This window comes from Rhodoferax sp. P1_F3, from assembly GCF_056405715.1.
Window position 1 is genome coordinate 112,458 of sequence record NZ_JBFUBO010000007.1, and the last position, 55,817, is coordinate 168,274.

Annotated in this window: 55 protein-coding genes, 2 tRNA genes and 1 pseudogene (2 of these 58 cut by a window edge); 19 read left to right on the forward strand and 39 right to left on the reverse strand. The window is 57.3% G+C overall.

Annotation, left to right across the window (positions count from 1 at the left end):
• Window positions 1-573 carry the 5' portion of a S1C family serine protease gene (locus AC1DZ5_RS13185; RefSeq protein ID WP_477889727.1) on the reverse strand. The gene continues 570 nt to the left of window position 1, outside the view, so 573 of the gene's 1,143 nt are visible here — the first part of the coding sequence; it begins with the start codon at window positions 571-573; the stop codon falls past the left edge of the window.
• A 91-nt stretch (window positions 574-664) separates the two neighbouring features.
• Here AC1DZ5_RS13185 and AC1DZ5_RS13190 point away from each other — a divergent pair, with 91 nt between their 5' ends.
• The 3 genes from AC1DZ5_RS13190 to pdxA are packed head-to-tail and all read left to right on the forward strand — an operon-like array spanning window position 665 to window position 2,840.
• Window positions 665-1,042 (forward strand): hypothetical protein, encoded by a 378-nt coding sequence (locus AC1DZ5_RS13190; protein ID WP_477889729.1) that lies wholly within the window; start codon window positions 665-667, stop codon window positions 1,040-1,042.
• Window positions 1,039-1,791, forward strand: a complete 753-nt coding sequence (locus AC1DZ5_RS13195) for a Nif3-like dinuclear metal center hexameric protein (RefSeq protein ID WP_477889731.1) — start codon at window positions 1,039-1,041, stop codon at window positions 1,789-1,791. The genes AC1DZ5_RS13190 and AC1DZ5_RS13195 overlap by 4 nt, the downstream gene beginning before the upstream one ends.
• Window positions 1,788-2,840: a 4-hydroxythreonine-4-phosphate dehydrogenase PdxA gene (gene pdxA, locus AC1DZ5_RS13200; RefSeq protein WP_477889733.1), complete on the forward strand. Its 1,053-nt coding sequence runs from the start codon at window positions 1,788-1,790 to the stop codon at window positions 2,838-2,840. The genes AC1DZ5_RS13195 and pdxA overlap by 4 nt, the downstream gene beginning before the upstream one ends.
• Before the next feature lie 80 nt (window positions 2,841-2,920).
• Here pdxA and mscL read toward each other — a convergent pair whose 3' ends face one another.
• Window positions 2,921-3,349 (reverse strand): large conductance mechanosensitive channel protein MscL, encoded by a 429-nt coding sequence (gene mscL / locus AC1DZ5_RS13205; protein ID WP_477889735.1) that lies wholly within the window; start codon window positions 3,347-3,349, stop codon window positions 2,921-2,923.
• Between the two features lie 153 nt (window positions 3,350-3,502).
• Between mscL and petA the strand changes: the two genes are divergently transcribed.
• The 6 genes from petA (at window position 3,503) to AC1DZ5_RS13235 (ending at window position 7,666) form a co-directional block, all read left to right on the forward strand.
• Complete coding sequence (gene petA / locus AC1DZ5_RS13210) at window positions 3,503-4,117, forward strand: ubiquinol-cytochrome c reductase iron-sulfur subunit (protein WP_477889737.1); 615 nt, start codon at window positions 3,503-3,505, stop codon at window positions 4,115-4,117.
• 11 nt (window positions 4,118-4,128) lie between these two features.
• Complete coding sequence (locus tag AC1DZ5_RS13215) at window positions 4,129-5,565, forward strand: cytochrome b (RefSeq protein WP_477889739.1); 1,437 nt, start codon at window positions 4,129-4,131, stop codon at window positions 5,563-5,565.
• A gap of 18 nt (window positions 5,566-5,583) precedes the next feature.
• Window positions 5,584-6,339 carry a cytochrome c1 gene (locus AC1DZ5_RS13220; RefSeq protein WP_477889741.1) on the forward strand — a complete coding sequence of 252 codons (756 nt, stop codon included), beginning with the start codon at window positions 5,584-5,586 and terminating at the stop codon, window positions 6,337-6,339.
• A 103-nt stretch (window positions 6,340-6,442) separates the two neighbouring features.
• Window positions 6,443-7,054, forward strand: a complete 612-nt coding sequence (locus tag AC1DZ5_RS13225) for a glutathione S-transferase N-terminal domain-containing protein (protein WP_105262683.1) — start codon at window positions 6,443-6,445, stop codon at window positions 7,052-7,054.
• A 21-nt stretch (window positions 7,055-7,075) separates the two neighbouring features.
• A complete protein-coding gene (locus tag AC1DZ5_RS13230; protein WP_477889969.1) occupies window positions 7,076-7,540 on the forward strand; it encodes a ClpXP protease specificity-enhancing factor in 465 nt (154 codons plus the stop codon).
• 50 nt (window positions 7,541-7,590) lie between these two features.
• Window positions 7,591-7,666 (forward strand) — tRNA-Thr (locus AC1DZ5_RS13235).
• A gap of 19 nt (window positions 7,667-7,685) precedes the next feature.
• Here AC1DZ5_RS13235 and AC1DZ5_RS13240 read toward each other — a convergent pair.
• Complete coding sequence (locus tag AC1DZ5_RS13240; protein ID WP_310339879.1) at window positions 7,686-8,003, reverse strand: hypothetical protein; 318 nt, start codon at window positions 8,001-8,003, stop codon at window positions 7,686-7,688.
• Between the two features lie 27 nt (window positions 8,004-8,030).
• Here AC1DZ5_RS13240 and AC1DZ5_RS13245 point away from each other — a divergent pair, with 27 nt between their 5' ends.
• The 5 genes from AC1DZ5_RS13245 to AC1DZ5_RS13265 all read left to right on the forward strand — a co-directional run bounded on the left by AC1DZ5_RS13245 (window position 8,031) and on the right by AC1DZ5_RS13265 (window position 14,509).
• Window positions 8,031-8,987: a M23 family metallopeptidase gene (locus AC1DZ5_RS13245; protein ID WP_477889744.1), complete on the forward strand. Its 957-nt coding sequence runs from the start codon at window positions 8,031-8,033 to the stop codon at window positions 8,985-8,987.
• A gap of 142 nt (window positions 8,988-9,129) precedes the next feature.
• Complete coding sequence (secA, locus tag AC1DZ5_RS13250; protein WP_477889746.1) at window positions 9,130-11,883, forward strand: preprotein translocase subunit SecA; 2,754 nt, start codon at window positions 9,130-9,132, stop codon at window positions 11,881-11,883.
• 10 nt (window positions 11,884-11,893) lie between these two features.
• Window positions 11,894-13,123 (forward strand): bifunctional glutamate N-acetyltransferase/amino-acid acetyltransferase ArgJ, encoded by a 1,230-nt coding sequence (argJ, locus tag AC1DZ5_RS13255; RefSeq protein ID WP_477889748.1) that lies wholly within the window; start codon window positions 11,894-11,896, stop codon window positions 13,121-13,123.
• A gap of 10 nt (window positions 13,124-13,133) precedes the next feature.
• A complete protein-coding gene (locus AC1DZ5_RS13260; RefSeq protein WP_477889750.1) occupies window positions 13,134-14,024 on the forward strand; it encodes an ATP-binding protein in 891 nt (296 codons plus the stop codon).
• Window positions 14,021-14,509, forward strand: coding sequence for an NUDIX domain-containing protein (locus tag AC1DZ5_RS13265; protein ID WP_477889752.1), 489 nt, complete (start codon window positions 14,021-14,023; stop codon window positions 14,507-14,509). Before AC1DZ5_RS13260 ends, AC1DZ5_RS13265 begins: the two co-directional genes overlap by 4 nt.
• Window positions 14,510-14,551: 42 nt before the next feature.
• Here the strand turns inward: AC1DZ5_RS13265 and AC1DZ5_RS13270 are convergent, their stop codons facing one another.
• From AC1DZ5_RS13270 to rfbB, 10 genes are all read right to left on the reverse strand, one after another.
• Entirely contained in the window at window positions 14,552-14,755 is a 204-nt protein-coding gene (locus tag AC1DZ5_RS13270) for a DNA gyrase inhibitor YacG (RefSeq protein WP_477889754.1), read from the reverse strand.
• Between the two features lie 12 nt (window positions 14,756-14,767).
• Window positions 14,768-15,523, reverse strand: coding sequence for a cell division protein ZapD (gene zapD / locus AC1DZ5_RS13275; protein ID WP_477889756.1), 756 nt, complete (start codon window positions 15,521-15,523; stop codon window positions 14,768-14,770).
• Between the two features lie 22 nt (window positions 15,524-15,545).
• Window positions 15,546-16,154 carry a dephospho-CoA kinase gene (coaE, locus tag AC1DZ5_RS13280; protein WP_477889758.1) on the reverse strand — a complete coding sequence of 203 codons (609 nt, stop codon included), beginning with the start codon at window positions 16,152-16,154 and terminating at the stop codon, window positions 15,546-15,548.
• Window positions 16,155-16,158: 4 nt separating this feature from the next.
• Complete coding sequence (locus AC1DZ5_RS13285; protein WP_477889760.1) at window positions 16,159-17,004, reverse strand: prepilin peptidase; 846 nt, start codon at window positions 17,002-17,004, stop codon at window positions 16,159-16,161.
• The gene (locus AC1DZ5_RS13290) at window positions 17,004-18,221 is read right to left on the reverse strand and encodes a type II secretion system F family protein (RefSeq protein WP_477889762.1); all 1,218 of its coding nucleotides are present in this window, start codon (window positions 18,219-18,221) and stop codon (window positions 17,004-17,006) included. The genes AC1DZ5_RS13285 and AC1DZ5_RS13290 overlap by 1 nt, the downstream gene beginning before the upstream one ends.
• Window positions 18,222-18,240: 19 nt before the next feature.
• A complete protein-coding gene (pilB, locus tag AC1DZ5_RS13295; protein WP_477889764.1) occupies window positions 18,241-19,971 on the reverse strand; it encodes a type IV-A pilus assembly ATPase PilB in 1,731 nt (576 codons plus the stop codon).
• A 118-nt stretch (window positions 19,972-20,089) separates the two neighbouring features.
• Window positions 20,090-20,641, reverse strand: coding sequence for a dTDP-4-dehydrorhamnose 3,5-epimerase (gene rfbC / locus AC1DZ5_RS13300; RefSeq protein WP_477889766.1), 552 nt, complete (start codon window positions 20,639-20,641; stop codon window positions 20,090-20,092).
• Window positions 20,641-21,540: a glucose-1-phosphate thymidylyltransferase RfbA gene (gene rfbA, locus AC1DZ5_RS13305; protein ID WP_477889767.1), complete on the reverse strand. Its 900-nt coding sequence runs from the start codon at window positions 21,538-21,540 to the stop codon at window positions 20,641-20,643. Before rfbA ends, rfbC begins: the two co-directional genes overlap by 1 nt.
• Window positions 21,541-21,544: 4 nt before the next feature.
• Entirely contained in the window at window positions 21,545-22,450 is a 906-nt protein-coding gene (rfbD, locus tag AC1DZ5_RS13310) for a dTDP-4-dehydrorhamnose reductase (protein ID WP_477889769.1), read from the reverse strand.
• Complete coding sequence (rfbB, locus tag AC1DZ5_RS13315; RefSeq protein ID WP_477889771.1) at window positions 22,447-23,526, reverse strand: dTDP-glucose 4,6-dehydratase; 1,080 nt, start codon at window positions 23,524-23,526, stop codon at window positions 22,447-22,449. Before rfbB ends, rfbD begins: the two co-directional genes overlap by 4 nt.
• Before the next feature lie 184 nt (window positions 23,527-23,710).
• On the opposite strand from rfbB, the gene AC1DZ5_RS13320 reads away from it, so the two are divergent.
• Both AC1DZ5_RS13320 and AC1DZ5_RS13325 read left to right on the forward strand, forming a co-directional pair.
• Window positions 23,711-24,151, forward strand: coding sequence for a type II secretion system protein (locus tag AC1DZ5_RS13320; RefSeq protein WP_477889773.1), 441 nt, complete (start codon window positions 23,711-23,713; stop codon window positions 24,149-24,151).
• A 21-nt stretch (window positions 24,152-24,172) separates the two neighbouring features.
• A complete protein-coding gene (locus AC1DZ5_RS13325) occupies window positions 24,173-24,769 on the forward strand; it encodes an FxDxF family PEP-CTERM protein (protein ID WP_477889775.1) in 597 nt (198 codons plus the stop codon).
• Window positions 24,770-24,773: 4 nt separating this feature from the next.
• Here AC1DZ5_RS13325 and AC1DZ5_RS13330 read toward each other — a convergent pair whose 3' ends face one another.
• The 24 genes from AC1DZ5_RS13330 to epsA form a co-directional block, all read right to left on the reverse strand.
• Window positions 24,774-26,210 (reverse strand): phosphomannomutase, encoded by a 1,437-nt coding sequence (locus AC1DZ5_RS13330; protein ID WP_477889777.1) that lies wholly within the window; start codon window positions 26,208-26,210, stop codon window positions 24,774-24,776.
• Window positions 26,211-26,331: 121 nt separating this feature from the next.
• Window positions 26,332-27,318, reverse strand: a complete 987-nt coding sequence (locus AC1DZ5_RS13335) for a GDP-L-fucose synthase family protein (protein ID WP_477889779.1) — start codon at window positions 27,316-27,318, stop codon at window positions 26,332-26,334.
• Window positions 27,319-27,329: 11 nt separating this feature from the next.
• A complete protein-coding gene (gene gmd, locus AC1DZ5_RS13340) occupies window positions 27,330-28,445 on the reverse strand; it encodes a GDP-mannose 4,6-dehydratase (protein ID WP_477889781.1) in 1,116 nt (371 codons plus the stop codon).
• The gene (locus tag AC1DZ5_RS13345; RefSeq protein WP_477889783.1) at window positions 28,442-29,578 is read right to left on the reverse strand and encodes a glycosyltransferase family 4 protein; all 1,137 of its coding nucleotides are present in this window, start codon (window positions 29,576-29,578) and stop codon (window positions 28,442-28,444) included. Before AC1DZ5_RS13345 ends, gmd begins: the two co-directional genes overlap by 4 nt.
• Before the next feature lie 59 nt (window positions 29,579-29,637).
• Window positions 29,638-30,753: a DUF1972 domain-containing protein gene (locus tag AC1DZ5_RS13350; protein WP_477889785.1), complete on the reverse strand. Its 1,116-nt coding sequence runs from the start codon at window positions 30,751-30,753 to the stop codon at window positions 29,638-29,640.
• A complete protein-coding gene (locus AC1DZ5_RS13355; protein ID WP_477889787.1) occupies window positions 30,750-31,811 on the reverse strand; it encodes a glycoside hydrolase family 99-like domain-containing protein in 1,062 nt (353 codons plus the stop codon). Before AC1DZ5_RS13355 ends, AC1DZ5_RS13350 begins: the two co-directional genes overlap by 4 nt.
• Window positions 31,808-32,929 carry a glycosyltransferase family 4 protein gene (locus AC1DZ5_RS13360; RefSeq protein WP_477889789.1) on the reverse strand — a complete coding sequence of 374 codons (1,122 nt, stop codon included), beginning with the start codon at window positions 32,927-32,929 and terminating at the stop codon, window positions 31,808-31,810. The genes AC1DZ5_RS13355 and AC1DZ5_RS13360 overlap by 4 nt, the downstream gene beginning before the upstream one ends.
• The gene (locus tag AC1DZ5_RS13365) at window positions 32,926-34,158 is read right to left on the reverse strand and encodes a glycosyltransferase family 4 protein (RefSeq protein WP_477889791.1); all 1,233 of its coding nucleotides are present in this window, start codon (window positions 34,156-34,158) and stop codon (window positions 32,926-32,928) included. The genes AC1DZ5_RS13360 and AC1DZ5_RS13365 overlap by 4 nt, the downstream gene beginning before the upstream one ends.
• 7 nt (window positions 34,159-34,165) lie before the next feature.
• On the reverse strand, window positions 34,166-35,101 hold the full coding sequence (locus AC1DZ5_RS13370; protein WP_477889793.1) for a glycosyltransferase family 2 protein: 936 nt from the start codon (window positions 35,099-35,101) through the stop codon (window positions 34,166-34,168).
• Complete coding sequence (locus tag AC1DZ5_RS13375) at window positions 35,091-36,056, reverse strand: glycosyltransferase family 2 protein (protein WP_477889795.1); 966 nt, start codon at window positions 36,054-36,056, stop codon at window positions 35,091-35,093. The genes AC1DZ5_RS13370 and AC1DZ5_RS13375 overlap by 11 nt, the downstream gene beginning before the upstream one ends.
• 38 nt (window positions 36,057-36,094) lie before the next feature.
• The gene (locus tag AC1DZ5_RS13380; RefSeq protein WP_477889797.1) at window positions 36,095-37,102 is read right to left on the reverse strand and encodes an acyltransferase family protein; all 1,008 of its coding nucleotides are present in this window, start codon (window positions 37,100-37,102) and stop codon (window positions 36,095-36,097) included.
• Window positions 37,089-38,549 carry an O-antigen ligase family protein gene (locus tag AC1DZ5_RS13385; RefSeq protein ID WP_477889799.1) on the reverse strand — a complete coding sequence of 487 codons (1,461 nt, stop codon included), beginning with the start codon at window positions 38,547-38,549 and terminating at the stop codon, window positions 37,089-37,091. Before AC1DZ5_RS13385 ends, AC1DZ5_RS13380 begins: the two co-directional genes overlap by 14 nt.
• 45 nt (window positions 38,550-38,594) lie before the next feature.
• Complete coding sequence (locus AC1DZ5_RS13390; protein ID WP_477889801.1) at window positions 38,595-39,797, reverse strand: Coenzyme F420 hydrogenase/dehydrogenase, beta subunit C-terminal domain; 1,203 nt, start codon at window positions 39,795-39,797, stop codon at window positions 38,595-38,597.
• Complete coding sequence (locus AC1DZ5_RS13395; RefSeq protein ID WP_477889803.1) at window positions 39,790-40,950, reverse strand: polysaccharide pyruvyl transferase family protein; 1,161 nt, start codon at window positions 40,948-40,950, stop codon at window positions 39,790-39,792. Before AC1DZ5_RS13395 ends, AC1DZ5_RS13390 begins: the two co-directional genes overlap by 8 nt.
• Window positions 40,951-42,243 carry an oligosaccharide flippase family protein gene (locus AC1DZ5_RS13400; protein ID WP_477889805.1) on the reverse strand — a complete coding sequence of 431 codons (1,293 nt, stop codon included), beginning with the start codon at window positions 42,241-42,243 and terminating at the stop codon, window positions 40,951-40,953.
• 38 nt (window positions 42,244-42,281) lie between these two features.
• Complete coding sequence (epsI, locus tag AC1DZ5_RS13405; protein WP_477889807.1) at window positions 42,282-42,965, reverse strand: exosortase-associated protein EpsI, B-type; 684 nt, start codon at window positions 42,963-42,965, stop codon at window positions 42,282-42,284.
• Between the two features lie 6 nt (window positions 42,966-42,971).
• The gene (gene xrtB, locus AC1DZ5_RS13410; protein ID WP_477889809.1) at window positions 42,972-43,865 is read right to left on the reverse strand and encodes an exosortase B; all 894 of its coding nucleotides are present in this window, start codon (window positions 43,863-43,865) and stop codon (window positions 42,972-42,974) included.
• The gene (gene epsG, locus AC1DZ5_RS13415) at window positions 43,862-44,710 is read right to left on the reverse strand and encodes a chain length determinant protein tyrosine kinase EpsG (protein ID WP_477889811.1); all 849 of its coding nucleotides are present in this window, start codon (window positions 44,708-44,710) and stop codon (window positions 43,862-43,864) included. The genes xrtB and epsG overlap by 4 nt, the downstream gene beginning before the upstream one ends.
• Entirely contained in the window at window positions 44,707-46,083 is a 1,377-nt protein-coding gene (gene epsF / locus AC1DZ5_RS13420; RefSeq protein ID WP_477889813.1) for a chain length determinant protein EpsF, read from the reverse strand. Before epsF ends, epsG begins: the two co-directional genes overlap by 4 nt.
• A 16-nt stretch (window positions 46,084-46,099) precedes the next feature.
• Window positions 46,100-46,906, reverse strand: a complete 807-nt coding sequence (gene epsE / locus AC1DZ5_RS13425) for a polysaccharide export protein EpsE (RefSeq protein ID WP_477889815.1) — start codon at window positions 46,904-46,906, stop codon at window positions 46,100-46,102.
• A 30-nt stretch (window positions 46,907-46,936) separates the two neighbouring features.
• Complete coding sequence (locus tag AC1DZ5_RS13430) at window positions 46,937-47,884, reverse strand: EpsD family peptidyl-prolyl cis-trans isomerase (protein ID WP_477889817.1); 948 nt, start codon at window positions 47,882-47,884, stop codon at window positions 46,937-46,939.
• A gap of 12 nt (window positions 47,885-47,896) precedes the next feature.
• On the reverse strand, window positions 47,897-49,099 hold the full coding sequence (gene epsL, locus AC1DZ5_RS13435; protein ID WP_477889819.1) for an XrtB/PEP-CTERM-associated polysaccharide biosynthesis outer membrane protein EpsL: 1,203 nt from the start codon (window positions 49,097-49,099) through the stop codon (window positions 47,897-47,899).
• A 4-nt stretch (window positions 49,100-49,103) separates the two neighbouring features.
• Window positions 49,104-50,525, reverse strand: a complete 1,422-nt coding sequence (locus tag AC1DZ5_RS13440) for an undecaprenyl-phosphate glucose phosphotransferase (RefSeq protein WP_477889821.1) — start codon at window positions 50,523-50,525, stop codon at window positions 49,104-49,106.
• Complete coding sequence (epsA, locus tag AC1DZ5_RS13445) at window positions 50,518-51,312, reverse strand: XrtB/PEP-CTERM-associated transcriptional regulator EpsA (RefSeq protein WP_477889823.1); 795 nt, start codon at window positions 51,310-51,312, stop codon at window positions 50,518-50,520. Before epsA ends, AC1DZ5_RS13440 begins: the two co-directional genes overlap by 8 nt.
• 392 nt (window positions 51,313-51,704) lie before the next feature.
• On the opposite strand from epsA, the gene AC1DZ5_RS13450 reads away from it, so the two are divergent.
• The 3 genes and pseudogenes from AC1DZ5_RS13450 to AC1DZ5_RS13460 form a co-directional block, all read left to right on the forward strand.
• Window positions 51,705-52,796: a nucleotidyltransferase family protein gene (locus AC1DZ5_RS13450; protein WP_477889971.1), complete on the forward strand. Its 1,092-nt coding sequence runs from the start codon at window positions 51,705-51,707 to the stop codon at window positions 52,794-52,796.
• A 32-nt stretch (window positions 52,797-52,828) separates the two neighbouring features.
• A complete protein-coding gene (locus tag AC1DZ5_RS13455; protein WP_477889825.1) occupies window positions 52,829-54,268 on the forward strand; it encodes a mannose-1-phosphate guanylyltransferase/mannose-6-phosphate isomerase in 1,440 nt (479 codons plus the stop codon).
• 166 nt (window positions 54,269-54,434) lie between these two features.
• Window positions 54,435-54,914, forward strand: a pseudogene (locus AC1DZ5_RS13460) (FxDxF family PEP-CTERM protein); the annotation flags it as partial.
• 78 nt (window positions 54,915-54,992) lie between these two features.
• On the opposite strand, the gene AC1DZ5_RS13465 reads toward AC1DZ5_RS13460, so the two are convergent.
• A tRNA-Pro gene (locus AC1DZ5_RS13465) sits at window positions 54,993-55,069 on the reverse strand.
• 26 nt (window positions 55,070-55,095) lie between these two features.
• Window positions 55,096-55,817 carry the 3' portion of a polyprenyl synthetase family protein gene (locus tag AC1DZ5_RS13470; RefSeq protein WP_477889973.1) on the reverse strand. It continues 208 nt past the right edge of the window, so the window shows 722 of its 930 coding nt (coding positions 209-930); its start codon lies off the right edge, out of view; its stop codon occupies window positions 55,096-55,098.

Here is a 55,817-nt window from a genome sequence, read left to right on the forward strand (position 1 = left end):
GGTCTGGCCCACGCCAAACGGGTTGCCAATGGCCAGCACCTGGTCGCCCACCTGCAGGTTGTCGGAGTTGCCCAGCACCATGGTGGGCAGCTTGTCCAGGTCGATCTTCACCACGGCCAGGTCGCTGTCGGGGTCGGTGCCAATCACCTTGCCCTTGGTGTGACGACCGTCGTTCAAAAAGACCTCGATCTCGTCGGCGTCTTCCACTACGTGGTTGTTGGTCAGGATGTAGCCGCTGGCGCTGACGATCACGCCGCTGCCCAGGCCGCCCTGGGCTTCGCTGCCCTGGTCACCGTAGAAAAACTTGAACCAGGGGTCGTTGGCATTCGGGTTCTTGGCCGCGGCCTTGCTGGTGTTGATGCTGACCACCGCGGCAGAGGCCTTTTGTGCGGCCAGGCGGAAACTGCCGGGTGGCACTTCACCAGGGGCCAGGGCCGGCGCCTCCAGCAGCGCAATCGCACCGCCCATGCTGGGCGTGTGGCCCAGCCACTGCGGCTTGAGCGTGGCCACCACAAAATAGGCTGCCAGCAGCACCGTGGCGGTTTGAGAGAACAGCAACCAGAGACGTTTCATCGGTAAATCCAGCATGTGCAGCACACAGGCGCGCCGCACCGGGCAAATTGTAGGCGGCAAGCACCCCCGCGTTACAGTGCATCCACCACATATGCCACCGACCACCCACACCATCCACATTCACGCCGAGGCCCCGCGCAAGCCCGCAGCCGGCGCGGCCTGCAATGGCTGTGGGGTGTGCTGCCTGGTCGAGCCGTGTCCGCTGGGCATGCTGCTGTCGGGCAAGCGCCACGGCGCGTGCGACGCACTGCGCTGGAACGAAGTGGAGGCCGTCTACCGCTGTGGCGCCATCACCGCGCCTGCGGGGGTGGTGCAAGCGGCCTTGCCCTGGGCTGGCCGCCGCGGCCTGCGCTGGGTGCAGCCGCTGGCCACGGCCGTGTTACAGCGCGCCGCGCGCCGCTGGGTGGCCGCAGGGCAGGGCTGCGACAGCACGCTGCAACCCGAATCCTCCCCGACAATCACCCCATGACCGACCGCACCACCTTGCTCACCACGCTGGACGCGCTGCTGCAGCCCGAGCGTTTCAAAGACTACGGCCCCAATGGCCTGCAGGTGGAGGGCCGTGCTGAGGTGCACACCTTGGTATCGGGCGTCACCGCCAGCCTGGCGCTGATCGAGGCGGCCGTTGCGGCCAAGGCCGATGCCATCCTGGTGCACCACGGCTTGTTCTGGCGCGGCTACGACGGGCGGGTGACGGGCTGGATGCGCCAGCGCCTGGGCCTGCTGCTGGCGCACAACATCAACCTGTTCGCCTATCACTTGCCGCTGGACGCGCACCCCGAGCTGGGCAACAACGCCCAGTTGGGCCGCGTGCTAGGCCTGCAGGCGGACGCACGCTTTGGCGAACAGCAGCTGGGCTTTATGGGTGCCGCGCCCGCGGAGCTGAGCACGGCCCAGGCCCTGGCCGACCATGTGCAAGCCACGCTGGGCCGCACTGTCATCCTGGTGCCCGGTGGCACGCAGCCGTTGCGCCGCATCGCCTGGTGCACCGGCGGCGCCCAGGGTTACTTTGAAGACGCGATTGCCGCCGGAGCGGACGCCTTCATCACTGGCGAAATTTCCGAACCCCAGGCCCACTACGCGCGCGAATGCGGCGTGGCCTACATCGCCTGCGGCCACCACGCGAGCGAGCGCTATGGCGCCCCGGCAGTCGCTGCCCACGTGGCCGCTCAGCTGGGCCTGGCCCATACCTTCATCGACATCGACAACCCCGCATGAGCGCCCCTGTTCTTCCCATAGCCCTGACGTTGGGTGATGCCGCCGGCATTGGCCCCGAAATCATCGCCCAGTCGTTTCTGCGCGAACCCGAGGCCCTGCGCGGCTGCTTTGTTGCGGGTGACGTGCAGGCCATGCGTCGCGCGCTGGCCGTGGTGCAGGGCGCGGTGCCGCTGCCCGTGGTGCAGATCAGCACGCCGGTCGAGGTGGCGCAGTTGCCCCCGCGCTGCCTGCCCGTGCTGCAGGTGGGCGAGGCCTTGGCGCCCGTGGCCTGGGGCCAGGTGAGTGCTGCCGCCGGTGAATTTGCCGGGCGCTGCGTGCTATGGGCGGCCGATGCCGCGCTGCGCGGTGAGGTGGCAGGCTTGGTGACCGCGCCGCTGCACAAGGAAGCTTTGTCCGCCGCTGGTGCCCCTTACGACGCGTACCCGGGCCACACCGAGATGCTGCAGGCGGCCGCCGCACGCCATGCGGGCGTGGCGGTGAACGCCATGCCCGTGCGCATGATGCTGGCCAATGACGAGCTGCGCACCGTGCTGGTCAGCATCCATGTGTCGTTGCGCGACGCGCTGGCTGCCGTCACGATGGACAACGTGCTGCAAACCATTCTGATCACCCACGCCGCGCTGTTACGCACGTTGGGCCGCACACCGCGCATTGCGGTGGCGGGCGTGAACCCGCACGCGGGCGAGGGCGGCCTGTTCGGCCACGAGGAACTGGACATAGTGATTCCAGCGGTGGAGGCCGCGCGGGCCCAAGGCTGCCAGGTGTTTGGCCCCTATGCGCCCGACACGGTGTTCATGCGTGCTCGCCACGCCGCAGGGCATCCGGGCGAATTTGATGTGGTGGTGGCCATGTACCACGACCAGGGGCTGATCCCTGTGAAGTATCTGGGGGTGGAGCAGGGGGTGAATGTGACGCTGGGCCTGCCGCTGGTGCGCACCAGCCCGGACCACGGCACGGCGTTTGACATCGCCGGCACGGGCCGCTCCGACCCGTCCAGCTTGCTGGCCGCCATTCGCATGGCACGCCAGCTCTGCAATAGCCCCGCTTAAGAAGAAAAAGGGGCGCTAGCCCCCGTATTCATTGCACTGAAAGCTATTGAATCAATAGCAAACTGTGCGGGTAACTGTATTTATTTGCGTAGGCTGTCACGGATTTCGCGCAGCAGCAGCACGTCTTCGGGCGTCACCGCGGGGGCTGGCTCGGCGGCTGGGGTTTCTTTCTTCAGGCGATTGATCTGCTTAACCATTAGGAAAATGATGAAGGCCAGAATCGCAAAGTTCACCGCCACGGTGATGAAACTGCCGTAGGCAAACACGGGCACACCGACTTTTTTCAGCCCTGCCAGCGTGGCCTCGGTGCCCGGCGGCACAGCGCCCAGCACCACAAACAGGCTGGAAAAGTCCAGCTTGCCAATCACGGCGCCCACCAGCGGCATGATCAGATCGCCCACCACCGAATCCACGATCTTGCCAAACGCGCCACCAATGATCACACCCACGGCCAAGTCAATCACATTCCCCTTGACCGCGAAATCCTTGAATTCCTGAATCATTCCCATCGCTCGGCTCCATTGAGGTTGAAAGACCCGCAGTATTACCCACAAAAGTGGAGCCCAACCAGGTGTCCGGACCAAACGCCACGTTGAATGCCCCTACTGGCGTCAGCTACAATCCCGGCTTACCCTTACTAGCGATGTTCATTGAGGATTCTCATGAGTGAAACTCCTGTCGACAGCAAAAAGATCGACTCCAGCAAACGGACCTGGTTGATAGCTTCCAGCTGCGCCGGCGCAGTGGGCGGTGTTGCCACCGCCATTCCTTTTGTGAGCACTTTTCAGCCCTCCGAGCGCGCCAAAGCCGCCGGCGCCGCCGTGGAAGTGGACATCTCGGGCATCAAGCCCGGCGAAAAAATGACCGTCGAATGGCGCGGCAAACCTGTCTGGATCGTGCGCCGCACGCCTGAACAGTTGGCCGCCCTTTCCGGTGCAGACGCCCAGTTGGCCGACCCCAAATCCGAGCGCAAGCCCAGCGAGCTGACCCCCGAGTACGCCCGCAACGAAGGCCGCTCCATCAAGCCCGAGTTTCTCGTGGCCGTAGGCATTTGCTCCCACCTGGGTTGCTCGCCGTCGGACAAGTTCCAGGTAGGTCCCCAGCCTTCGCTGCCCGATGACTGGCATGGCGGTTTCCTCTGCCCCTGCCATGGCTCCACCTTCGACATGGCCGGCCGTGTGTTCAAGAACAAGCCCGCGCCCGACAACCTTGAAGTGCCACCGCACATGTACCTGTCCGACAGCCGTCTGCTGATCGGCGAAGACAAGAAAGCCTGAGGAACATAGACATGGCGACATTCAAGGAAATCTCTCCTAATGCCTCGGCTGGCGAAAAGGTGACCAACTGGTTTGAAAACCGGTTCCCTACTGCTTTCGATGCCTACAAGGTGCACATGTCGGAGTACTACGCTCCGAAAAACTTCAACTTCTGGTACATCTTCGGCTCGCTGGCGCTGCTGGTGCTGGTGATCCAGATCGTGACCGGCATTTTCCTGGTCATGCACTACAAACCCGATGCCGCGCTGGCATTCGGTTCGGTCGAATACATCATGCGCGACGTGCCATGGGGCTGGTTGATCCGCTACATGCACTCCACGGGCGCCTCCGCCTTCTTTGTGGTGGTCTACCTGCACATGTTCCGCGGCCTGCTGTACGGCAGCTACCGCAAGCCGCGTGAGTTGGTCTGGATCTTCGGTTGCGCCATCTTCCTGTGCCTGATGGCCGAAGCCTTCATGGGCTACCTGTTGCCTTGGGGCCAAATGTCCTACTGGGGCGCCCAGGTGATCGTGAACCTGTTTGCGGCTGTGCCCCTGGTTGGTCCTGACCTGGCTTTGCTGATCCGTGGTGACTATGTGGTGGGTGACGCTACTTTGAATCGCTTCTTCAGCTTCCACGTGATTGCCGTGCCTCTGGTCCTGTTGGGCCTGGTGGTGGCGCACTTGTTGGCGCTGCACGATGTGGGTTCCAACAACCCCGACGGTATCGAGATCAAGGGTCCCGACGCTCCCCGCGATGCAGCTGGTCACCCTCTGGATGGCGTGCCTTTCCACCCCTACTACACGGTGCATGACATCTTCGGTGTCAGCCTGTTCCTGATGGTGTTCACCGCCATCATCTTCTTTGCACCTGAGGTGGGCGGCTACTTCCTGGAGTACAACAACTTCATCCCGGCCGATCCGCTGAAGACGCCCGCGCACATTGCGCCCGTCTGGTACTTCACGCCGTTCTACTCCATGCTGCGTGCCATCACCAGCGAGATGATGTACGCGTTGATCGTCAGCGTACTGGGTGCTGCAGCCTTTGGCATCTTCAGGGTCAAGATGCCTACCATCTTCAAGGGCCTGATTGGCGGTGCGGCCGTGGTCGTGGCCGTGCTGATGCTCTCCATCGATGCCAAGTTCTGGGGCGTGGTGGTGATGGGTGGCGCTGTGATCATCCTGTTCTTCCTGCCCTGGCTGGACAACAGCCCGGTCAAGTCCATCCGCTACCGTCCTGACTGGCACAAGTACCTCTACGGTGCCTTTGTGTTCATGTTCGCGATTCTGGGTTACCTCGGTATCCAGGCACCTGGTGTGTGGGGCAGCTTGGCTGGTCAGGACGTCGCGCAGCGCGTGTCCCAGCTGTTCACCTTTGGCTACTTCGGCTTCTTCCTGCTGATGCCCTGGTGGAGCGCGCTGGGTGAAGCCAAGCCCGTGCCATCCCGCGTCACCTACGTTGCCCACTGAGCGCCGGAGAAAAGACAGATGAAAAAAGTATTGATGACACTTGCCATGGCGCTCGGCCTGGTTGCTGGTGCCCAAGCCAACACCGGCGGCATCGCCTGGGACAAGGCTCCGGTCAAGACCAACGACATGGTCTCGCTGCAAAACGGCGCCAAGCTGTTTGTGAACTACTGCCTGAACTGCCACTCGGCCGCGTTCATGCGCTTCAACCGCCTGAAAGACATCGGTCTGACCGACCAGCAGATCAAGGACAACCTGCTGTTCACGACTGAAAAAGTCGGTGAGACCATGAAGGCCGCGATCGACCCGCGCCAAGCCAAAGAATGGTTCGGTGCCAACCCGCCTGACCTGACCGTGATCGCACGTTCGCGCGCAGGTTCCAACGGCAGCGGTGCAGATTACCTCTACACCTACTTGCGCACTTACTACCCCGACGACACCAAGGCCACCGGCTGGAACAACCTGGCATTCCCCAGCGTTGCCATGCCGCACGCCTTGTGGGAATTGCAGGGCAAGCGTGAACCCCAGTACGAGACCGTGGAACAACATGGCCACGAAGTGCATGTGTTCACGGGTTGGAAGCAAATCACCCCTGGCACGATGACGTCTGCTCAGTACGACCAGGCCGTGGGCGATCTGGTGAACTATCTGCAGTGGATGGGCGAGCCTGCCCAGAACACACGGGTGCGTGTGGGTGTGTGGGTGTTGTTGTTCTTGGCAGTGTTGACCCTGTTCGCGTGGCGTCTGAACGCAGCGTTCTGGAAAGACGTTAAGTAACTGCTGTTCGTACTGTCCCGTGACTTCTAGGTCGCGCGTGATGGTGTCAGAGTGGGTTTGCCAAGGCGACCCACTCTTTTTCATTTTTTAGGAGTCTCTCGCCATGATGGTGCTGTATTCAGGAACAACCTGCCCCTTCTCCCACCGTTGCCGGTTTGTGCTGTTCGAGAAGGGCATGGACTTTGAGATTCGCGATGTGGACCTGTACAACAAGCCCGAAGACATCAGCGTCATGAACCCTTATGGGCAAGTGCCAATTTTGGTGGAACGCGACTTGATTTTGTATGAGTCCAACATCATCAACGAGTACATCGACGAGCGCTTCCCGCATCCCCAACTGATGCCCGGTGACCCCGTGGACCGCGCCCGCGTGCGTTTGTTCTTACTGAACTTCGAAAAAGAACTGTTTGTGCACGTGTCGACCCTGGAAGCCCGCGCCTCCAAGGGCAACGAAAAAGCGCTGGAAAAAGCCCGCGCCCACATCCGTGACCGCCTGACGCAACTGGCTCCTGTGTTCTTGAAGAACAAGTACATGCTGGGTGAAAACTTCTCCATGCTGGACGTGGCGATTGCCCCTCTGCTGTGGCGTCTGGACTACTACGGCATTGACCTCAGCAAGAACGCAGCGCCCCTGCTCAAGTATGCAGAGCGCATCTTCTCGCGCCCCGCCTACATTGAGGCGCTGACACCGTCTGAAAAGGTCATGCGCAAGTAACTCGGCGACTGCACTGCCATGATGGACGCCCAAGACACCAACTCCACCCGCCCGTACCTGATTCGTGCTCTGTACGAATGGTGTACGGACAACGGGTTCACGCCTTTCATCGCTGTGCAGGTGGACGACTCTGTGCGCGTTCCTCACGAATTCGTCAAGGATGGCGAAATCGTGCTGAACGTAAGCTTTGACGCCACCAGTGCGCTGAAGCTTGGCAACGAGTTCATCGAGTTCAAGGGCCGTTTTGGTGGTGTGGCACGCGATATCCTGGTGCCAGTGCACCGGGTGTTGGCGATTTATGCACGCGAGAATGGGCAGGGCATGGCATTTCCCGTGTCGGCATTGCCCGAGGCCACAGAAGCCAAGGCTCCAGCCATTGAACCCAAACCTTCGGCGCTTGCACCCGTGCCCGCCACGCCCGACGATGGTGGACCGGATACGCCACGCCCAACAGGTGGCCGACCCTCACTTACACGTGTGAAATAAGCGCCTGGCAGGTAAAACCTGCTCTGCGCGTGATGTAGAATCCAGCCCGTGCCGCTTTAGCTCAGTTGGTAGAGCAACCGCCTTGTAAGCGGTAGGTCGTCAGTTCGAATCCGACAAGCGGCACCATTCCCCCACCCGTTGCCATTCACCGTATGGCAGTCGGCGTCATTTGGACCTTTAACCGAATTGAGTTAACCTCCCAGCCTTTGGAGCGCAAGTGCGCTTCCATTGCAGGGAGCAATTGCCGCACTTTGGCCGCAACCGCGTTGTTGTCCAGTAGCAGGCACCATACCGGGCCATCAATCGGCCCCGCTTTGATCGCGGGGCGCAGTGCGCGCGGAATCAAGGTTTCCAGGCTCTTCAGCCGGGCTGACGATTCCATGGCCATGTCGGCCAGGCGGGCCAGTGTGGGCGACTCTTGGGTCGCCTGCAACACCGTGACGGCGCGATGGTTTCGGATCATGCTTGGAAGAGAAAAGGTTTTGAATCAATGCAAGTGATTATCACGGACGCGTGGATGGCCAAGAGCAGGGCTTTCCACTTGAGTGGCGCCAAGCTGATTCTGTCCCTGCTGGGGCTGTCGTTTGTTCTGATGCTGGTTTCTGCAGGCCTGTACCACTGGGTGTTTCTCAAAGGGGCGCGCGAAGGCTGGCCCATCGTAGGCTCGCTGGTGCGCTTGGTGGTGAAGGACGAGTTTGCCCAGCGCGATCGCTACATGCGCGAAAACATCGAGGTGCTGGCCAAAAAGCTGGGCGAGATGCAGGCCAAGATGCTCCAGCTCGAATCGCTGGGCGAACGTGTATCCGGTTTGGCCGGTGTGAACCCCGCCGACATCAAGATCAAGCCGGGGCAGGGCGGGGCGCTGGTCAATGGCCGCGATCTGACCTTGCAGGAACTGGACGCTACTTTGGCCGACCTGGATTTGCTGGCGAACCAGCGTACCGACGTGATGACGGTGATCGAGTCGCGTCTGTTCGAACAGAAAATCAAGAAGATGATGGTGCCTACGCAGGCGCCAGTGCATGACGCCAACCTGGGGTCCACCTTTGGCTGGCGCATTGACCCGATTACTGGGCGCTCGGCGTTGCATACGGGCCTGGACTTCCCCTCAGAGCCTGGCACTCCCATCTACTCAGCGGCCGGCGGTGTGGTGGTCACCCAGGAATTTCACTCGCAGTACGGCAATATGGTCGAAATCGACCATGGCAACGACCTGATCACCCGTTACGCGCACGCCTCCAAGGTATTCGTCAAAAAAGGCGATTTGATCAAGCGCGGGCAGAAAATCGCCGAGGTGGGAACCACGGGTCGTTCCACCGGACCGCATCTGCATTTCGAGGTGTTGGTGCAAGGTGTTCCCCAAGATCCCCAAAAATTTCTCAATGCGGGTCGCCATCTGCCGACTACCCAAGTCGCGCAGGCCAAAGCGCCCGCCGCGCAACGCTAAAATCCGGGGTTTGGCTTTCCTGGTGCAAGGCAGCCCGCTGCGGCGGTTGTCTTTTGCCGGAATGCCCCCATTTCACCCAGACTAGAAAAAGGACTGCGCTGTTCTGTGAACCCATGGTGGGGACCAGGCCAGTCTTGCATGCATGGCCACCAATATCCTTACCAAAATTTTTGGCAGTCGCAATGACCGCTTGCTCAAGCAATACCGTTCCGTCGTGGCGCGGATCAACGCGCTGGAGCCGCAGTTCGAGCAGTTGACCGATGATGGTCTGCGTGCCAAGACGCAGGAGTTCAAGGACCGTATTGCCAAGGGTGAAACGCTGGACTCGGTTTTGCCCGAAGCTTTTGCCGTCGTGCGTGAAGGTTCCAAGCGGGTGATGAAGATGCGTCACTTTGACGTGCAGCTGTTGGGTGGCATGTCGCTGCACAACGGCAAGATTTCGGAAATGCGCACGGGTGAAGGCAAAACGCTGACTGCGACGCTGCCGGTGTACCTCAACGCCTTGAGTGGCAAGGGTGTGCACGTGGTCACGGTGAATGACTACCTAGCGAACCGCGATGCGCAGTGGATGGGCCGCCTTTACAACTTCCTGGGTCTGACTGTAGGTATCAACCTGCCCCAGGCGCCACGTGAAGACAAGCAGGCCGCCTACCGCGCCGACATCACCTACGGCACCAACAATGAGTACGGTTTTGACTATTTGCGGGACAACATGGTCTACGAGGTGGCAGACCGCGTGCAGCGCGGGCTGAACTACGCCATCGTCGATGAGGTGGACTCCATTTTGATCGACGAGGCGCGCACGCCCTTGATCATCAGCGGCCAGGCCGAAGACCACACCGAGCTCTACATCGCTATCAACAAGGCCATTCCCAAGCTCGTGAAGCAAGAAGGTGAGGCCGATCCGCGTACGGGCGAGGGTGTTACCAAGCCGGGCGACTTTACATTGGACGAAAAAAGCCACCAGGTCTTTTTGACAGAGCAGGGCCATGAGTCGGCCGAAGAGATTTTTGCCGGTCTGGGCCTGATTCCTGCTGGTTCGTCGCTGTACGACCCGGCCAACATTACGCTGATGCACCACCTCTACGCAGCGTTGCGGGCCAACCACCTGTACCACCGCGACCAGCACTATGTGGTGCAGCAAGGTGAGATTGTGATCGTCGATGAATTCACTGGTCGCCTGATGACGGGCCGCCGCTGGAGCGATGGCCTGCACCAGGCAGTGGAAGCCAAAGAGGGCGTACAGATCCAGGCCGAGAACCAGACGCTGGCCTCGATCACTTTCCAGAACTACTTCCGCCTGTACGGCAAATTGTCCGGCATGACGGGTACGGCTGATACCGAGGCCTACGAGTTTCAGGAAATCTACGGTCTGGAGACCGTGGTGATCCCGCCCAACCGCATCAGCCGCCGTGACGACCAATTGGACCGCGTCTACAAGACGACGCGCGAAAAGTACGAAGCGGCCATCAAGGATATTCGCGAGTGCTACGAGCGCGGCCAGCCTGTGCTGGTGGGGACCACGTCGATTGAGAACTCCGAAATCATTGCGCAGCTGCTGGAAAAAGAGAAGCTGCCGCACCAGGTACTGAATGCCAAGCAGCATGCGCGCGAAGCCGACATCGTGGCGCAGGCGGGCCGCGCCAAGATGATCACTATTGCGACCAACATGGCCGGTCGGGGTACCGATATCGTGTTGGGTGGCAACATCGAAAAAGACCTCCAGACCGTCGAAGCCGATGAGAGTCTGGATGCTGCTGCCAAAGAAGAAAAACTGAAAGCTGTGCGCGTGCAGTGGACGCAGGACCACGAAGCGATCAAGGCCTTGGGTGGCTTGCGCATCATTGCCACCGAGCGCCACGAGTCGCGTCGCATTGACAATCAGTTGCGTGGCCGCTCGGGCCGCCAGGGTGACCCTGGCTCTTCGCGCTTCTACCTGAGCCTGGACGATTCGCTGATGCGCATCTTCGCAGGTGACCGCGTGAAGTCCATCATGGACCGCCTGAAGATGCCCGATGGCGAGGCCATCGAAGCCGGCATCGTGACCCGCAGCATCGAGAGCGCGCAGCGCAAGGTGGAGGCACGCAACTTTGATATGCGCAAGCAGCTGCTGGAATACGACGATGTGTCCAACGACCAGCGCAAGGTGATTTACCAGCAGCGCAATGCCATCCTGGATGCGCAGGATCTGAGTGCCCAGATCACCTCGCTGCGTGAAGGCGCGATTGAAGATTTGGTGCGCCAATATGTGCCTGTCGAGTCGGTCGAAGAGCAGTGGGATGTGCCTGCCTTGGAGAAGTCCTTGGCAGATGACTTCCAACTGGAACTGGGCTTGCAGAAGAAAGTGTCAGAAGCCAGTTCCATCGCCGACGAAGACGTAGTTACCACCGTGGTGGAGGCTGCCAATGCGGCTTTCGCAGTCAAAGTGGATTTGGTGGGCGCCGAGAACTTCACGCAGTTTGAACGCATGGTGCTGTTGCAAAGCATTGACAGCCATTGGCGTGATCACCTGAGTGCGCTCGACTACCTGCGCCAAGGTATTCACCTGCGCGGCTACGCCCAGAAACAACCCAAACAAGAGTACAAACGCGAGGCCTTTGAGCTGTTTGGCCAGTTGCTGGATTCGGTGAAGCACGAAGTCACGAAGATCCTGATGACCGTGAAGATCCAGTCCAACGAGCAGCTGGAGCAGGCAGCGGATGCGATGGAAGCCCGTGGCGAGAGCATTGCCAACGTGACCTACAGCGCACCTACCGAGACCGGTGAAGTGGAAACCATGGTAGACAACGCCACTGTGAAACCCAGCGTCGGCGACGTGCCACGCGTGGGCCGCAACGACGCCTGCCCTTGCGGTAGCGGTAAAAAGTACAAACACTGCCACGGCCAACTGACCTGAGAGAGCCCCCATGCCTGTGAACCTTCCCCTGCCCGATGTGGCCACTTTGTTTCCCATCGCCGGGGTGCGCATTGGCGTGACTGAAGCGGGTGTGCGCAAGGTGGGTCGCAAAGACCTGACCGTGGTGCTGCTGGACGAGGGGGCCAGCGTGTCGGGTGTATTCACCTCCAACCGCTTTTGTGCCGCACCCGTGCAGTTGTGCCGCGAACACTTGGCATCCGGTCAGTCCATGCGCGCCCTGCTGATTAACACTGGCAATGCCAATGCGGGCACTGGTGCCGATGGCTTGGCCCGTGCACAAAGTACCTGCTTGGCCTTGGCTGGCAAGCTGGGAATAGTTGCCCAGCAGGTGCTGCCGTTTTCTACGGGCGTGATCATGGAGCCGCTGCCGATTGACCGCATCGAAGCGGGCCTGGATGCAGCGATTGCCGATGCGCGCCTGGATAACTGGCTGAAGGCAGCGGAGGGCATCATGACCACCGACACCCAGCCCAAGGCCTATGGTGCCCAAGTCACCATAGGCGGCAAGCAGATCAGCGTCAGCGGTATCAGCAAGGGCGCGGGCATGATTCGCCCCAACATGGCCACCATGCTGGGCTTTATCGCCACTGATGCTTGTGTGAACCAGTCCGTGATGCATGAGCTGTCGTTGGCGCTGGCCGAAGGCTCGTTCAACCGAGTGACGGTGGACGGGGATACCTCCACGAATGACTCTTTGGTCGTGATTGCCAGCAACAAGGCCGGCAACGCCGAAATCACATCCCTGCAATCGGCAGAAGGCCAGGTGCTCAAGGCTGCCATGCTGGGGGTGGCACGGCAGTTGGCACAGGCCATCGTGCGCGATGGCGAAGGGGCTACCAAATTCATCACCGTGCAGGTGGAGGGTGGACGCGACGCAGAGGAATGCCGTAAGGTGGCCTACGCGATTGCGCATTCGCCTCTGGTCAAGACCGCGTTCTACGCCAGTGACCCCAACCTGGGCCGCATTCTGGCGGCCGTGGGCTATGCCGGTATTGACGATCTGGATCAGACGGGAATCGAACTGCACCTGGACGATGTCCATGTGGCCACGCGTGGTGGCCGCAACCCCAGCTACCGCGAAGAAGACGGCCAGCGCGTGATGAAGCAAAGCGAAATCACCGTGCGCGTGGGTTTGGGCCGTGGTGCCGCCACCGAGACTGTGTGGACCTGCGATTTCAGCCACGACTACGTCACCATCAACGCCGACTACCGCTCCTGAGCGACGCCCCATGACCGACACCCTGACCAAAGAGTTGGCCAGTTTTCTGGCACGTGCCGAACTGTTCATGGCTAGGGTGGAAGCCTCCTTGCCACACGGCGTGGAGCAGCCGGACTGGGATGCATCCATCGCCTTTCGCTACCGCCGTCGCCGCTCTGGCCAGGGCGTGATCACGCCGGTGCAGCACGTGGGGGCAATGAATCTGGACGATCTGAAAGAGATCGACGACCAGAAGGAGAAAATCCAGCGTAACACCGCCCAATTTGTACGCGGTGCCACGGCCAACAACGTGCTGCTGACCGGTGCGCGTGGTACGGGCAAGTCGTCGCTGATTCGTGCCTGCCTGCACACCTATGCGACCCAGGGATTGCGACTCATCGAGGTCGATAAGGCCGATCTCATCGACCTGACCGACATCGTAGATCTGGTGGCGCAGCGACCCGAGAAGTTCATCGTGTTTTGCGACGATTTGAGTTTTGACGAAGGCGAAGCGGGCTACAAGGCGCTGAAGTCGGTGCTCGACGGATCCGTGGCCGCGGCCACGCCCAATGTGCTGATCTACGCGACCAGCAACCGCCGGCATCTGTTGCCAGAGTACATGTCCGAGAACCTGACCTACAAGCACACTGAAGACGGTGAAGTGCACCCAGGCGAGGGCGTAGAAGAAAAAATCTCGCTGTCCGAGCGCTTTGGCCTGTGGGTCAGCTTCTACCCTTTCAATCAGGACGAATATCTGCAAATCGTGGCGCAGTGGCTGGGCTCGTTGGGCATTGCGCCTGAGCGCATCGCCGCAGCCCGTGCCGAGGCGCTGTTGTGGGCGCTGGAGCGTGGGTCGCGCAGCGGCCGTGTGGCTTACCAGTTCGCCAAAGATTTTGCGGGCCGTGGCCCGGTCGCCGCATGAGCCAGCCCCTGGTCGCAGATCCTGGCACCGCACGCGATGGCGGCCCCGATCGCAAAGCTGTAGAAGTAGCCGTGGGCGTGTTAGTGCGTGGTGACGGAGCGTTTCTGTTGACATCACGGCCAGCAGGCAAGGCCTATGCGGGTTACTGGGAGTTTCCTGGCGGCAAGCTGGAGGCGGGCGAAACCGTGGAGCAGGCGCTGCGGCGTGAGCTGCAGGAAGAGATTGGCATCACCATTGCCGCGGCCACACCCTGGAAGGTGGAGCTGGTTGACTACCCCCACGCCTTGGTGCGTCTGCATTTCTGCAAGGTGTTTGACTGGTCGGGTGAATTGCAGATGCGTGAGGCACAAAGCTGTTCTTGGGAGCAGTTGCCGGTGCAGGTACAACCGGTTTTACCCGGCACTGTGCCGGTGTTGGACTGGTTCGCCGCAGAACGCGGGCACCTGGGTGCTACACATTTGATAGCTGCTGGCGCACATTCCTAGGGGGCTAGAGGCCTATTTGGCCTTTATCTTGGAGACTGAACGTTACTGCAGCTTGGCGTCGCCAAACACTTGGTCGTCCGGTGGGGCTTCGGTCGGCACCCGGAACGACTCACTGGCCCAGGCGCCCAAATCCAGGTTCTTGCATCGCTCGCCGCAAAATGGGCGGTAGACATTGCTGGGACCGTACACACTGTCGCCGCCACACTGTGGGCAGCGCACGATCTTGGGTTTATCTGCGAGGGCCATGGCCTGTCGGTCTCAATTGCACAGAGTCAGTTCGAACGCGCCATCTTCCCCACTGGAATGCAGGCGGTCGTCTGCGTCGTGGCGCATCAGGCGGATCGACACCATCAGGCGGTTGCCACTGATTTCGGGAATCATCTGCAGCGCAGGGTCCAGCGCCAAGCGCAGCAATTGGAACGTGCGCCCCTGGGGCAGGTTCTGCTGGAACTGGCCAGCTACCGCCACCACCTTTTGCGGGGCACCGGAGTCGCGCAGCATTTTCAGCAACAAATGTATGGATTCGGCCAGCGGGGCCAGGGTGGAGGCCCAGCGTTGCAGGTCTGCTTGGCGGACCGATACGTCGCGGTGCTGCCAAGCGTAGTAGGCGGGCAAATCAAACTCGCAAGTTCCGCCGGGGATGCCAACGCGGCTGCGAATGCTCATGAGCCAGTCATTCTCGGTGAGCGACTGACCTGCCTTGCCGGTGAGTCCATTCAGCGAAGTAAAACAGTGGTCCAACTGGGCAATCACTTTGTCCAGCACACCTTCCGCAATTGCAGGATTGCCTCGGTAGCCGTTCAACACCTGTTTTTGTTTGTCAAGGTCTTTGAGAACATCCGATTTCAGGTCTGCCCGGGCACCCACGTCCATCACTTCAAAAATGGTGGTCAATGCAAAGTGGTGGTCCAGCGGTTCGGAACGCGACATCAGCTCTGCGAGGCGCAAAAACAGGTGCTCGAGTCGCAAATAGGTGCGAATGCGTTCGTTGAAGGGGTATTCGTAGAGGATCACGCTGTATTTTCCGGTCGGCGAATCATAGCCCGAACTGTTGGCCAATTTGCTGCACTTGCTGCGCAAGTTCTGCCAGAGAGATTCCGTCGTTGAACACCACAATGTCGGCGGCCCGCAAGCGCTGCGCGCGTGGGGCTTGAGCTGCCATGATGCGGGTCACTTCGATCTCAGAAAGGCCGTTGCGGGTCATAACCCGCTGGATTTGGGTCTGCGGGCTGCAATCAACCACCAGCACCCGTGGCAGGTCATGCCGCCAGTGCGCTGACTCTACGAGTAAAGGAATGTCGTAGACGATAAGTGTGGCGCCCGCCGTGTTTGCTGTCTGCGTAGACTGTCCTATGGCTTGGCCGACAAGGGGGTGAACAATGGCTTCGAGTCGGGCTCTGGCGGAAGAATCTGCAAAAACTAGCTGGCGCATTCTTTCGCGGTCCAAGGCGCCCTCGGGTGTCAGCATTGATGGGCCAAAGGTGGCTGTAATCTGCGCGATTGCTGCCCCATCAGGTGCGGTGGTGGCGCGAGCCAAGGCATCGGCGTCAATCACTGCTGCCCCCTGGCTTGCCAGCAAGGCCGCCACGGTGCTTTTACCACTGCCTATGCCTCCTGTGAGGCCCAAACGCAGGGCACCCGGCATGCTTTTACAGACCTACGGCCTGGCGCATCACTTGCGGGCCAAGCAGCAATGCCGTCAGGCCTGCGCCAGCGAGGAAGGGGCCGAAGGGCACATAACCACCTTCTCGCAGGCCACTGGTGAATTTCATGCCAATGCCCACGATGGCACCAATGACAGACGCCAGCAAAATCATGGGAATCAACAGCGGCCAACCAAACCAGGCGCCCAAGGCTGCAAACAGCTTGAAATCGCCGTAGCCCATGCCCTCCTTACCTGTCACCAGTTTGAAGGCCCAGTAGATGGTCCATAGCGACAGATAGCCGGCCACGGCGCCCCACAGCGAAGTGCTGAGCGGCACAGTAGTCCATTGCAAGGCGGCAGCGATCAGGCCCAGCCACAGCAAGGGCAGGGTGATGTCATCCGGCAGAAGCGTGGTATCCCAGTCGATCAGCGCCAAGGCCAGCAGCATGGCGCTGAATGCGCACCATGCGAGGCCGGTGGCGCCCACGCCCCATTGCCAGGCACACCAGAAAAAAAGGGCGCCGGTAGCCAGCTCCACTACCGGATAGCGCGGGCTGATTCCCGCTTTGCAAGCGGAGCATTTCCCACCCAGTACCAGATAGCTGGCGATCGGAATGTTTTCAAACCAGCGGATCGCGTGCCCGCAGTGCGGGCAGCGCGAGCGAGGCACCATCAAGTTGAACGGGGGCGATTCAGGAGATTCTTTGCCGGAGAGTTCTGCGCATTCCGCCGCCCATTGCCGTTCCATCATTTTGGGGAACCGGTACACCACTACGTTGAGGAAACTGCCAAATAAGAGTCCCAGCAGACCGACCAGGCTGGCATCCAGCCATTGCACGCCGCTTAGCATCAAACCACTTGCCCCAACTTGAAGATGGGCAGGTACATGGACACCACAATACCGCCGATGATCGTGCCGAGTACCACGATGATGATGGGTTCCATCAGGCTGGAAATACCGGCCACCATGTCATCCACCTCGGCTTCAAAGAAGTCTGCCGCTTTGCCCAGCATGTGGTCGATAGAGCCAGACTCTTCGCCAATCGCACACATTTGCAGCACCATGCTGGGGAATAGGTTGGCATTGGTCATGGCCGCGGTCAATGCAGTGCCGGTTGAAACCTCCTGCTGGATCTTCTGCGTCGCCAATTGATACACGATGTTGCCTGAAGCGCCGCCTACCGAGTCCAATGCTTCAACCAAAGGCACGCCGGCTGCAAACATGGTGGACAGTGTGCGGGTCCAGCGTGCGACGCAGCTTTTGTCGACCATGACGCCAAAGATGGGCAGCTTGAGCATCACGCGGTCCATAAACGCCTGCACTTTCTCGTTGCGTTTCCAGGCCTGCAGAAAGAAGTAGAGTCCGCCACCGATGCCACCAAAAATCAGGTACCAATAGCTGATAAAAAACTCACTTATCGCAATTACGATTAATGTGGGTGCTGGCAACTCTCCACCAAACGAGGTGAAGACTTGCTTGAACGACGGAATCACAAAAATCATGATGACCGACACCACCACAAAAGCTACGACCAGCACCGCGATGGGGTACATCAGCGCTGACTTGATCTTGGACTTGATGGCCTCGGTCTTTTCCATGTAGACCGCAAGCCGGTCTAGCAGCTGGTCCAAAATACCGGCCGACTCGCCAGCCTCGACCAGGTTGCAATACAGATTGTCAAAGTACAGCGGGAATTTGCGGAATGCCGCATTCAGGGAGGTGCCGGTTTCTACGTCCTGGCGAATGTCATTGAGCAGCTTGGTTACGCTGGGGTTGGGGTTGCCCCGACCCACAATATCAAACGCCTGCAACAGGGGCACTCCCGCCTTCATCATGGTTGCCAGCTGGCGCGTGAAAATTGCCAGATCTTTGGCTTTGATGCTCTTGCCAGAGCGCATGCGGCGCTTCTTGATCTTGGTGGGAGTAACACCTTGGCGGCGCAGCGAAGACTTGACCTGGTTCTCCCCGGCCGCACGTGTTTCACCGCGCACCTGCTTGCCGTTACGGTCCTTGCCTTCCCACTCGAAAACTGCGTCTTTATTCGCAGCAGGTTTTGCTGTAGCCATAGGATCCCTTGGGTGGTTTTTATTCGTTGGTGACGGCCAGCACTTCTTCCAACGAAGTTAGCCCCAATTTGACTTTGTGTAGGCCCGACTGGCGCAGTGACCGCACGCCTTCTAGCTCCGACTGCGCGGCAATGTCCATCGCACTTCCGTCACGCAGGATGATGCGCTGAATCTCATCGCTGATGGGCATCACTTGGTAGATACCAAGGCGACCTTTGTAACCGTTGTTACACATCGAACAACCGACTGCGCGGTAAGGCTTCCAACTGCCATCCAGCTCCCCGTCCTTGAAGCCTGCGTCCAGCAAAGCTTGTTTTGGTACGTCAGCCAGTTGTTTGCAGTTCAGGCACAGGCGACGCGCCAAGCGCTGCGCCGTGATGAGGATCACGCTGGATGCAATGTTGAAGGGCTGTATGCCCATGTTGCGCATACGTGTGAGCGTGGTGGGCGCATCATTGGTGTGCAGGGTCGAAAGCACCAAGTGCCCCGTTTGCGCTGCCTTGATGGAGATATCGGCCGTCTCCAGGTCGCGAATTTCCCCCACCATGATGATGTCGGGATCCTGCCGCAGAAAAGATTTCAGTGCTGCTGCGAAGGTCAGCCCCGCCTTCTCATTCACGTTTACCTGGTTCACGCCAGGCAAATTGATTTCAGACGGGTCTTCTGCGGTTGCGATGTTCACGCCTGGCTGGTTCAGCATGTTCAGGCAGGTATATAACGACACCGTTTTTCCCGAACCCGTCGGGCCAGTGACCAGGATCATTCCGTAGGGGCGTCCGATCGCCTTGATCAGTCGCTCTTTTTCCTCTGCTTCGTAGCCCAGTGCGTCAATGCCCAGCTTCGCACTACTCGGATCCAGAATCCGGATCACGATCTTTTCACCAAATAGGGTGGGCAAAGTGCTGACGCGGAAGTCGATGACGCGGTCTGCGCCGACCTTGAGTTTCATGCGTCCGTCTTGGGGTACGCGCTTCTCGGAGATGTCCATGCGCGAGATCACTTTGATCCGCGACGCTAGCTTGTCTTTGATGGCAATCGGGGGGCTGGCAATTTCGCGCAATTCACCGTCGATCCGAAAACGTACGCGATACGTGTGCTCATAGGGCTCAAAGTGCAAGTCCGATGCACGCATGCTGAACGCATCCATCAACATCTTGTGAAGGAAGCGCACGACAGGTGCGTCTTCTACCTCCGCAGCATTGTTGTTGGTCTCCGTCGCGATTTCAGTCGCTGTTTCGTCAAATTCAAAGTCACCGCCAATGATGTCCTCCATCGCCTCGGTGGCGGTGGTGGCGTTCGCATCGACCAGCTTGGACAGTTTGTCGTATTCGGCAATGACCCAGTCAAAGCCCATCTGGGTCGAGAACTTGATGCGTTCAGCCGCCGCCTGATCTGAAGGGTCGGCGGTGGCAATGATCAGGCGGTTGCCCCGTTTGCTCAGAACCAATACACGGAAGTCGGCGCAAATTTTGGGGTCTAACAGCCCCTTGGGGAGGCGCTGCACGTCCACAGCATCCAGGTCTACTAGGGGCGCCGCAAAGGCCTGAGACASGGTGTGTGCCAGGTCTGCTGGGGACACAGACCCCGAGCCCACCAGTTCGGCCATGAAGCTGTTTTTGCTGCCGACTGCTTTGCGATAAATCTCTTCCGCGGCTTTCTGCCCCAGCTTGCCAGCGGCCACCAAGGCGCGGCCTATGCCAGGCAGGGCTACGGTGGCAGTTTCGCGGTTCAGGGTATCAGCAGACGCCATAGCCAACTAGGATATACGATGACAGGCGCAATAGCGCGCCAAAGCTGGTGCCAAGTAACAAATTTACCAATTGGTGCGTGGCAAATTCCCCACCTTTTCCTCTCCCTTGCGAAGGTACTCAGTCCAAATGCAATGGGGCCTGTACAAAAGGTACGCCTGACGCATCCTTGGTCGATAGTTTGGGCGGCTCGGCCAGGGCAGGCCAAGCGATCGCCAAGCTAGGATCGTTCCAGGCGATGCAGCGTTCAAATTCCGGAGCGTAATAGTCCGTGGTTTTGTACAAGAACTCCGCGGTATCGGATAGCACGAGAAAACCATGTGCCAGTCCTGGCGGCACCCACAGCTGGCGCTTGTTGGTTCCCGACAAAATCTCACCCACCCATTTTCCGTAAGTCGGTGACTGTGGCCGGATATCGACTGCGACATCAAATACCTCCCCCGCGACCACCCGTACCAATTTGCCCTGCGCTTGCTTGAGTTGGTAATGCAACCCGCGTAATACGCCTTGGTCAGACTTCGAGTGGTTGTCCTGCACAAACGGAAGCGTCACCCCCGTGGCTTCACGAAACACCCGTTCGTTAAAGCTTTCGAAGAAGAAACCGCGCTCGTCTCCAAACACCTTGGGTTCCAGCAGCAGCACATCGGCAATCGCCGTAGGGGTTACTTTCATCAATACACCTTGTCTTTGAGCAAGCGGAGCAGATACTGACCGTAGCCCGATTTTGCGAGCGGCAGTGCCAGTTTTTGCAGTTGTGCATCATCAATCCATCCGCTGCGCCAGGCGATTTCTTCCGGCGCAGCCACCTTCAGCCCTTGCCGGTTTTCAATGGTGTAGATGAATTGGCTGGCTTCCAGCATGGACTCATGCGTGCCCGTATCCAGCCAGGCATAGCCGCGCCCCATGGTTTGCACATCCAGCTGGTCGCGCTCCAGGTACAGGCGGTTCAGGTCGGTGATTTCCAGTTCACCGCGGTCTGAGGGCTTGACCTGCTTGGCAAGCTCTACGACCTGATCGTCGTAAAAGTACAAGCCCGTCACCGCGTAGCGAGACTTCGGTGCCTTGGGCTTCTCTTCGAGACTGATGGCACGGCCTTCTGCATTGAACTCCACCACGCCATAACGCTCCGGGTCTTGCACGGCATAGGCAAACACGGTGGCACCGGTGGTCTGCTGTGTAGCGCTTTCCAGCAAGCCCGCGAAGTCATGGCCGTAAAAAATGTTGTCACCCAGCACCAAGGCACTGGGGGCGCCGTCCAGAAACTTCTCGCCGATTAGAAATGCCTGTGCCAAACCATCGGGAGAGGGCTGTACAGCGTAGGTAATTTGAATGCCCCATTGGCCACCGTTGCCCAGCAGCTGTTCAAAGCGCGGGGTGTCTTGTGGCGTGCTGATGACAAGCACTTCCCGTATGCCCGCCAGCAGCAGAACGCTGAGCGGGTAGTAGATCATGGGCTTGTCGTAAATGGGCAGCAGTTGCTTGCTGACAGCCTGCGTGGCAGGGTACAGGCGGGTGCCTGAGCCGCCCGCCAGAATGATGCCTTTGCGCTGTTTGGTGTGGGTGCTTGTCATGTGCTTATTTCCCTGAAATTTCGGTCAACATACGCGCCACACCCGGCTGCCAGTGTGGCAGGGAGAGACCAAAAGCCGCTTGCAGCTTATGGGTGTCCAGGCGTGAGTTCAATGGGCGTTTGGCGGGTGTAGGGTAGCTGCTGGTAGAGGTTGGAGTGACTTGGGCAGGTCCGGCCTTCAGCGGCAGCCCCAGCGTTTGCGCCTGGATTAGCACAAATTGGGCATACCCGTGCCACGTGGTCTCGCCACTGGCGATGCAGTGGTACAAGCCGGCCAACTCTGGCCGCTGGCGCAATGTGTGCACGGCATGGGCAGTCACATCTGCGAGCAACTCTGCCGAAGTAGGCGCGCCATACTGGTCATTGATGACGGTCAAAGCATCGCGCTCGGCGGCCAGCCGCAGCATGGTTTTTGCAAAGTTGCCGCCACGTGCGGCGTAGACCCAACTGGTGCGCAGGATCAGGTGCTTGGGCGTGGTGGCTACAGCCTGCTCGCCTGCCAGCTTGGTTTGACCATATACGCTCAAAGGGCCTGTGGCATCTGTTTCTTTCCACGGCGTGGAGCCGCTGCCGTCAAACACATAGTCAGTGCTGTAATGTACCAGCCATGCTCCTATTTTTGTAGCTGCTTGCGCAAGTGTGGCGGGGGCTAGTGCATTGATGGTGTGTGCAAGCTCGGGTTCACTTTCGGCTTTGTCCACCGCGGTATAGGCCCCGGCATTCACGATCACGTCCGGCGCCACACGCTCCACGGTTTCCGTCAGACCTCGCAGGTCTGTCAGATTGCCGCATAAATCGCCGGGATTGCGTGCGGCATCCGAACCCAGGGCGATCACTTCCCCCAGCACACCGAGGGAGCGTTGCAGCTCCCAGCCCACCTGGCCGTTGCGGCCCAGCAGCAAAATCTTCATGCCGCAGCCTTGGCTGTGTTGCCGTATTGTTTGCTCACCCAGTCGCGGTAGCCGCCGCTCAGCACATTGCTAACCCACGCGGGGTTATCCAGATACCACTGCACCGTCTTGCGGATGCCGGACTCGAACGTCTCTGCGGGCTTCCAGCCCAGTTGCTGCTCGATCTTGCGGGCATCAATCGCATAGCGGCGGTCGTGCCCGGGGCGGTCTGTGACGTACGTGATCTGTTCTTTGTAAGGTTTGCCGTCTGCGCGGGGCTTCAGCTCGTCCAACAATGCACACACCGTGTGCACGATGTCCAAATTGGGTTTTTCGTTCCAGCCGCCCACGTTGTAAACCTCGCCAACCGCTCCCGCCTCCAGTACCCGGCGGATGGCGCTGCAATGGTCTTTGACATACAGCCAGTCGCGCACCTGCTGGCCGTCGCCATACACCGGCAGCGGCTTGCCGGCCTGGGCGTTGACGATCATCAGCGGAATCAGCTTCTCAGGAAAATGGAAAGGCCCGTAGTTGTTGCTGCAATTGGTCGTCAACACCGGCAGGCCATAGGTGTGGTGGTAGGCACGCACCAAGTGGTCGCTGGCCGCCTTGCTGGCACTGTAAGGGCTGTTGGGCTCGTACCTGTTGGTTTCGGTAAAGGCCGGATCGGTTTTGGCCAACGAGCCATAGACCTCGTCGGTGGAGACATGCAAAAAGCGAAACGCAGCTTTGGCGTCTCCTTCCAGCCCCCCCCAGTACCCGCGCACGTTTTCCAGCAAATGGAAAGTGCCCACGATATTGGTCTGAATAAAGTCTTCGGGGCCATGGATGGAGCGGTCCACGTGGCTCTCCGCAGCAAAGTTGACCACTGCGCGCGGCTGGTGCGTGGCCAACAACTGTTTCACCAACGCAGTGTCGCCAAAGTCGCCTTTGACGAAAACATGGCTCGGGTTGCCGGCCAAACTGGCCAGATTCTCCAGATTGCCCGCGTAGGTCAGCTTGTCCAGGTTGACCACCGTTTCGGTGGAGCCAGCCAGCCAATCCAGAACAAAGTTGCTGCCGATAAAGCCGGCGCCGCCGGTAACCAAAATAGTCATTGTGAATAAATCCCTGAAGCGCTAAGAGCGAGTTCGATTATCGCTGTCGACAGCCGTGGTTTAGGTCCTACGTACTCCGGCTAGTCCGATCAGACTATCGTGAACTCACAGCAAATTTGATGCCGAAAGGGCGGATTTATCTATTCCCGATGGACTATTTGCAAAGCAGCTCTTTCTGCTTATCATGACGAGTAACAAATTGTTACTTATGCAGATTTTGTGTCACGATTCGCAATTAATCAGTATTTCTCGACACCAGCGAGGGTTCACGCTCATTGAGCTCGTCATGGTCATCGTCATATTAGGCGTGTTGGCGGCAGTGGCTATTCCCAAGTTTGTGGATTTGAGTTTGGATGCCCAAGTGGCTACTACGCAAGGTGTTGCAGGAGGTATTTCTTCGGCGTCGGCTATTAATTACGCTGCTCGCAAAGCAAATTCTGGCAACGGAGTGGCCATTGCCCAGTGCGAGGATGCAGGGAGCTTGTTGCAAGGAGGTTTGCCTGGAAACTACAACATGGGGCCACCAGGTTTTCCTACGGCCATTGGCGCCAATGTGACAACGGGTTGCACAGTAAGTGGACCCAAAAACACGTCTGCAACGGCCTACATCACAGGCATTCCTTGAGATTTGATGGGAGAAAACACAATGAAAACTGCAATCAAAGCCCTTGAGGCGTGCATCGGTCTTGCCGCCTTGCTGGCAGGTGGCCAAGCGGTTGCCAGCACCGTCAGCTTCGAAGACCTTTCCAGTCCTTTGGCCGCAACCAGTACTGGCTTGGTTAGCACCGGCTACCAGTTCAGTACGACCGATTTGCACGGTATTTTTGATGCCAGCGGCTTTGGTGCCAGCAATGGCACACATTTCCTGGTGTACCGGTCCAGTGGCGCAGGCACTGAGTCCTTTGCGGCTGTGTCAGGTACGGCGTTCAATGTCAACAGCATTGATTTAGGTGGCTGGCACAACTTTGGGCCCAATCCGCTTTCTATAGAAATTACTGGCTACCGGACAAGCGGCCCCAACGTCACCAACACCGTCTCAGTGGCTCCCGGCGTATTTACTTCGTTCGCATTGACGGGCTTCACCAATTTGGCCTCGGTACGCCTCGGTAGTTTTAGCGGCGCCTATGTGGCAGTCGACAACATTAATGTCTCCCCGGTACCGGAGCCCGAAACGCTTGCCATGTTGTTGGCTGGTTTGGGTTTGGTGGGGTGGACGGCACGACGTCGCATTCCCCAGTCTTAAAAATTCAGCCCGCCACCTTCAACACCTGCAATAGGCAGGCATCGCACAGGGCGCGGGCCTGTTTGGCGGAGTTGGATTCGGCGTAGCAGCGCAGCTCTGGCGCATTGCCAGAAGGGCGTAGGTGCACGATGTCGCCTGAGGTGAATGTGGCGCGCAGGCCATCGGTCTCATCCAGCGATTCCACCGGACCCGCACCTGGCGCCAGCAGGTCACTCAACAAGCGGGCATCCGCCCTCAGGCGGGCAATCAGGCCAATACTTTTCAGTGTGGCAAAGTTTTGCAACCGATCACTGGCCGTAAAGCGCTTGGGCAGGTCGTTGGCCAACTCCGACATTTTTAATCCCCGCTCCTTGGCCGCACACAGCAGCGCCACGATGGGTAACACCGCATCGCGCGTCGGCAGGGGCCCCAGGCGTTGACCGTGGCGCAGTACCTGGCTGCCTAGCAAAAAGCCGCCGTTGGCCTCGTAGCCCACCACCAGCTCCGACCCGTTGGCCAGCGCGTCTTCCATCCCCGCAATCACATAGGGCGAACCAATGCGCGTGCGCACGACTTGGGCAAACGCCTTGCATTGCTCCAGCGCCGTGTTGCTACTCACGGGGGTGACGACGGCGTGGGCCTGCAGGTACTGGGCGCACAAAATGCCCACCACATCGCCACGCAGCCACTGTCCCATTTCGTCCCCAATTAAGGGGCGGTCGGCGTCGCCATCTGTCGAGACGATGGCGTCAAAGTCATACAGCTCTGCCCACTCCTTGGCTTGCTCCACGTCCTCGTGGCGCACGGCCTCGGTGTCGATGGGCACAAAGGTATCGGTGCGGCCCAAAGAGATCACCTCAGCCCCCAGGGCTTCCAAAATGTGGCGCAGCACGTCGCGCCCCACGCTGGAGTGTTCGTACACCGCCACAGTCACGCCATTCAATGTGCCGGCACCAAAGAAACCCACATAGCGGTGCACATAGGCCTGCTCCACCTGCGGCGCAGGTGCGGGCAGGGCGGGCACTGTCAGACTCTTGGGTAGCCCCACCAAATAGCCCAGCATGGCCTGTTCGTCGGGTTTGGAAATCTCGCCGTCTTCCCGGTAGAACTTGATGCCGTTGCGGTCAAACGGAATGTGGCTGCCCGTCACCACCACCGTGGGGGCGCCAGTTTGCGCGCCATACAAGGCCAGGGCCGGGGTGGGCAGGGCGCCGCCGTACACCACGGTCAGGCCCAGGTCCGTCAGGGCCGCAGCGCAGGCAGCGGCAATGGCCGGGCTGCTGGGGCGCAAGTCATGCCCTAGCACCACGGTGGTCGCTTTGGGGGCCACCGCGTTGATAAAAGCGGTGGTGTAGGCATGGCACAGCGCAGGCGTCATGTCGGCCACTAGGCCGCGAGCGCCGCTGGTGCCAAAGGCCACGCCCGACTGGGTGGCAATGTCTTGCAGGGTAGAAACGTTCATGGGGCGGCATCCTAAAAGGGCTGCGGGGCTGCGTCTATAGTTCCTTCGGGTTTATGTATTGGATAGGCCTGAAGTCCGCATGGAATATGCGCAAGTAGCTTCTCTTTTGATAGCAAGCTATTCAGCGCAAACCTTGTGATCGCACAAAATCCGCGTTCGCCCTTTCCAAGCCGATACGCAAGGGGGTCGATGCGTAAAAGCCGGTGCTGCGCAGCTTGGAGACATCCATCAGCTTTCTGGGCGTGCCATCAGGCTTGCTGGTGTCAAATACCACGTCGCCCGTATAGCCAACCACGGTTTGTATCGCCTGCGCCAGTGCCTTGATAGATAGGTCCTCACCCACCCCAATGTTGATCAGGGGAGGTTCAAACCGCCCCGTCTTGTTTTCGTCGCTGCCCAGCAGCGGTTCGTACTGGTCATCCGACAGGTTCATGATGTGGACACATGCCGCCGCCATGTCCTCGCTGTACATGAATTCGCGGTACGGCGTACCCGTACCCCACACCATTACTTCTTTGGCCTGCGCCGCTTTGGCCTCGTTGAATTTGCGCAGGAGCGCGGGGATTACATGGCTGTCCTCCGGGTGGTAGTTGTCCCCTGGGCCGTACAGGTTGGTGGGCATGGCCGCCAAATACTTGGTGCCGTACTGGCGGTTGTAGCTCCAGCACATCTCAATCCCCGCAATTTTGGCCAACGCATACGACCGATTGGTCGGCTCTAGTGGGCCTGTTAACAACGACTCTTCCTTCATGGGCTGGGGGGCCAATTTGGGATAAATGCAACTGGATCCCAAAAACATCAGCCGTTGCGCGCCGGTTTCATAGGCGGAGTGAATGATGTTGCACTGAATCGCTAAGTTGTTGCGGATAAAGTCTGCGGAGTAAACGTCGTTGGCCAGAATACCGCCCACCTTGGCGGCGGCCAAAAACACATACTGTGGGCGCTCTGTTTCAAAGAAAGCGGATGTGGCAGCCTGGTTGATCAGGTCCAACTCGGCGTGCGTGCGCAGCAGCAGGTTGGAATAGCCTGCCGCCTGCAAGTTGCGCACAATGGCAGAGCCCACCAATCCCCGGTGCCCCGCTACATAGATTTTTGCGGTTTTTTTCATGCGCCGCAGTATTACTCGTTGTGGTCGTAGGTCTGAAAGCCGGCCAATTTGACCAAGGCATCACGCTTGGCACTGGTGAAGTCGGCTTGCACCATTTCCACCACAAGCTCTTTCAACGTCGTTTTGGGCACCCAGCCCAGCTTTTCCTTGGCCTTGGTGGGGTCGCCCAGCAGGGTTTCCACCTCGGTCGGGCGGTAGTAGCGGGGGTCTACCCGCACAATCACATCATTCACCTTGCACTTGGCATCTTTGCCGCTCACGGCCACCACGGTACCTGTCTCGTCTTCGCCCTCGCCCGTCCATGCCAGCTGGATGCCCAGCTCTTCCGCGGCAAACTCCACAAACTGGCGCACGCTGTACTGCACGCCTGTGGCAATCACAAAGTCTTCCGCATGGTCCTGCTGCAGCATCAGCCACTGCATTTCCACATAGTCGCGTGCGTGGCCCCAGTCGCGCAGGGCACTCATGTTGCCCAGGTACAGACAGTCTTGCAGGCCCAGCGCGATGCGGCTGATGGCGCGTGTGATTTTGCGGGTGACAAACGTCTCGCCGCGCAGCGGGCTCTCGTGGTTGAACAAGATGCCGTTGCAGGCGTAAATGCCATAGGCCTCCCGGTAGTTCACCGTAATCCAGTAGGCATACATCTTGGCTACGGCATAGGGGCTACGGGGGTAAAACGGGGTCGTCTCCTTTTGCGGTATTTCCTGAACCAGCCCATACAGCTCGGAGGTGGACGCCTGGTAAAAGCGCGTTTTCTTCTCCAGCCCCAAAATGCGAATAGCTTCCAGAATGCGCAAGGTACCCATGCCGTCTGCATCTGCTGTGTATTCGGGGCTCTCGAAGCTCACCGCCACATGGCTCATTGCACCCAGGTTGTAAATCTCATCGGGCTGTACTTGCTGAATGATGCGAATCAGGTTGCTGCTGTCGGTCAGGTCACCATAGTGCAGCGTGAAGTTGCGGGCCGACACATGGGGATCCTGGTACAGGTGGTCAATGCGGTCTGTATTAAAGCTGGAGGCCCGGCGCTTGATGCCATGCACCTCATAGCCCTTCTTCAGCAGGAATTCGGCCAAGTAAGCGCCATCTTGACCCGTAACGCCGGTAATGAGTGCTATTTTTTTCATGGAGACTCTGCGGAATGGAAAGGAATGGGCTGATTCTGCCGCAAAGTCTCGGGCAGTACCTGCTTGGACAGCAGAACATGCCGTCGTGCAAAACCACGCGTGGTTAGATCCAAGGCGACAAGCTGCTTCTGTGCAGACAAGGCTTTTTCCAGGGCGGCGGCCGGAGTTTGAGCGATTGCATGTATAGCCGCACGCAATGCTTCCGCGTTTTTCGGCGGCACATACTGGATAGCTACCTCGTCAAAATAAGCTTCCAAACCGCCAGCGCGTGTGGCTACAACCGGAACGCCGGTTGCAACGGCTTCCAAAATGACTGTGATTCCCGATACATGAAGGTTGGCTGTCAATGGCACCACCACGCAGTCCGCCCATGCATACGCCGCACGCACTTCCTCTTGGGTGATCGTGGACGCGCGTATGTTGTCGGCTTGCAGTGATCTTGGCCATTTGGCTGATCCAACACGCAATTCAAATTCCGGCCGTTGTCCCAACGCTGCGAACAAGGTGTGCCAATCGCGGTGGCGGTCATTGCCCATAGCTAAAACTCGAATTGGCCTGCGTGTGTCAAATCGCAAACGGGGCGATTCCAGAGGGTAACTGTCCATTGAAATCCCAAATCGGAGCAGCTCAGTCTTGCTGTGCAGCCCGAGGTGCTGGGCCATGGATCGGTTTTCTGGGGAATGGAATGTGGTGATTGCAGCCTGCTTCATCAGCAAGCCATAGAACACCTTTCTCAAGCGACCAAAGCGTTTCCACTCATCGATCAGCCAGATCGATTGTGCAAGTACCGGTACTCCCTTGCGCTTTGACAAGAATTTCAGCGCTGCAATGCCCAAGTGTTCGTATTCGGTATGCGTCCAGATAATGTCAAAGTCTGACCCGAAAACAGCAGTGCGGTTTCTCCAGGCATGCCGAATGTCAAAACCGAGTAGGTACTTGATGCCCCTGTCCAGCAAGCCCAGGAGCCCCCACGTGGTGAGGGTGGGCTGGGAAAAGGTCACTTCGGCCCCCATCTCGCGTGCCAAGTGGTAGCCATAGGGCGTCTCGTCCGGCGCGTCTCCCCTGGCAAAGCATTTTTCCCAATATGCCGCATCCAAGTGGCGAGGCAGCATAACGAAAACGCGAATATGCATGAAATTGGCTTTTGAGCCTTATAGATATTGCGCTAGCTGCTTCTCTTTTTATAGCAAATTTAGCGCGGTAGGTACTCCGCAAGCAGTGTTTCATACTGCTGTAGCACGTGCGGCCAAGTGAACTCCTGCTGAAAGCGCACTTGCCCGTTCTTGCGCAGCTTCGCCAGTGTCTCTGGTTGGGCCTGGAGCTGGTCCATACAGGTAGCAAAACCATCTGCCCCTGTGAAGTACACCGCACCATCACCCACCACCCAGCGGTTAAACCGGTTGTCCTGGGCGATGACTGCGTTGCCTGCACCCAATGCTTCCACCAGTGACGGGTTGGTACCCCCCACCTGGTGACCGTGCACATAGGCGGCGCTATGAAAGCGCAGCGCTTGCACCACCGTCTTGTCGTAAATGGCGCCAACAAACCGCACCTCGGCGCTGGCGGCGGCCTTCACTGCGCGGTGATACACATTGGTTTCTGAGTAGTTGCCCAGTACCACCAGCTGCATGCCACGTGGCTTTGCGGAAAACCCTTTCACGATTTCCAGCAACGAATTTTCGGGCTCGGCCCGGGCAATCACGGTCATGAATTTGCCGGGCTGCAGCCCAAGCGCCTCTACAGGGGCTGTTGGCGCAGCAGTCACCGCATCTGCCCCATAGGGAATGGTGGTGATCTTGCCGGGCCGCACGCGGCTGGTCAGGTGCACCTTGATCTGCGGATGGTCTGCCACCAGATGATTGCCCAGCCAGCAACCGGCCCAATCATTCAGCCAAAACCAAGTCTTGGCGATGGGTCCCCATTTCATGCGCGACCACTCAATGCCATCCATGTTGATAACGTTGGGAATGCCCTTGAGCCGCAGCAGCGCGCAAAACACCGCAGTGTTGTAGCCCAGTGTCAGGCACAAGTCGCGGTGCTTGGCGGCGTGGGCTGTGGCTTGCCAGTCAAACACAATGGTGCCCTTGGGGCCTTCCTGGCTCACTGGGATGTGCACGCGCTCCACACCTTGCCAGGTGTCTTCAAACACGGGCCCGGTGCCTTCGTCCTGGCAATACACGACCACGCGCCAGCCCTGGGCTACCAAGTACAGCGACAGGTATTCAGCGAAGGTTTCAAAGCCACCATGCGCGGCAGGTACGCCCCGGGTGCCGAGGATGCGAAGGGTCTTGTTCGTCTGTGCACTCATGGTGTACCAAATACTTTCTTTACTTTTTCCAGGTAGCTGAAACTGTCTTTCTTGGTGGGCTCGATGTAGGAGCCTTCTCCAAACTCGTTCCAGCAGCAAATCACGCCCATCTTCGGACTACCGGGTTTGGCTGCATCCATAGCAGCTTTGGCCGCATTCAGGTGTGCTTCAAACTGGCTGGCGTTGCTGACGGACATGTCGTGCAACGTGTCCTTGCTGCCACCCCAGGGGCGTTTGTCCCATCCCGCTGTCATCGGCACGATGGTGGGCAGGTTGCCCTTGGCAGCAAAACGCCCCCAGTGCGCTTGATAAGCTGTATCCAGTTCGGCATAACTATGCGATTGAACAGGGGAATACAAACCTTGATGCAGGTTATATGCAGACAATGCCGAATAGCCTGACTCTTTGGCATAGCTGTCAATCATGGGTGACCCGGCTCCGGTGCCCGCCACAAAATAAATACCGGGCAGCCCGTTTTGTTGTGCGATGGCTTGGGCAGAGTCCAGTAGCTCTTTGGTCGTGGCACCAAACTTGGCCGCATCCGTTCTCAAAAAATCTGCAAAGAAAACGAACACCACCGGCTTGCCATCCACACGTAAAAACTCGGGCCGCTGAAAGTAGTACTTCACCCAGTAGGTCACCATGCGTTCAAAATTGTCGCGACTGGACGGTACCCCATCATGGTTGGCCCATAACAGCGATATCTTCACCTTGTCGCGGTTGGGTGCACGCATATGGGCGGCAATTGCGTGTTCCAGCAATACCTTGCTGTCCTTGCTCCAGTACCAGTCGTAGGCTACAAAGTTGATCCCGTATTCCGCCATCCAGTCAATCTGTTGGCGCATGACATCGTCAGAGCCCTCCTGGTACCACCCCAGTTTGGGCTCACGCTCGGGGTAGGGCTTGATCTGCTCCCAAGGTTGGCGAAACTGGGCGCCCTTTTGGTTGTTTGCCCAGCCTGGAAAGTAGTACACCCCCACGTTGTATTTATTGGTTTGCGCCACGGCCAACTGGGTGCACATGGCCAACGCCAGAGTCAACAGAGTACGGATCATCATGGTGTCTTATCCTTTGCCGCTATGGCCCTGTATTGCGCAGCCACCCGGCGGGCAGCTTCATCCCAAGAGAACCGCTGTGCTTGCACTTGCCCTTTTTGCGCCAGCGTTGCGCGCAGGTCGGCATTGTTTGCCAATGCCTGCATGGCGTCTCGCAAGGCCTCCACATCGGTGGACTCCACCAAGGCGCCCGCGTCGCCAACTACCTCGGTCAGCGCCGTGTTGTTGGCCACAATTACCGGCACGCCGCTGGCCATGGCCTCCAGTGGCGGCATGCCAAAGCCCTCTGCCAAAGAAGGGTACGCAAACGCCAGGCAATGCCGGTACAGCGCGGGCAGCTCTTGGTCCCCCACGTTGTCCAAAAAAGCCACCTTGTCCTGCAAGCCAGCCTGCGCCAGCACTTCAAACATGGCGTCAAACCCGAAGTCCTTTTGCCCCACCACCACCAGCGTCGGCGCATCAGGCCCCAACGCTGCGTAGGCCTTGAAGAGCGTCACGTGGTTCTTGCGCGGCTCCAGGCGGCCCACGGTCAAAAAGTAGCCGCCAGGTTGCAGGCCCCGTGCCACTACAAATTCAGCCCCGTCCACCCCGGGGTAAAAACGCCCCCCGTCGGCCGCGTTGGTCGTTACGGTCACGCGCTCTTGCGCCACGCCGTAGCGCTTGCAGATTTCGCGTTTGGAGAACTCACTCACCGTAAAGATGTGCTCCGCCTGATACGCGGCCCAGCGCATCAAGATGCGCGAGCGCAGACGAAACACAGGTTGAAAGTACTGCGGGTGGCTCTCGAACAGCACATCGTGGATGGTCACCACGGTTTTTGATAGCGAGGGCAGGGGAATGATGTACTGCGTGTGCAACAAATCCAGTCCCAGGCGCCTTTGCATGCGGGGCAACTCCCACATCAGCCGGCGCACCGAGCCGGTGTGGGCCATGCGCTCTAGCCGCACGTTCGGCAGTGCAAACGCTGGGTAGTTTGTTAAGAACGCGGCCGTGTTGTCGAGCAGGCAGACAAACTCTATTTCCGGGCACAGCTTGGCTACTCGGGCAAACAGTTCAATCACGTGGGTGCGTGAGCCTTGAAACAGGCCGTCCACCACATGCAGGTCAAAGCCCACTTTCATACCTGTGCGCCTCTGGTTGGTGTTGTCGTCATAGCCTTGTGCCGGTCTACGGCTTGTTGCAGCAGCATGTTGAGCGACGCCCATTTGGCCTGCCAGGAGAAATGCTGCTGCGCGAGCGCTCTGGCGTTGTTGCCCAGCTGCTGGCTCAGCTCCGGGTTGTTTAGCAGCGCTATCACGTGCTGGGCAAACTGCTGGGGTGCATCTGCAATCAGCATCTGTTTGCCAGAGCTGGCACCAGTCTCTTCGGCACCAATGCTGGTGGTCACTATGGGGCAACCGCAGGCCATGGCCTCCAGCGTCTTGATCTTGATGCCACCACCGCTGAGGAGCGGCACGACCACGACCGCCGCTGAGCGCACAAATTCATAGGCATCAGGCACCAAGCCTACAAACTGAATGTTGTTGCCCGCCAAAGCCAGCACCCCCGGTGGCACGCCCTTGCCCGCCACTTCAAACACGGAGTCGGGGTGGGCTTGCAGCACGCTGGGCAATATCTGGTGGATGAAAAAAAGCAGAGCCGCAACGTTGGGCTGATGGGTGAATGACCCAATGAACGCGATTTTTTTGGCTTGTACTGGTGCCCAAGCTTGGGCAGGTACCGCCACTGCAGCAGGGCTGGCGGCGGCGGCCAGGCCGGGGCTAAATACTTCCAAGACCAACCGGTCTTGCTCGGTAATGGCCGCTACAGCGCTGAACCTGGGGTACCAGCGTGACTCGTAACGCAGCCACCCCAGCCAGTTCAGCATGCCCAGCAGGCGCTTGATCCAGGAGCCTGCGGCTTTGTACTGGCGGTATCCCGACACCGAGTAGGCGTCCTGCACATCCATCAGCGTAGGCACACCGCTGCACGTGGCCACGTACTGCGCCATTTGCGGAAACTGCACCAGCACTGCATCGGCCTGTGTGCGGGCCAGGGCTTCCTGAAGAGCCTTTGTCATGGCGGGCACGTGGCATATCGATGCCCCTACGGGGGTGAGTAGTAGCTGCGCCAGCTTGGCCCGCAATATAGTGAGCTTGTCCAGCGGCTGGTGCACCGTTGTGACAGAGGCGCAAATACGCTGCAAGTGCGGCAGCGCCGCCGCCAACTCCGCAGAGCTTGTTTGTGCAAATGCCACGAAGTGAATTTCATGCTCCGCAGCCAAACCCTCCAGCTGCCCCCAGCACAAAGCCCCCCCCCCATGTGGCACGCCCGGGTAGTACACAAAAGGAGATAAGACGATGAGTTTCATGGTCGCCTTATCCCTGTAGCGCCGCTAGGGCCTGCTTGGCTGCTGCTGCGTACCCCTTGGCCTTTTCCCCGGCGATGGCATTGCCTTGCAGCCTGTGCTTTAGCGCATACAGCGGCACCCTTAGCACCAGCACGGTAGCCAGCAGCACGCCGGTTGTGCGCGCTACCAGTGCACCGTAATGTTTGCTCAGATACAGGCGATAAGAGCGCACTGTGCGTGTCAGCGCGCCTTGGCCAATCCAGGCTTTGCCCGCGCCTTCGTAGTGGCATACCTGCACAGTTGGCAGGTAAGCCACGGTGTAGCTATTCAGCTGCACGTGCTTGCAATAGTCCACGTCCTCTACATACATAAAGTAGCGCTCGTCCAGCCCGCCTATGGTGTTCCACAGGCCGCGGCGCGTTAGCAAAAAAGCACCCGACACCCATGCCACATTGGCGTGGGGTTGGTCATAAAACGCAGTGCGTGTCTCCGTGCGGCGAAACACGTTCGGCAATGCGTTGACAGACGCCAAGCCCAACCATGACAACACAATGCGCAGCGGCGTGTGCTCGTAGCCCACCGATGGTTGATTGCGCCCGTCACCGTAAAACAAATGCACCCCCAGCGCACCCAGCGTAGGGTTGCCAAACGCGCTTATCGCGTCGTCTATAGGGCTAAGCAGCTTGGTGTCGTTGTTGAGCAGTAGCACCAAGTCGCCCTGCGCGGCGCGCACCCCAATGTTGTTGCCACCCGTAAAGCCAGTGTTTACGGGGCTCTTGATCAGGTGCACATGCGGAAAGGTGGACTCTATGTACTGCGCGCTGTTGTCCGCAGAGGCATTGTCCACAATGATCACCTCATGGCTGCAGTGCACATGTTGCGCAACGGATGCAATGCATTCGTCCAGAAAACGCAGACCGTTGTAGTTCACGATCACGATGGAAAGCAGTGGCTTAGCCTGCATAGGGCACCCCCGTGCGGCGCAGAGCCAGCAGCCCGGCCAGGGTGGACTGCAGCGCCACCTTTACGGTTTTGAATTGCTTGCGCTTCAGCAGCACCAGCATCTCAAACCCCACCTGCATCAGGCAGCGCGCAAAGTGTGCGCGGTTGTACCGCCAGTTGAAGATTACTCGGTTGCGGTACAGGTAGCGAGTGGATGTGGCGGATGGCTCTTTGGTGCTGCTGGAGCCAATGGTGCCACCCTCTTTGTGCCACACCACGCTGGCATCTGCGTAGGCCAGTTTGTACTTACCCCGCGCCCTGAAGGCCCAGTCTATTTCTTCAAAGTACAGAAAATAGTCTTCACACATCAGCCCCACAGTTTGTAGAAATGGCGTGCTAACGAGCATGGACGCACCCACTACATACGCAGTCTGCGCCTCTACGGCAGCCACATCGCAGGCGGCATCTGTGGGCGCAAATTGCCCAATAGGCACCACGACACCACGCTGCGCATTAAAGGCGGACCCGCCATAGGCCTGCACTTGGTCCCGCTGGTGATAGAAAACCAGCTTGGAGCCACACATGCCCACGGTGGGGTCTTGTTGCATGCGCGCAATCAACTGCTGCAGCGCATCGGGTGCCACCACCGTGTCGTTGTTGAGCACCCACACGTAATCAAATCCGCCATGAGCCAGGCAGTAGCGCAAGCCCACGTTGTTGCCACCAGCAAAGCCCAGGTTGGTCCCGGTTTGGATCAACACCAGCGGTTCGTTTTGGCCTATGGCTCCACCAGCCTCGGCCTGCGCGCGGTCATACAGGGCAAAAGGCTTGGCCGCCGCGTTGGCCCAGGCGGTGATTTTCTCCAACGAGTTGTCGTGTGAGCCGTTGTCACAAACCACGATGCTGAACGCTACGCCCGTGCTTTGGGTGACGCTCTCTAAGCATTCAATGGTGTCTCGCCAACCATTCCAGTTCAAAAGTAGGACGGCAACATGTGGAGCAACGTCAGTCAGCATCAAGCGGCCATGACCTTTCGTTTTAAGAAACGCTTTTCAACCAGATGCCAAGAGGCAACCGCGAAAAGCAATGTGACAGGAAAAGATGCAAGGAACACTACCCACCAGGCCATGGGACCTATCAGTGATTTGGTAATTAAATAGATGACAAACTGTTGTATAGGAAATGCATAGATATATATGCCGTAAGAGAAATCGCCATTCTTTCCAAAATTCGAAAAAATGGATGGAGTATAGGCAATGTTAATAAGTAAATAAGAAATTGCAGGAGAGACAATTAACAGGTTTAGTCCCATCAAGGTAGTCAGCGTAATAGTAGCTATTGCGATAACTAAGCCCATTCTATTTAAATGAATATCTCTATGTATGTAAGCCAATGTGCCCGCAAGAAACCAGCCGCACAAGGGGAGAAACTCTTGGAAAAAGTTAATTGTTATTAACGTTGTAAAAGTTAGGGTCACGCATAAAAACCAAAGTACCCAAACTATGGCAGATCGAATAAATCCAAAATACCCAAGCGCGGCTATCATCAAGTAACAAGTGAATTCGTGTCGCAAAGTCCATAGAGATCCGTTTACTGCGGCTCCGTAGGGATTTTCTTCAAAAATACCTGCTATATCAAATTTCCCCTTGTAAAGGGTTAAATTCTTTATGAAGTATATGGCTGCGGATTTGCCGTATTCTGTCCAATTCGCTTTGGTTAAGATTGCACAAAAACCAACAGTAATTACTAACATTAATGCGAGTCCAGGAAATATTCTTTTTGATCTAGCCACCAAGAACGCATAAAGATTTTCTTTGCTTTCCCAGCTGGCGGCAATTAAGAATCCACTCACAATAAAGAAAAACCACACTGCAATTTTTCCGCCATTCAAGGAACCTGCCGTCAGCTGGGCCAATGGCTCGCTCTTGGCATCCAGCACTAGGGGGAATGAATGAGAGAAGAGAACTAGGGTTGACGCCAAAAACCTTAGTGCATCAAAATTATTTTTGTCACGAATATTCATGTGATTTCCCAAGTGAGGAGTTGGGAGGGCTTTTTCTAATAATTGTCTTGACAGCGTCGATTTGCATTAGAAACGCCATGAAGCAGCTCAGGAATGCCATTGAAGACACGCTGATCCATTCTGGTTGAGTGATCGCCAAGAGTGACATTGCCCATACAGAAGAGATACCAGCTGCAATAGCCGATTTTTCTAATGAATCCGTTGCTGTGCTGAGACGCTGAATTCCGGAAATGGATATTGAGAGAACAACAAATAAAGGCACCAAAAGGCCCCAAATACCCAATTTCATGGCCCAAAAATAGTAGCTGTTGTGTATATAGCTGGTTTGATTTGGAAATAATATTGATGATACCAGTGGTGGTTTGTATTCGCCACCGAGCCCTATTCCTAATATAGGGTGTTTTGCAATCGATTGCTCAGCAAAAATATTTTCGCCAATTCTCCATCCAAATGATGAGCTGCTTGCGCCTTCTTTAAATACACTCAATACGCGCTCGTATGCGGCGCCTAAAACCTCTGGCGAAATTATGCTCAATAACATTAGTCCAAGAGATCCAGCAATCGCAATTGCGATTACGGTAACAATCAGTTGTCGAACTCCCAAAAGCAATGCTGTCAGTATGACGCCTATAAAAGCACATGCCCAAAGGGCTCTTCCGAAGCTAACAAGCAATGCGAAACCTATGAGTGCAATAAATGCAATTGCGCCAATCAAGTAACCGAGTGACAAGCGCTTGCTTGTAATCCAACCAATAAAGGTGAATAAGCTAAATAACACAAATAATTTTGCAGGTATGGTGGCTCGGGTCACGCCTGAGTCAACATTGCCTAAGGTCTCTAGTTGTTCAACTCGGGCACCAAAAGAAATTCCGGTTGCGTACTGAAATATTGAAATAAAAGAGATAATTGCGCCTGTAATGAGTATTAACTTTAGAACATTTTTCGCATTATTTTTTTGGTTGAAAGTAATTAATAGTGCCGGAGTTAGAAGCCATGCGGTTATGCTATTTATTTCTGAGAGAGCATATATGTTGTAGTTTTTAAGGTAAAAAACTCCATAGAAGTATCCCCATGCTAGAGTAATTATTAATAGCGAGGCTGGCGCGAATAATTTCCAATTAAATTTCTGAATCTTTTGAGATTTGAGGGTCGCAATAGCAATACTTGTGGAGATTGAAAATATTAGAAATGCTGGGTATGCGCGTCCTCCTTTGGGAAAAGGGATTACATCGCATGCAACCAGTAGTGCTAAAAATAGTGGCAAGACGGGATATTTTAAGGATGCAATAAATCCAATCAAGGCAGCAATGAGTGCGATTGGAATTAGTACATTGGCGGTATTTATTATGTATGCGAAAACTAATATAGCCAAAAATCCCACTATTGATGCAAGCACCGCCCAAACGGTTGTCCATGCATTTCGATTACTTATGGTTCTTGCATTCATGGCATATTGGGCGACTAGTGCTTCTTTGCTCTTTGGATCTTGGCTTCATGCAATTAAACGGCGCAGTGTGCCTCTGAAGCTGCTAATGTTTTCACGCAGGCTGAGCTGTGTTGCCAGGCGAAAGAGTGGAAAGTGGGCATAGCGCGGCGCAGGGCGGCGTGTAAACCACAGTGCGGCGATGCGGGAAAGCACCAGCCGCTTGCGGTTCAGCTGGTAGGGCTGCATCTTGGCAATTTCCTCCACTGCCAGTGGTTCGGTTGCAATGGCATTGGCTGCTTTGGCGCTTTGCACCAATGCTTCTCCTTTGCCGGTGCGCGACAGCACCAAGCTGCGCCCTTCGCGTTCGGCAAAGTCTGGGTAGCCGTCTTTGCCGTACCAGGCGTCTGCGCCCACCACGTCGGCAAACTCGCCTGTGCCATCTGGGCAGATCTTGCAGCGGAACTGCAGGTGGCGATTGAGCACCGTCCCCCACGACGTGGAATAGTCCGTCTCAAAGCGTTGGTTGTCATGGGTGACGGCGGTCGTTTTGCCAGGCCAGCCATCGCCACGGTAGGCAAATGACTTGACCTGCTCTGGTGGCACACCAAATTTGTCCAGAATGGCCAGAGTACCTTTTCGGCTTGGGATGCCTGCGCACATGAACGACAGCATGAAGGGCACTTTGTCGCTGATGTCTGGGTTCAGCTTCTCATAGCGGCGCAGGGCTGCAACATCACAAGGCTTGCCAACGAAAGCAAAGCGTCCGGGTAATGCCAATAGCTCGGCCAGCTTGGCCAGCGGTGCAGATGGTGCGTAGCGTGAACCGGCGCCTGCCAGCACGTCTTCGCGCGTGCGGCTGATGGAGAGTTCGTTGCCCAGAGGGTCGTCGCTGGCCGCTTTCACATGGGCCACAAAGTCGACCTGCTTGCTTGCCAGCAGATGAATGAGCAAGCCAGAGAGCACGCCGCCCGATGAACCTTCGTGGCGGGTAGCGGGGTCAACTGCATGGCCGGTGCGCACCTCTACCAGGGGGCCCCAATGGGGGTGGTAGTTGGTTTGTTCGGCGTCATGCTGGATGAGGGCGCCGGGGCAGGTATCAAATAGCTTGGCGTTTTCTTCTGCTGTCAGCGGGGTGTGTGCCACTGGGCGCAGGTAGCCGTCTTCACGCAATGCGATCTTCACTTTGCCGGGGAACATGGAGCCGCACAGGCCGCAGCCCGTGCACAGGCCGCTAGCCGTGATCCATTCAATGCTTTTAGGTTCAGCCATTGAGGCCTTTCAGCACGTCGGCCAAGTAGTTTTCATATTTAGCCAGCTTGGTTTTGGCCATCTGATTGCCAGCGTCTACTTCGGCCTTGAGCGCATGGCGGTTGTCGAAAGATGTTTGCACTTTAGTAAGGGCCTGTTCCAGGCTGTCTTTTTTGCAATCACCAAAGTGGTGATAGTTCAACGATTCAAACAGACCATTGAACTTGCGGCTATAGGCCAGTGGCACTACAGGCACGCCGCCGGAGAACGCGCCAATGCATGCGTGCATGCGTGCGCCTACAAAGAAGTCCATGCCCGATATATAGGATTTGGCTTCGCTGGGGGAGGTGAAGCGCTTGGCGACTTGCACAGAGGGATAGCGCTTTTGCAGTTCCAAAGAGATTTGGTAGTCGTCTTCCACGGGCATGGACTCTGGCACTACGTGGGACACCAGATGTACTTCACAGTCTGCTTTGGCGGTGAACCAGTCCAGCATGGCGTGGGTGAGTGCTGCGTAGTCCAGGCTTAGGCCAAACTGGTTGTTGCGGGTGTAGCCACCGTGGTACAGCAGGCCCGAGACATTGATGCCGACGCGAGTCTTCCCATCTGCCACAGGAGTTTGCTTGTCAAAGGGCAGGGCGAAGGCGACGTCGATGACCTCATCCGCATTTTTGATGCCGTTGGCCTGCAGGTATTCCATGGACAGGTGGTCACGCGCAAACACACGCTTGCTGCGGCGCATGATGAACTTGGCCCCTGCACGGGTGGCCGCCCCATTGAAGGGGCCAATGGTTTGTGGGCTCAGAATCAGTGGAATGCCTGACAGCCATGTGGCGTACTTGGTGCCCACCAAGATGAAGTAGCGTTCCAGGCCATAGATGTCAGTGAAGCTGTCGCCTTCGCCAATGTCCAGCACCACATCGCATTCGCGAATTTGTTTGAAAAACGGAGACTTCCAGGGGGCGATGAAATTGCGCTCCAACCCGAGGACACTGACAACGCCCGGGGTGATGCCGTAATTTTCTACGCCAATAGTGCCAAAGACCTTGAACTGCACTTGCTTGCCAGTGCGGGCGGCGGCTTTTTCAATGATGGCGATCTGAGAAAGCGTAAGCGCACCAACGCCTAAGTTGCTGGAGCTGAGGGAGTGCCAGAGTAGTCCGATGGTTAACATTTAAATTCCAGATATCAAGAAAAGTGCGATGCCAAGCACAGCTGCAAAGGCTGCGCCGTTGAGCTTGTTGATGCCTAGTGGAAAGCCCCGGTTGGCCAGGTTTAGTGCATAAACCACATAGAGGCACGCGATGGCGATGATGGACGCATAGAGCATGCCCGGTAGCTCATAGCGCGGTAGCAAAAAGTAAGCAGAAGTGAACAGCGCTATAAGCGCTGCAGTGATTGCTGCGACCCGTGTGGACTGAAGCCCTACAGCGCTGAGCGTTACACCGTGGCTGGCGGCGACGTAGCGAAAAAGCAGCAACACCCCAAACCAGGGCAGCAGTTTGCTGAGGTCCTGGAACTTGTTGCCATAGAGCGTATGCGTGATGAGATTGGCACCAAAGCCAAATACCAGCAGCGATGCCGTGCCGAGCAGAAGCATCTGAATGAAGAGGCGGTTTGCAAGGTGTTTGAGGGCTGGGGCATCGTTGATCTTGCTTGCCATGGGCGGCAAGTAGACGTTGCTCAATACCTGTGCAAATGTGTTGGCACCTTGCATAAGCCTCAGGCCAGCCTGGTATATGCCCACCGCAGCTGGCCCTAGAAAGTGATGAACTATGAGGGTGTCCGCTTGCGATTGGAAGTTGGTAAAACCAGCCTCTGCTGCAAATGGCAGCCCGGCACGCAGGTTGTGCAGGCCTTCGCGCAGGCGGTGGCTGCGGATGAGTTCGGCCGCGGGCGCGATGCGCCTGTAGGTGCGAAGCGTCAGTATCAGGAAGAGGATGCGCGAAGCCAGGAAACCCAGGGCAACGGCCGTGATGCCGTAGTCCAGTGCAAGAAGCGCAAGCACTGCGCCAAAGTGCACAAAGTTGACCCAAGCGGCAATGACCGTTTCTTCCTGGTATTGGCCCAGGCCCCGAAAAACACAGGTGTACGTTTCGGCAAACGAGCTTGCGATGCAAGTGGCCAACAAGATCCAGAACACCCCAATGGGTTGCGACGCGGCCCATGGTGTAAATGACGCGATCGCAAAAACAAGTACTACGCCGGCAGACAAGAGCAACTTTGCAGCGAGCACCCCCGACATGATGTGGCGAGTCTTGTTTTTGTCGTAGCCTATGTCGCGCATGAGCTGTTGCCCAAAGCCGTAATCAATGATCAGCCCCACCAGCGAAGTCACTGTGAACAGGTACATGAACGAGCCAAAACGCTCAGGGCCCCACATACGGGCCATGACAATAAAGATCACAACACCGGTGAGCAACCGCAGTGCCGTGGATAGCGCCATGAAAATGGTGTGTCGTAGCAAAGGATGCCTCGCAGTTGGATAGTCCTAGCCAGCGAGGGCTAGGACTTGGCATCGCCCAGCAGATACGCCTTGGTATCAGCGGGGACGGAATTCAGCAGGTCGTCGATGAATTGCTTTTGGGTGGCGTAGGCTTTGTCGTTATCGGCGGAGATGCTGGACACGCGGAACAAGATGCCGTCTGCGACCACACCGCCAAGCCCGTAACCGAGGCGTGCAAAACCCTGCTCCAGGTTGCCGCGCACAACTTTCTCGCCAATGCGAACCCAATAGGTGATGGGTTCGTTGCGCTGGCCCAGCTTGGCGACCACATGCATTGCGGGAACACTCCCGACGCTGGTGGCAATATTGGTTTTCTCCGTGCCCAGGATTTGAAAGCCCTGTGCCGAATAACAGACTTCGGGTCTGTGGATTTGTAGATCGCGTGATTGGTTGGCACCATAGGCTAGCGACAGCATGATGGTGGCGCCACTGGTGTTCACATAGACCCGGGACAGGGTCTCGGAATAGATCTCATCCAAGATGGCAGTTTGCTGCGGATTGACAATTTGCCTGCCGGACTGGGGCAGTTCTTTCCAGTCGCCAAATGCTGTGGGTATGAGATCTGCAAGAGTTACCTTGGCCCGTTGGTCCGACATAAGTGTTTGCGGCGTCAGGGCCCATGCTGCCACTGCGGTACCGAGCATGCAGAGCGCCAAAACCCAGGATTTTGATTGATTCAACATGCGCGGTTACCTCAGGCTCAGCGACGCTGTTTTACGCGCTTTGATAGTTTCGAGGGCTTGCAGTGCGTTGTCGAACCCGATGATCAGTAGTAGTGCGGTTAAAAACAAAACCATACCTGCAAAGCCATGCAAAAAGCCCTGGCCCGCAGCATCACCGAAGTGGTACGTAATGAGGCTCAGCGCCATCACGCGAATGACGTTGGCGGTGAAAGAGATGGGTACGATCAGTGCGGCCAGCCCTACGTTTCTAAACAAAGAGTCGCGCCGAACGATGTTGAGGTACAGCAGCCCCAGAGCCTCCAGCGTGAGCAGCGTGTGCAGGCCGGCACAAGCATCGGCCACCAACAGCATGTACTGGCCAATTTGCAAAATGACGCCGTTGCGGCCAATCGGATAGCCAGCCCAAAAGAGCACATGCTCTGCCACGTATGACACGGCCATTTTCATAGGCATGGTGACCACATCCACGATCACACCCGGTAGCGGTACCATGAAGAACATGAAGAACAAGGCAAACCACTGGGCCTTTAGTGCTTTGGGGCCTAGGGTGAGGAGTGCAATGCCCACCAGTAGCCAGATGACGGAGCCAACCTCCAGCAGCAAGATGTCTTGCGAGCGGCCCAGCGCATAGAAGAACAAACCTAAGACAAAGAAGGGCCAGCCCCAGGCAGAGGGCCCGTAGCCTTGGTTGGCCGCAAGCATGCTGGACCAATTGCGATAGATGAGCCAGCAGGAGATGCCCAGCACGATGGGGCCGTGCATCTGCTCGTCTTTTGCCCAAATACCAGTGAATAGGTCGTGAAGGCTGGGCAGGTACAACGCGGCAAGCCCGAGTATTACGGGCAGCCATGTCAGCAGCTGCACCTGGAGGGTGGTTCTTCCTCGGTCCACGGAGTTCATGCGTCGTTCAGTACCGAGCCCACCAAAGCGACTCCACTGTCTTGAAGGCGGCGAGACAGTTGAGTAGCCTGTGGCAGCAAGCTCGTGTTTCTGCGGGCAACCAGGAGCGCAGCGCCGGCACGCGCCGCCGCAATTTCTGCATCGGCATATTCGGTGCCAGCAGGTGTGTCAATGATGATCACATCAAACTGTTGGCTGGCAATGCGGAGCAGATCGCCAAATGCGGGGCGCCCCAGCAGCTCTTGGGGATTGGGCGGTATGGCGCCAGCCGGCAGCACGGCCAAGCCGGGCAAACCGGGAATGAGTTGCGCGACTTCCAGGCCTGCGCGGTTTGCCAAAATTCCAGACAGGCCGGCGCTTTTGCCCAGCTTGAACAATGCGTGCTGTGCACGATCAGGTTTGGCGCGCATGTCTGCATCTATGAGCAGAGTACGTTCACCTTGCTGGGCAAACACAATGGCGAGGTTGGCCGCGATAAAGCTGCGGCCTTCGCCACTGCCGGGGCTGACCACGGCCAATACTTTGTGGGCGGGGTCGGTGTTGAACCAGCGCAGCATGAGTTGGCTGCGCACCGCACGCAAGTTCTCACCGACGCGGCTGAATGGCTTGTAGGCGGCTACCAGCTCGTGGCTAACGGTGTCGTCTTGGTCGTTCAGGTAGGAATAGTCAAACTGCTTGCTCAGAGCAAAGTCGATATCGTCCTTGGTAAGCACTTTCAGGGCCAATGCGGCGTCACCAAACTGCACTTGGTCTTTGCGCTGGCGCTCCACAATGCGTGCAGCATCGTCATGGCTCAGGCGGCCAGTGGCCACCAAAATGTCGCCGATGGTTCTAACCTGATTCATGCGCGTACTCCAATGGCCGTGCGTTTAAACATGCCGGATGCTGAGCTAATGGCACCCAAGACGGGCAACTCCAGCGCTTCGACCAGGTCTTCTGTCGAGCGCACGCGGCGGTTCATCAGCTCCAGAACCAACGCCAACCCAACCCCCAGCAACCCTCCGAGGAATATGGAGACAAGGGTGTTGAGAAAAATCTTGGGTTTGGACGGGTCGGGTGGTGCAATGGCAGGGTTCAGCACTGCGATGTTGGTTTGGTTGGTCTGGCTTTCAATATTGGTTTGCGACGCGCGCTGACTCACAATTTCAAATGCACGCTGAGCGGATTCAATATCACGGCGCAGGACATTCAGTTCGTCACGCTGTTTGTTGAGTATCAATACACGTGCTTTTTGATTTGCAAGCGCACCTTGCAACTGGGTTTCGCGCTGTTTGCCGACTTGGTAGGCGGTTTCGATCGAGGTTGTGATCTTGCGTGTTTCTGCATCCAGTTGCGCTTTCAACGTCGCAAGTTCGGATTCGGCGCGCTGAATTTGAGGATGGTTGGCACCGAGGTTCCCTTTGCTTTCTGCCAGTTTGGCCTCGGCGCGGGCGATGTCTGCTTTAAGGCCATTGATGAGAGGGCTTTGCATGACTTCTGCCACGGTATCGGCCTTGCCACTTTGGCGCTTGCTCTGGCTGTCAGTGGTCTGGCCTTGCACGCCTGTCAGTTGGCTGCTGGTTTCGTTGAGTTTTGCAGTCTCAAAGTCCATGCGTTCGTCGGTGGATGTGATGCCGTTTTTCTGCTGGTAGTCAGACAAAGCTTGTTGGGCTTTTTCCAGTTTGTCGCGCGCGGTTTTGGTCTGCTCATCAAAAAATGTGGCGAACTGACGGGCTGGCGCAACGCGCAAATCGAGATTTACATCCATATACGCTTGGGCAAAGGCATTGGCTACCGTCGCAGCAAATTCGGGGTCTGCGCCGGTGTAGTTGATGCTGATGACGTTGCTTTCACGCGAGGGTTTGACGTCAAGGCTTTTTTGCAGCAGGTTGGCAAGCCAGTCACGCAGCTGGCCTTTGCCCAAGGTCGCTTCTTGCCACTGCGCTTGAATAGCCGGGCTTTTCTCCATGCCCAATCCCTTGACCACAGCTTGTGCAACGCGATCGCTGTTGATGATGTCCACCTGGGTGGCCATGTAGCCAGGAGCCATCATGCCCTGCAGCATGAGCCCGCTAACCGGGTCAGGTGATTTCACGTCCACAACGACTGCGGCGCTGGCGGTGTATTGCTTTGGCAGCAATAGACTGATACCCACGGTGGTGAATACGGTGACTGCAAAGGCAAGTAGCGCCATGCGATAGCGGGCCCGCAGAATAAGTAGAAATTGTTGAAGTGTCATGGTGTGGTGCCCGAAATCAGAAGATGCTTTCCTTGACGTAAATAACGTCATTGGGGAGCACGGGGTCGGTCAATTGAGGTTCAATTTGTTGAATACCGCCGTTGGGCAATTTGCGGTGCAGGCGCAGACGCTTTTCTGATCCGCGGGCGCTGGGGCCACCACCCTGGGCAAGGGCTTGCATGACTGTCATGTCGCGTTCAATGCGATAGGAGCCGGGGCGTTGTGCTTCGCCATAAATATAGAAAACCGGCGCTCGGTGGACGTAGATAGTGTCTCCACCTTGGAGGATTAGGTTGTCTTGCAGCTTTTCCGAGAGAAAGATGGACGGGATGTCGATTTCTTTGCGGAAGAGTTTTCCGTCTCGCACGCCCGTTACGATAGCAATGTCATCACCACCCGGTGTTGCGCCACCGGCGCTTGCCAACATGTCGCTCAAGCGGGTATTGACGGTCTCTAACGGAAAGCGTCCTGGACGCGCCACCTGGCCCAGCACCGATACCTGGTTGCCGCGGATCTGAATGAGGGCAATGTTGACTTGGGGTTTTTGGATGAATCCCCCACGTTGCAAGGCATCTGCAATTTTCTTTTCAGCCGCTGCTACCGACAAGCCGCCCAGTTCCACAGCCCCGATCAGTGGGTAAGTAATGCTGCCACTTTCCGACACGCGGGTTTCTATGGTGAGGTCTGGATTTTGAAAAACCTGCACGCGGATGGTGTCACCGGCCCCCAGGGGGTAGTCAGATTTGTCTTGGGCCAATGAGACAAAACTACTCAGCGCCAACAACGCAGCGAGCAAGAATTGGGGAAGGCGAAATGTTTTCATGGTGGCAATCTGTGCGAGCGGTGTGGGGGGTTATTTGAGACCAGCCACACCTTTTTCGATGGTGGTTTTGTTCGCAGCTTCTGGTGTCACAGATGGCTCAGTTGGTGCCTGTGCCGCAGGAGCTGGGGCGGCATTGGCAAATTCGCCCGTGTAAGTGATCTTGGTGCTGGAGCGCAATTGCTTGATGTTGGCCGCAACGGCTTCGCCGGCACGCTGGTTCATCAGGAATTGTTCGATACGTGGCAGAGCCGCCTCTTGAGCCACGGGAGATGATTGCGACGACACCACGCGCAGCAGCGTGATGGTCTGGGGTGTCTCAATCAGAGTGCTTTGGCCATCTTTAAGGGCGTGGATGCGTGGCAGGATTTCGAGTGGAATCTGCTCCGCAGCGCGGGTTGCAGCGCCGCCGCCAAACTGGATATTTTTGGATTTAAGCAGGGCTGCTGCGTCTTCAATAGGTTTGCCGGCAGCTGCCAGTGGACGTAACTGGTCCGCCACACCGGCAGAGGTGGGAACCACAATTTCCTGCACGTTGTAGACCCGGCGTTCGCTGAACAGTTGTGGGTGGTCGACGTAATATTTTTTGATCTCATCGGCGGATGGTTTGGGCGTAGCCGCGCTAATTTGCTGAATATAGGCACGGGCCAAAATGTCACGGCGTGCGGCTTCTATCTGGGCGACTACTTCTGGGGAACGGTGTAGTTTGTTCTCGGTTGCTTGGTCTACGGCCAATTGCTGGTCGATCAGTTTTTCCAAAATGTCTCGCCCCATGGCTTGCACGGTCTCTGGGGTTGCACCGTTCATATTGGTACGGCTGAGCACCTGGTTGATTTGGTGCACGGAGATTTCTTCTGAACCGACCTTGGCGGCGACTTGGGTGGCCACTTTCTTATCGTCCTTGTTGCCGCAAGCGGCCAAGCCGAGAGCAATAGATGCCGCCAGGACGGCGGTGGCGAAGCGTTGAGAGGAAATGTTCATGGTGTAGTGCACTTAAAAATTGACTTGGGCAGTTAAAAACAGCAGCGTGCTTTCAAAATCGAGCCCGGCTTGGTTGGAGCCACGGGTGCTGTTTTGCAAGCCTGCATTCAGGGAAACTTGTTGGTAGGGGTGCCAGTTAACAGACACGCTGGTGTCACGGGTGACGTCATGTCGTTGGCTGCTTGCCGCGGCGGTGGGACTACCCTGATAGTCGCGTTGGGCCCATTCGTGGCGCAGGCGCAAAGCCGCTTTGGGACTAAATTGCCAAACGGGCCCTATAAATAATTTGTCGGTTTGGCTGTAATTGGTGTTGCTGGTGGCGTAGGCGTCTAGCAAATGGCTGAATCCGACCGACAGCAATGATTTGCCGCTGATGCCCCAGTCCAGGTTGGCCCCCGTGTTGAAGCCGTTGTAGTCACGCTCTCCATAGGTGGGGTGTGTGCGATTAATGTGGGTGATATACACCTCTGCGTTGCTGCTACCGTTCAGGTTCCAGCGCAGACGCAAGTCATTGTCCAGCTGTTTGAATTGGTCGTCATACGCGCCCGTGTTGGGAACGACCCGGTTCAGATAGCTGCCGCTACCCAAACGTGCTAGGTAAGTCAGGCTGCTGCCCGAAGCAAACGCATAGCGCAGACCTGCGTCTGCTGATGTATTGGTGTAGTCGCCGCCAGCCAGTAATGCTTGCTGGTTAGCTTGGCGGGTGGTGCTGGCGCCCACAATCAGACGCCATGGGCCGTCCAATTCGTAAGCAGCGTCCACGCGAGTGGTCGTATCCACGCGCTGATTGCGCACGTTGTAGCCTTGGTAGTCACTGAAGCTGTTCAGTGTTTCTTTGCGGTCTGTAGTGAAGTTGCCGGTAAGCCGCGGTGTCACTGCCCAATGCCAGGCCGCCGCATAGTTGCTGGCAGTGAAGCTGAGGTAGTTGAAGTTTTGGTATTTGTAGTCCACCAAAGTCAAATCCAGCTCAAACTTTTGCAGGCTTTGCTGCGTGTTAAAGCCCAGCCCCAAGGTGGTGATGCCAATTTGTTCTGCCGCGCTGCTTTTGCCAATGAGGGCTTGCGTGTTCGCGTTGCTCGGCAAGCGAAATAAGTTGCTATCGGTCTGAACGGTGTAGCTCGCATTGAACACCAAGGGCTTTTCCTGGGCGTGTACGGATACCGCATTGCACAGGAGCAACGCAATAGACCAAAGAAGAGGAGCAGTTTGTCGCATGCGCTCAGTACGCTTGCTGGTCTTTGACCACAAGGCGCACGGTTTTGAGGATGATGTGAATGTCCAGCCGCAGTGACCAGTTGCGCAGGTAGTCCAGGTCGTAGTCAATACGGCCCTGCATTTTGTCTAGCGTTTCGGTTTCACCGCGATAGCCGTTGACCTGAGCCCAGCCGGTAATCCCCGGCTTGACTTTGTGGCGGACCATGTAGCCTTTGATGAGCTTGCGGTAGAGCTCATTGTGGGCCACGGCGTGGGGGCGAGGCCCCACGATGCTCATTCGGCCTTGCAGCACATTGATGAATTGCGGAAGTTCGTCCAGCGAGGTCTTGCGCAGAAAAGCCCCTAAGGGAGTTATGCGTGAATCATTCTTGGTTGCTTGCTGTACGGCCGCACCATCTTCGGTGACCGTCATGGACCGAAATTTGTAGACCAGAATTTCTTCACCGTCCAGCCCGTAGCGTCGCTGCTTGAAGATGATGGGGCCAGGCGAGCCTAATTTGACTGCCATGGCAATGGCAATGAGCACAGGCGTGATCAATAGCAAAATCAACGCGGAGAACACCACGTCGCTCATGCGTTTCACCGCACCGTCAAACCCCCTGAAAGGCGTTTCACACACGGATATGACGGGCATGCCGCATACGGCACTAGGGTGGCCCTGGATCAGGTCAGTGACGAACATGTCGGGCACAAAGTAAATCGATGCGGTGGTGTCTTTCAGTTCGTCCAAGATATGCAAGATCCGCGGCTGGGATGCCATGGGCAGCGACAGGTAGATGACTTGAATACGGTTTTGCTGGGCGATGCCGGCTAGTTGATCAATCTTGCCCAACAAGGCATGGGGTGCGTTGGGATGAAGCCGGTCGGTGCCGCGGCTGTCCACAAAGCCTGCAAATTCGATGCGTGAATAGGGGGAGTCTTTGAGTTTGTTCGCCAGGGCCAGCCCTTGTTCGTTCATTCCCACGATCAAGGCACGTTGTTTGGGCCCCTGAAGTTTCAGCACCCACGGTGCGGCAGCACGCAAAGTGAGGCAGGCTAGCAATTCAGCCGAAGGCGCGACCCATAGCCATGCGGTTAGCGCATTCAGGGAAAACTCTTTGATGTAGCCGGTGGCGTAGCCGGTAATGCCCAGCAAGCCTGCAATCCAAATCCAATTGATGGAAATGTCCAGCAACACGGTGCCCATGGGGGTTTGCAGCCGTGATTCACCGGGGAAGGTCAATGCGAAGGTGAGGACGGCCAGCAACAGGTAGGCCGGGGGCAAGCTGCCCTCAAAGTAATAGGCCACCACCCACAAAGAAGCCACCAAAGCGCCCGGGCAGACCGCCGACTCAAATAGGCTCAGCAGGTTGTCCTTCCCTAGCGTGGGGTGGTCTGAGCCGCGGTTGAGGGCGGCGGCAGATAGCGTAACGTGAGCCTTAGACATGGTTGACCCATGCACGGAATTTGCCCACCGCTTGGGCGCGGTTGGAGACGTCGAGTTTTTTGAAAACACGTTGCATGTGGTTTTTGACCGTGAAGGCGCTGATCTCCAGGATGCTGCCTATCTCGGGGTTGGTTTTGCCCAGAGCCACCCATTTAAGGATTTCGGCTTCCCGGTCGGTGAGTTCGTGCTCCACCGTTAGCGGCGTATCTTTGCCGTTGTTGTGGGACTGCAGTTGCGCCTGGTGGGGCAGGTGCTCCACTTGGCGCAGAGCTGTATCAATGTAGGGCAGCACCATGGACATGGCTCCGCGCTCTATATCCGTAAAGAGGTCTTTGACGCTGAACGCAACGTAGAGACAATCGTGACTCCCTCGCTCATCCCGAATGCCGTGCACCGTGGCGGAGCGCATTTTTTGCAACGCACCGCCCAAAGCACTTTTCAGGCCAGAGTCGTTTAGCAGGAATCCGCTTTCGCCAGCATTTAGGCTGAAAGGTTTGTTCCCGAATTCAGCCCAACGATTGAACAGCGTCATTAGGAGTGGCGTGATGGCAGGGGCATGCGACACGTGGGAGCGCACGCCGGCCATAGCGGAAATGATGTCGTGCTGCACGGCACCACTCGAAAAATCGCCCCAAGCCGCCACCAAGATGTCGTGGGGCAGGTAGCGCTGCATATCGCCTTGCAGCCAGATGAGCACGTCAAAGTGGCTGCGCACCTCCACCGAATGGGTCACAACCCGGTGATAGTGGTGAAGATCCTCGGTAGAGAGCGAGGGAAGGAACAGCATGGGTGGGGTACGCAAGTATTAGGGTTAACGCGAATATCGAGACAAGTGCGCGATGATAAGTAGGCCTTGGTCATGTGCCCATCCCCCAAACGGGTGAATTTGTGCCAATTGGTACGAAGCGACAGTCAAATGTGAACTAATGCACATTTGTCGAAAGTATTGGATGCCGAGTTCTCATCTGTTTCACCTTGGTAACAGACTCTGGGCAAGGGCTATTGCATGTGGAATTGAGGCATGGTGAGATGGCATTTCTGTGACAGCCATTGGCTTTGTTTTTGCATGCTGGTTACATATCTGTGATGGGCTGTAGTCCATATGGACTAGGGGGTAACCAGTACACTTTTAGTACTGTCAAAACCGAAAAAGACAAAAGGGAAAAAATGGCAAAAGGAATGATTTTGGCCGCAGGTCAGGGGACCCGTGTGCGTCCCCTGACGCGCGACTTGCCTAAGCCCATGGTGCCGATCCTGGGCAAGCCGGTTATGGAGTACTTAATCGAGCACCTTGCGCGCCACGGCGTCAAGGAAATCATGGTCAACGTGGCGTATCACCACCAGCGTATTGAAGAGTACTTTGGGGATGGGCAGCGCTGGGGGGTGGAAATCGGCTACTCCTACGAAGGGGTACGGGAGCATGGCGACATCCTTCCCCGTCCCTTGGGTTCTGCCGGGGGCATGCGACATATTCAGGATTTCAGCGGCTTTTTTGACGACACCACACTGGTGCTGTGTGGCGATGCGTTGATTGACTTGGACATCACCGCAGCTTTGGCCGAACACAAGGCGAAAGGTGCATTGGCCAGTGTCGTGGCGCTGGAGGTGCCTTTGGAAGAAGTGCCCTCTTATGGCATGGTGGTAGCAGATGCCGACGGACGTATTCAGTCCTTCCAGGAAAAGCCCAAGCCTGAAGAGGCCAAATCTACCCTGGCTAGCACTGGCATTTACATCTTTGAACCGGCGGTATTGGACAAAGTCCCGGTGGGCAAGGTGTACGACATTGGTTCACAACTGTTTCCTCAGTTGGCAGATGAAAAGCTGCCATTTTTTGTGCAAAACCGCCCTTTCAATTGGCTCGATATTGGTCGAGTCAGTGACTACTGGTCGGTGTTGCAGCGGGTGTTGCAAGGTGAAATCGACTACATGCGTATGCCCGGTAAGGAAGTGAAGCCGGGTGTGTGGGTGGGTTTGAATACACAAATCCCTTGGGACCAAGTGAAGATTGAAGGGCCGGTGTATATCGGCTCCAGTGTGAAGATTGAGCCCGGAGCGACCATTATTGGTCCTGCGTGGATTGGCCACGGGAGTGTGGTTCGCGCCGGTGCGCGCATTACGCGCGGGGTGTTATTTGAATACACGCGCATCCCCGCTGATATGCACTTTTTCGAAATGATTGTGTCGCGCCATTACTGCGTCAACCGCCATGGTGAGACGCTATACCGCGGGGATGACACGGCCCGCCTGCGCTGGGGCGATGCCCGCGCCTGACACGCCAAGATTTAACTATTGAAGGAAATGCTATGTTGATTCAGCCGGTCGTGTTGTCAGGTGGATCCGGAACCCGCTTGTGGCCCCTGTCCCGCGAAAAGTATCCCAAGCAATTGCTGCCCTTGATCGGCGACGATTCTTTGCTGCAAGCGACGGTACGTCGTGTAGAGGGCATTGCGGGCGTTGAATTGGCTGCACCCCTGGTGGTGTGCAACGAGGAATACCGCTTCGTGATCGCCGAGCAGCTCCGCGTGATGGGCAAGCCTGGCACTGTGGTGTTGGAGCCACTGGGGCGAAATACGGCTCCAGCCCTCACCATCGCTGCGCGAGCAGCTATGAAAAACGGAGCAGACCCCGTGCTGCTGGTCATGCCGGCAGACCATGTAATCGTGAATACCCAAGCCTTTCAGGACGTTGTGCGAAAAGGTGCTGCCCTGGCCAATGATGGCGCGGTAGTGACCTTCGGCATTACGCCGGACGCGCCCGAGACCGGTTATGGCTATATCCAGTCGGGTGAAAGCTTTGGCAGCGATGGTGCAAAGCGCATTGCCCGCTTCGTGGAAAAACCCAACTTGCAGACCGCGCAGGCATACCTAGACGAGGGAAGCTATTCCTGGAACAGCGGGTTGTTCATGATGCGCGCCTCGGTGTGGTTGTCGGCCTTACAGGCCTGCCGGCCTGACATCGCGGCCGCCTGCGAAGCCGCCTGGGCGCAGGGCAGTTCGGATGGGGAGTTTGTGCGCGTGGGCAAGGATGCATTCAGCCAATGCCCCAGCGATTCGATCGACTACGCGGTGATGGAGCGGATTGCTGCCGGCCAAAACACCAGCTTGCCTGTGGGGGTCGTGATTCCACTGTCGGCAGGGTGGTCGGACGTGGGGGCTTGGGAGGCGTTATGGAACGTATTGCCCAAAGATGCTGAGGGCAATGTGGCGCAGGGCGACGTGTTGATGCAGGACAGCCGCAATACCCTAGCTTTGTCCGAGGGGCGTTTGATCGCCTGTGTGGGCGTGGACGACTTGATCGTGGTGGAGACCGCTGATGCGATTTTGGTCGCTCACAAGAACAAGACGCAGGACGTGAAGAAGATTGTGGACCGCCTGAAACAGGCTGGTCGCACTGAGGGGCAGATCCATCGCAAGGTGTTCCGGCCTTGGGGTTGGTACGACAGCGTGGACTCAGGTGAGCGCTTCCAAGTCAAACGCATCGTGGTCAAACCCGGTGCGGCCTTGTCGCTGCAGATGCACCACCACCGGGCGGAGCACTGGATTGTGGTGAGCGGTACTGCCAAGGTGACACAGGGTGAAAAAACCTTCCTACTATCCGAAAACGAATCGACCTATATCCCGTTAGGTACGACGCACCGCCTGCAGAACCCCGGCAAAGTGGAGCTGGAGATGATTGAGGTCCAGTCGGGCAGCTATTTGGGTGAGGACGATATCGTGCGATTTGAGGACGTCTACGGGCGTTAAGTGTGCAGTAAGTCACGCCGCTAGTCCGATCAGGCTATAGACGATCAGTGGAGATACAAAGAAACTTGCCCCAACTCGTAGTCATCCCATCTTGGGTATGCGCCGGGTTCACATACTCAAAAGGGAAAATATGATTTTGAAAAAAACACTGATCGCTGGCCTCGTCGCCGCGGCCATGTCTGCTGGTGTGGCACAAGCCACCACCGTCAGCGCTGGAACGCTTGGAAGCTACACCGGCACTTTCTCGCACACTGTTGGTTCGTTTGAAGACACGATCAACTTCGACGTTACCAGCCCTTCTGTTTTGAGCGGCGCTGCCAACAACCTTGTACTCTCGTTTTTTAACGTGAGCATTTACGACATTGCTGGCTTGACCGTGAATGTTTGGAACAACAGCCATCCGAACGGCACTGTGAATTTCGGTTCGTTCGCTGGCAACAACAGCAGCTACACGTTCAATTTGCCTACCGCCGGCAGCTACCACGTTGACATTACCGGTACTGCAACCGGTGCTAGCGGTGGTTTGTATGGCATTACTTTGAGCGCTGCGCCCGTGCCAGAACCTGAAACCTACGCCATGCTGTTGGCTGGTTTGGGCCTGATGGGCGGTATTGCTCGTCGCCGTAAGCAAGCTACTGCGGCGTAATTTCACGCGCTTAGCAAAAAGGCTTGTCGCAAGACAAGCCTTTTTTCATGGGGAATCGGAATGAAACCATATTGAGAATGGTCGGGGTGAGAGGATTCGAACCTCCGGCCTCTACGTCCCGAACGTAGCGCTCTACCAGGCTAAGCTACACCCCGTGGTGTGGGCTCCAGGAACCCGAAAATCAGTGATTTCGCTCTAGCAATTGGGTCGCTAATTGTAGCAAGCAGTCCGTATGCGACGAGACGGGCAGCCGCTGTGCAGCGGAGATGGCGCGCTGTGCTTCGGAGTGGGCCGCGTCGCGTGCCACGTCCAGGGCGCCCGTCTTTTTGACGATCGCGATCACTTCGTCAAGCATGCTCAGTTCGCCGGTTTCAATCGCTGTTTGGATGGTCAGGCGTTCAGCAGCCGTACCGCGCTGCATGGCCGCAATCAGTGGGAGTGTGGTTTTGCCTTCGCGCAGATCGTCGCCCAGGTTCTTGCCCATGACGGCGGCGTCCCCGGTGTAGTCCAGTACGTCGTCGATTACTTGGAACGCGGTGCCCAGGGCTTGACCGAATTCCGCACAGGCCTCTTCCTGAGCTGCGCTGGCTCCCGACAAAATGGCGCCTACGCGGGCGCTGGCTTCGAACAGCTTGGCGGTCTTGGAGCGAATGACCTGCAGGTAGCCCGCTTCGTCCAGTGCGGCGTTGTGCATGTTCATCAACTGCAGTACCTCGCCTTCGGCAATCACATTGGTGGCGTCTGCCAGCACCTGCATGATGCGCATGCTCTGGGCTTCGACCATCATCTGGAATGCGCGCGAATATAAAAAATCACCCACCAGTACGCTGGCGGGATTACCAAATTTGGCGTTGGCGGTGGCATGGCCGCGGCGTAGTGCGGAGTCGTCTACGACGTCATCGT

Bases quoted from the DNA above. Each gene is read 5' to 3' on its own strand.
- AC1DZ5_RS13225 (WP_105262683.1), top strand. From the start codon at position 6,443: ATGATGGTGCTGTATTCAGGAACAACCTGCCCCTTCTCCCACCGTTGC.
- AC1DZ5_RS13220 (WP_477889741.1), top strand. From the start codon at position 5,584: ATGAAAAAAGTATTGATGACACTTGCCATGGCGCTCGGCCTGGTTGCT.
- AC1DZ5_RS13320 (WP_477889773.1), top strand. From the start codon at position 23,711: ATGACGAGTAACAAATTGTTACTTATGCAGATTTTGTGTCACGATTCG.
- epsI (WP_477889807.1), bottom strand. From the start codon at position 42,965: ATGTTGAATCAATCAAAATCCTGGGTTTTGGCGCTCTGCATGCTCGGT.
- AC1DZ5_RS13230 (WP_477889969.1), top strand. From the start codon at position 7,076: ATGGACGCCCAAGACACCAACTCCACCCGCCCGTACCTGATTCGTGCT.
- AC1DZ5_RS13450 (WP_477889971.1), top strand. From the start codon at position 51,705: ATGATTTTGGCCGCAGGTCAGGGGACCCGTGTGCGTCCCCTGACGCGC.
- AC1DZ5_RS13350 (WP_477889785.1), bottom strand. From the start codon at position 30,753: ATGAGTGCACAGACGAACAAGACCCTTCGCATCCTCGGCACCCGGGGC.
- AC1DZ5_RS13190 (WP_477889729.1), top strand. From the start codon at position 665: ATGCCACCGACCACCCACACCATCCACATTCACGCCGAGGCCCCGCGC.
- AC1DZ5_RS13245 (WP_477889744.1), top strand. From the start codon at position 8,031: ATGCAAGTGATTATCACGGACGCGTGGATGGCCAAGAGCAGGGCTTTC.
- argJ (WP_477889748.1), top strand. From the start codon at position 11,894: ATGCCTGTGAACCTTCCCCTGCCCGATGTGGCCACTTTGTTTCCCATC.
- AC1DZ5_RS13260 (WP_477889750.1), top strand. From the start codon at position 13,134: ATGACCGACACCCTGACCAAAGAGTTGGCCAGTTTTCTGGCACGTGCC.
- mscL (WP_477889735.1), bottom strand. From the start codon at position 3,349: ATGGGAATGATTCAGGAATTCAAGGATTTCGCGGTCAAGGGGAATGTG.
- AC1DZ5_RS13430 (WP_477889817.1), bottom strand. From the start codon at position 47,884: ATGAACATTTCCTCTCAACGCTTCGCCACCGCCGTCCTGGCGGCATCT.
- AC1DZ5_RS13385 (WP_477889799.1), bottom strand. From the start codon at position 38,549: ATGAATGCAAGAACCATAAGTAATCGAAATGCATGGACAACCGTTTGG.
- epsF (WP_477889813.1), bottom strand. From the start codon at position 46,083: ATGACACTTCAACAATTTCTACTTATTCTGCGGGCCCGCTATCGCATG.
- AC1DZ5_RS13390 (WP_477889801.1), bottom strand. From the start codon at position 39,797: ATGGCTGAACCTAAAAGCATTGAATGGATCACGGCTAGCGGCCTGTGC.
- AC1DZ5_RS13240 (WP_310339879.1), bottom strand. From the start codon at position 8,003: ATGATCCGAAACCATCGCGCCGTCACGGTGTTGCAGGCGACCCAAGAG.
- AC1DZ5_RS13380 (WP_477889797.1), bottom strand. From the start codon at position 37,102: ATGAATATTCGTGACAAAAATAATTTTGATGCACTAAGGTTTTTGGCG.
- AC1DZ5_RS13345 (WP_477889783.1), bottom strand. From the start codon at position 29,578: ATGCATATTCGCGTTTTCGTTATGCTGCCTCGCCACTTGGATGCGGCA.
- rfbC (WP_477889766.1), bottom strand. From the start codon at position 20,641: ATGAAAGTAACCCCTACGGCGATTGCCGATGTGCTGCTGCTGGAACCC.
- epsL (WP_477889819.1), bottom strand. From the start codon at position 49,099: ATGCGACAAACTGCTCCTCTTCTTTGGTCTATTGCGTTGCTCCTGTGC.
- xrtB (WP_477889809.1), bottom strand. From the start codon at position 43,865: ATGAACTCCGTGGACCGAGGAAGAACCACCCTCCAGGTGCAGCTGCTG.
- epsG (WP_477889811.1), bottom strand. From the start codon at position 44,710: ATGAATCAGGTTAGAACCATCGGCGACATTTTGGTGGCCACTGGCCGC.
- secA (WP_477889746.1), top strand. From the start codon at position 9,130: ATGGCCACCAATATCCTTACCAAAATTTTTGGCAGTCGCAATGACCGC.
- rfbD (WP_477889769.1), bottom strand. From the start codon at position 22,450: ATGAAGATTTTGCTGCTGGGCCGCAACGGCCAGGTGGGCTGGGAGCTG.
- AC1DZ5_RS13270 (WP_477889754.1), bottom strand. From the start codon at position 14,755: ATGGCCCTCGCAGATAAACCCAAGATCGTGCGCTGCCCACAGTGTGGC.
- AC1DZ5_RS13360 (WP_477889789.1), bottom strand. From the start codon at position 32,929: ATGAAAGTGGGCTTTGACCTGCATGTGGTGGACGGCCTGTTTCAAGGC.
- pdxA (WP_477889733.1), top strand. From the start codon at position 1,788: ATGAGCGCCCCTGTTCTTCCCATAGCCCTGACGTTGGGTGATGCCGCC.
- petA (WP_477889737.1), top strand. From the start codon at position 3,503: ATGAGTGAAACTCCTGTCGACAGCAAAAAGATCGACTCCAGCAAACGG.
- AC1DZ5_RS13395 (WP_477889803.1), bottom strand. From the start codon at position 40,950: ATGTTAACCATCGGACTACTCTGGCACTCCCTCAGCTCCAGCAACTTA.
- coaE (WP_477889758.1), bottom strand. From the start codon at position 16,154: ATGCCGGGTGCCCTGCGTTTGGGCCTCACAGGAGGCATAGGCAGTGGT.
- AC1DZ5_RS13195 (WP_477889731.1), top strand. From the start codon at position 1,039: ATGACCGACCGCACCACCTTGCTCACCACGCTGGACGCGCTGCTGCAG.
- rfbB (WP_477889771.1), bottom strand. From the start codon at position 23,526: ATGACTATTTTGGTTACCGGCGGCGCCGGCTTTATCGGCAGCAACTTT.
- epsE (WP_477889815.1), bottom strand. From the start codon at position 46,906: ATGAAAACATTTCGCCTTCCCCAATTCTTGCTCGCTGCGTTGTTGGCG.
- AC1DZ5_RS13365 (WP_477889791.1), bottom strand. From the start codon at position 34,158: ATGAAACTCATCGTCTTATCTCCTTTTGTGTACTACCCGGGCGTGCCA.
- AC1DZ5_RS13355 (WP_477889787.1), bottom strand. From the start codon at position 31,811: ATGATGATCCGTACTCTGTTGACTCTGGCGTTGGCCATGTGCACCCAG.
- AC1DZ5_RS13265 (WP_477889752.1), top strand. From the start codon at position 14,021: ATGAGCCAGCCCCTGGTCGCAGATCCTGGCACCGCACGCGATGGCGGC.
- AC1DZ5_RS13325 (WP_477889775.1), top strand. From the start codon at position 24,173: ATGAAAACTGCAATCAAAGCCCTTGAGGCGTGCATCGGTCTTGCCGCC.
- AC1DZ5_RS13370 (WP_477889793.1), bottom strand. From the start codon at position 35,101: ATGCAGGCTAAGCCACTGCTTTCCATCGTGATCGTGAACTACAACGGT.
- AC1DZ5_RS13330 (WP_477889777.1), bottom strand. From the start codon at position 26,210: ATGAACGTTTCTACCCTGCAAGACATTGCCACCCAGTCGGGCGTGGCC.
- AC1DZ5_RS13290 (WP_477889762.1), bottom strand. From the start codon at position 18,221: ATGGCTACAGCAAAACCTGCTGCGAATAAAGACGCAGTTTTCGAGTGG.
- AC1DZ5_RS13335 (WP_477889779.1), bottom strand. From the start codon at position 27,318: ATGAAAAAAACCGCAAAAATCTATGTAGCGGGGCACCGGGGATTGGTG.
- epsA (WP_477889823.1), bottom strand. From the start codon at position 51,312: ATGCTGTTCCTTCCCTCGCTCTCTACCGAGGATCTTCACCACTATCAC.
- AC1DZ5_RS13455 (WP_477889825.1), top strand. From the start codon at position 52,829: ATGTTGATTCAGCCGGTCGTGTTGTCAGGTGGATCCGGAACCCGCTTG.
- AC1DZ5_RS13440 (WP_477889821.1), bottom strand. From the start codon at position 50,525: ATGTCTAAGGCTCACGTTACGCTATCTGCCGCCGCCCTCAACCGCGGC.
- rfbA (WP_477889767.1), bottom strand. From the start codon at position 21,540: ATGACAAGCACCCACACCAAACAGCGCAAAGGCATCATTCTGGCGGGC.
- AC1DZ5_RS13285 (WP_477889760.1), bottom strand. From the start codon at position 17,004: ATGCTAAGCGGCGTGCAATGGCTGGATGCCAGCCTGGTCGGTCTGCTG.
- gmd (WP_477889781.1), bottom strand. From the start codon at position 28,445: ATGAAAAAAATAGCACTCATTACCGGCGTTACGGGTCAAGATGGCGCT.
- AC1DZ5_RS13215 (WP_477889739.1), top strand. From the start codon at position 4,129: ATGGCGACATTCAAGGAAATCTCTCCTAATGCCTCGGCTGGCGAAAAG.